Source organism: Paracraurococcus lichenis (assembly GCF_030657435.1).
GTDB lineage: Bacteria > Pseudomonadota > Alphaproteobacteria > Acetobacterales > Acetobacteraceae > Paracraurococcus > Paracraurococcus lichenis.
Genome location: NZ_JAUTWS010000032.1, coordinates 1 through 55,184 on the forward strand (window position 1 = coordinate 1; position 55,184 = coordinate 55,184).

Here is a 55,184-nt window from a genome sequence, read left to right on the forward strand (position 1 = left end):
GCGCGAGCGCCACCTCAGCCACCGCCTCCTCGACGACTACGACGCCATCGTCGAGGCGATCCGAACCGCTTGGCGCGCCCTCACCAAAGACCGGCTGCACTCCCTGACCAGCTACCCCTACATCCAACAGGTCAGGATTTGATTTAGGCACGGTGGTATGACGCGCGCCGGTCCGGCGAGGCAGCCGGCCGCTAGTCCGGGAGCGGCGCGGCGAAGCCCGGCAGCACGGCGCCGCCGCGGATGCTCTCGACGAGGCCGGGCGATGAGGTTGGGCGACGAGGTCGGGCGCACCGGATGCGTGCCCGACCCGCGCGCCGGAGGATCCCCTTGTGGCGGAATCCCCGTGGGCTTCGCTCAGGCCGCCGGCGCGTCGATCCAGCCGACGCAGCCATCGGTGCGCCGGTAGACCACGTTCAGCGCGCCGGAGGCGCTGTTGCGGAACATCAGCACGACCTGATGCGTGAGGTCGAGGCGCATCACCGCCTCGCTCACCGTCAGGCGCGCGATCTCGGTCGGCTGTTCCGCGACGATGACGCTGTGGTCAACCTTCGTTGCCTCGGGCGGCGTGTCCTCGGCCTCGTCCTCCGGCTGCAGCACGTATTGCGTCGCGGTCTCGGGCGCCTCGTCGCGGGTCTCGGCCAGGCTCCGCGCATGCTCGTTCACCCGCCGGCGGTAGCGGCGCAGGCGCTTGGCCACGTGGTCGGCCGCCACCTCGAAGGCGCGATGGGCATCGGGCCCCTCGCCCTCGCCGCGCATGAAGAGGTTGCGGCCGGCCTTGAGGTTGATGTCGCAGGCGAAGGCGCCGCCCTTGCCTTTCACGTCCCGCCGGAAGGTGACATTGGCTTCCACCGCGTGGTCGAAATATTTCTGCGCGATGGTGGTCAGGCCCTCCCGGACATGCGTCTGCAGCGCTTCCCCGGTATCGACCTGCTTGCCGGCAACCGTGATGTGCATGGGGGCAGTCCCTCCTTTCCCGACATGGGGAGGGGCCGCCCGGCGGGGCCCGCGGCGCCTGGCGCCGTGTGCGTGCCCCCCGGGCGCTGAGTGGGCCGGGGGACAGGATCAGGCCGGGACGGCCTTCTCCCGCTTGCGCTGCACCGAAGATGGAATCCGCAGCGCCTCACGGTATTTGGCCACGGTTCGGCGGGCGATGTCCACGCCTTCCTGGCGCAATTTCTCGACGATTGCATCATCCGACAGTACCGCGTCCGGATCCTCGGCCGCGATCATCGCCCGGATGCGCCAGCGCACCGCCTCGGCGCTGTGCTGCTCGCCGCCATGGGTGCCGGCGATGGCGGTGGTGAAGAAATACTTCAGCTCGAAGGTGCCGCGGGGCGTGGCGATGTACTTGTTCGCGGTCACCCGGCTGACCGTGCTCTCGTGCATCTGCACCTCCTCGGCGATGTCGCGGAGGATGAGCGGGCGGAGATGCTCGACGCCGTGCCGGAAGAAGGCGTCCTGGCGGCGCACGATCTCCTGCGCCACCTTGATGATGGTGCTGGCGCGCTGCTCGAGGCTCTTGAGCAGCCAGTTCGCGCTCTGCAGCTTCTCCGCCAGGAAGACCTTGTCGTCCTTGCTGCGGGCGCCGACCTGGCACCGGGCATAGAAGCCGCGGTTGACCAGCACGCGCGGCAGCGTCTCGGGGTTCAGCTCCAGGATCCAGCCGCCGCCCTCGGCGCGGCGCATCAGCACGTCCGGCACCACGGCGGGCGCGGGCGGCGCGTCGAAGCTCGCGCCCGGCTTGGGATCGAGGCGCTTCAACTCCGCGATCATGTCGGCCAGGTCCTCGGCATCGACGCCGCAAACCTGCATGAGGCCGGTGCGGTCGCGCCGCGCGAGGAGCTCGAGGTTGTCGAGCAGCGCCTGCATCGCCGGGTCCAGCCGGTTCTGCTCGGCGAGCTGGACGGCGAGGCATTCGCCGAGGTTGCGGCAGAACATCCCGACCGGGTCGAAGCGCTGCAGCCGCGCCCGCACCGCCGCGACCTTCGCCAGCTCGCAGCCCATGGCCTGGGCGATCTGCGCGTCCTCCACCGTCAGCCGCCCGGCCGGATCGACCAGCGCGATCATCTGCGCCGCGATCAGCCGGTCGCGCGCATCCGCGAAGGTCAGGCGCACCTGCTCGCCGAGATGCTCGCGCAGCGTCCTGCCGCCGGCGGCGAGATCCTCGACGCCCGAGAGGTCCTCGGCGAAGTCGGCACGGCCGCCGCGGCCATAGGGGGATTCGTAGCCGCCGCCGCTGTCGTAGACATTGTCCCACTCCGCATCGAGCGGGCCGGCATGCTCCTGCGGCAGCGCGTCGGAGGTCGCGGCGGCATGCGCGTCCGGCGCCTCCGGCACGGCGGGCAGGGGATCGACGCGGTGGCCGTCATCCGGGCCGGGCAGCGGCCGCTCGTCGCGCTCGAGCAGCGGGTTGCGCTCCAGCTCCTCCTCGACGAAGGCGGCGACCTCGAGGTTGCTCGACTGCAGGAGCTTTATGGCCTGCCGCAGTTGCGGCGTCATCACCAGGGACTGCGACTGACGCAGGTCGAGGCGTGGCGCCAGGCTCATGCCGAGGGTCCGGTTGGGGCAGGCAGCAGCGGAGTTGCGACTACCAGCATGATGCGATCACAGACTGAAGCGTTCGCCAAGATAGACGCGGCGGACCCCCTCATGCGCCACGATGTCCTGCGGCGCCCCCTCCATCAGCACCTGGCCGTCGTGCAGGATATAGGCGCGGTCGATGATTTCCAGCGTCTCGCGCACGTTGTGCTCGGTGATCAGCACGCCGATGCCGCGGTTCTTCAGGTGCTTGACCAGGTCGCGGATCTCGCCGACGGCGATCGGGTCGATGCCGGCCAGCGGCTCGTCGAGCAGGATGTAGGAGGGGTGCGTGGCAAGCGCCCGGGCGATCTCGCAGCGCCGTCGCTCGCCGCCCGAGAGCGCCAGCGCCGGCGCGCGGCGGAGATGGGCGATGCCGAACTCGGCCAGCAGCGCGTCGAGCATCTGCTCCCGCCGCTCGCGCACCGGCTCGACCACCTCGAGCGCCGCGCGGATATTGTCCTCGACCGAGAGGCCGCGGAAGATCGAGGCCTCCTGCGGCAGGTAGCCGAGGCCGAGGCGCGCCCGCCGGTACATCGGCAGGTGGGTCACGTCGTGGCCGTCCATGACCACCTGGCCCTCGTCCGGCTGCACCAGGCCGGTGATCATGTAAAAGGTCGTGGTCTTGCCGGCGCCGTTCGGGCCGAGCAGCCCGACCGCCTCGCCGCGCCTGAGGTTGATCGAGACGTTCCGCACCACCGGCCGCTTGCGGTAGCGCTTGCCGAGGCCATAGGCGGCGAGGCCGCCCTCGCCGGGGAGGGCCTTGAGCAGGGGGTTGGGCGAGGCGTCGTTCATCGGCCGATCCTCGCCGAACCGGGTTGCTGCTGCGCGGGCGGCTGCTGGCCTTGCGCGCCCCCTTGGGCTCCCCCCTGGGCGCCGTCCTGCTGCGGCACGATCAGGCCCTGCACCCGGGTGCCGGGAGCGGAGACCAGCCGGGCGACGCCCGTGCGCATGTTCACGATGGCCTCCCGGCCGTTGACCTGGTTGTCGCCGCGGGTGATGCGGACTTGGCCGAGCAGCCGGGCCATGCCGGTCTGCGCGTTGTAGACGCCGCGGTCGCCGCGCACGACCTCGGTCGGCGTGCGGATCTCGACATTGCCATAGGCCTCCGTCCGGTCCATCCGGCCGGCGCCCGGCGGCTCCTTCTCGCCCGGCGCGAGGGCCGGGCGCGGCGGCGGCGCGGCGGCGGGCTGCCCGCCCGGGCCGCCGACGCCCTCGAGGAAATAGGCGACCAGCGTGTCGGCGGCGATCCGGCGGTTCTCCGCCGGCTCGACGACCAGGGCATTGCCGCGGGCGACCGCCATGCGCTTCTGCGACCAGTATTCCAGGCTCTCCCGGGCGGTGATCACCTGGGCCTGGGTGGTCAGCGAGAGGTCGCGGCCGGTCAGCACCAGCACCGCTTGGTCCACGTCGTAGACCGCGCGGTCGCCCTTGGCGGTGTCGGTCGCGGTTCTGATGGTGACGTGGCCCTCGGCCTCCAGCCGCCAGATCTCGTTGTTGCCGCCGGGCGCCGCGTCGATGGGCGCCGCCGCCTGCTGCGCCACGGGCGCCCCGCCGCGCTGCCCGGCCGGGCGGTAGCGCGCCAGCAGCCGGTCGGCATCGACCGTCACCCCGGCACGGATCGCCCGCGCATTGCCGCGGGCGATCACCACCTGCTCCGCCTGGCGCCATTCGATGCCGTCCTGGGCGGTCAGGTCCACCGGCCCGCCCTTGGACATGTCGATGCCCTGGGCGGCGGCGGAGAGCGGCAGGGCCAGCAGGGCGGCGGCGAGGCGGCGCATCAGCGGCCACCCTCCAGCACGGCATGCGACCGGCCGGTGAAGATCACCACCGCGCCGCGGTCGCGCAGCCGGAAGCCCTCCGCTGTCAGGGTGCCGAAGCCGCCCTGGACCGCGACGGGCGCATCGCCGCTGGCCGTCCCGGCCTCCACCTGCACGGAAGCCTGTTCGGTGCGCATCATGGTGCCGTCGTCGTGGTAGATCGTGACATCGCCCGCGAGGTCGAGCTGCCCGGCCGGCTTGTCGTAGCGGCCGGTATGGGATTCGACATAGACCCAGGCGCCGTCGCTGAGCAGGATGTCGCCGCGCGGCTCGTCGAGGTTCAGGATCTCGGCCGATCCCTCCTGCTCGCCGGTGCGGGCGGTGATGGTGAAGGGTCGGTTCAGGTCGTCCACCCCCTGGTAGCGCGGGTTCACCACCCGCAGCGCCTCGGCCCGCGGCTGGACGGTGCGGCGGAAGGCAACGCGGGAGCGCTCCTCGGTCCCCTCGATCTCCGGCCAGAAGGCCACCGCCGCGAGCAGGGCGAGGGCGAGGAGGGGCAGCAGCCGCTTGGTCCAGGCCACCAGGAAGCGCCGGCGGGCGAGCTGGCCCGAGGTCGGCGCCCGGCGGATGCGCGAGGGCGGCAGCATGTGCCGCGGCGCGAGGGCGACGCGCGGCGGCGCGGGCCGCAGGGGGGTGGACCGGTCCTGCTTCACGGGCGCACTCCGGCGGCCAGGGGGGTCAACCCGGGGACAGGGTCACGGCAGGGGCGGGGGACGGCAAGGGTCGGGTCCACGCCGCGTGTATGGGCCGGCCGGGAGCGGGGGTCAATGAGCCGTTCGCGTACCGGACAAGAATCGTGCCATGGTGTGGCAGGGTCGGGCGACCGCCCGACCGGACGGGTCAGTGCGCCAGGATGTCCGGATCGGCATAGCCGAGCAGGTCCAGCGCGCCGCGGGTCGGCAGGAAGCGGAAGCATTCCTGCGCCAGGTCGAGCCGGCCCTCCCGCCGCAGCAGGCCCTCGAGCCGGGCCCAGAGCGCGTGCAGGTGCAGCACGTCGGAGGCGGCATAGGCCATCTGCTCCGAGGTCAGCTCCGGCGCGCCCCAGTCGCTGCTCTGCTGCTGCTTGGAGATCTCGACCCCGAGCAGCTCCTTGCAGAGGTCCTTCAGCCCGTGCCGGTCGGTGAAGGTGCGGACCAGCTTGGAGGCGACCTTGGTGCAGACCACCGGCGCCACCGTCACGCCGAGATGCAGCTTCAGCGCGGCGCAGTCGAAGCGGGCGAAGTGGAAGAGCTTGGTGGTGGCGGGATCCGCCAGCAGGCGCTTCAGCCGCGGGCAGTCGGCGCCATGGCCGCCGAGGCCGGGCGGGACGATCTGCACCAGATGGGCGTCGCCATCGCCCGCGGAGAGTTGGACGAGGCAGAGCCGGTCCCGGTGCGGGTTGAGGCCCATCGTCTCGGTATCGATCGCGACCATCGGGCCGAGGTCGAGACCTTCGGGCAGGTCGTGCCGGTGCAGGTGGATCACGGCGGGGCTCCCTGAAGCGGTGCCGCGCGCAAAGAGGGTGGTTCGCACGACGCCTGAACTTGGTTCGACCGAAGCGGGTTCAGCGGAGCCGGTTCCGGCGGACCTCGGCGAGGGGACCTCGCGGAGGAGATGGTGCCCAGGAAAGGACTCGAACCTTCACGACCTTGCGGTCACTGGCACCTGAAGCCAGCGCGTCTACCAATTCCACCACCTGGGCACAGGGTGCGGAGCCGACGGTGTGTTGTCCGCCGGGAGCGCGCATGTAGAGCCGCGGGCGGGGGGCGTCAAGCGCCCTCGTGCGGCCTCCGTTGCACGCCTTGGCGCTGCCCTGCGCGCGCCATATGGTCCGCCGCCCCCAATCAGCCCGGAGCCTCGGAAGCATGCGCGGAAGCACGGTACGCAAGGTCGCCACGGTCTTCGGGGGCTCCGGCTTCATCGGCCGCTACGTCGTCCAGCGGCTGGCCAACATGGACTACGTGGTGCGGGTGGCGGTCACCGATCCGAACGGTGCGCGCTTCCTGCAGACCCAGGGCCGCGTCGGGCAGATCGTGCCGCTCGCGGCCGGCGTGGACGATGCCGGCGCGGTGGCGCGCGCGGTCGCCGGCGCCGACCTGGTGGTGAACCTGGTCGGCATCCTGGCGGAGCGGAAGCCGGGCGACTTCCAGCGCATCCACCGCGAGGGCGCGGCGACCGTCGCGCGGGTCTCGGCCGCGGCGGGCGTCGAGCGGCTGGTGCATGTCTCGGCGATCGGCGCCGACCCGGACAGCCCGAGCCGCTACGGCAAGACGAAGGGGGAGGGCGAGGCGGCGGTGCGCGCCGCCTTCCCGCAGGCGGTGATCCTGCGCCCCTCCATCGTCTTCGGGCCGGAGGACCAGTTCTTCAACCGCTTCGCCGGCATGGCGCGGCTGCTGCCGGTCATGCCGGTGGTGGAGGGCGATGCGCGCTTCCAGCCGGTCTATGTCGGCGACGTCGCCGATGCCGTGGTGGCGGCGGCGACCCGCGACGACGCGCCGGGCAAGACCTTCGAGCTCGGTGGGCCGAAGGTCTGGAGCTTCCGCGACCTGCTGCGCTTCATCCTGGATACCACCGGCCATCGCCGGCGGATGCTGGACATGCCCGCGGGGCTGGTGCGGCTGCAGGCGCAGCTCTCGGAGTTCCTGCCCAAGCCGCCGCTGACCCGCGACCAGTTGCTGATGCTGCAGCGTGACAACGTGGTCGCGCAGGGGGCGGCGGGGCTGGCCGCACTCGGCCTCACGCCGAAATCGGTCGAGGCGGTGGTGCCCGGCTATCTCCTGCGGTTCCGGCCGGGCGGCGGGCGGCGGCCGGTGCCGGCGGACCGATAGGTCCGATTCGGCCCCGAAGAGTCTGGGCACATGACCAGACAGTAAACGGATCGGGGGCGCGGCCCGAATAAAGGTCATATCCACTGACCTAGTGTCGAAAAAGGACTCGCCAAGCGTCGCGAGGCTGCGTATTGCTGCGCACAACGCCGCCGTGCGCGGCCGGATGCACGCGCCCGGTTTCGGTCCGGGCGTGGCGCAGGCGGCCCGCCGCCGCGCGCAGTCCCGTCCTCGACGGGCATTCGTTGTGAATTTCGCCGCCTCAGCCTCGTCGCAGGCTGGCCCAGCAAGGATCGCGCCAATGGCCGAACGGATGCTGCAATTCGTGCGCCTCTCCCAGGCCCAGCCGGAGAAGCGCGACATCGCGGCCCGCCGTGCCGATTTCGGCGAGATCTACCGCTACGAGCAGTTCGACACCGGCGCCGCCGCCCAGCAGGCCAGCCGCTGCAGCCAGTGCGGCGTGCCCTTCTGCTCGGTCCATTGCCCGCTGAACAACAACATCCCGGACTGGCTGAAGCTGACCGCGGAAGGCCGGCTGGAGGAAGCCTACGAGGTTTCCTCGGCGACCAATACCTTCCCCGAGATCTGCGGCCGCATCTGCCCGCAGGACCGGCTCTGCGAGGGCAATTGCGTCATCGAGAAGGGTTTTGAAAGTGTCACCATCGGGGCGGTGGAGCGGTACATCACCGACACCGCCTGGGAGCGGGGCTGGGTGAAGGCGCCGAAGCCGCGCCAGGAACTGCCCTGGAGCGTCGGCATCATCGGCGCCGGCCCGGCCGGCCTGGCCGCGGCCGAGAAGCTGCGGCTGCGCGGCTACCAGGTGCATGTCTACGACCGCTACGACCGCGTCGGCGGCCTGATGATCTACGGCATCCCGAACTTCAAGCTGGAGAAGGAGGTCGTGCTGCGCCGCTGGAAGCAGTACGAGGAAGGCGGGATCCACTTCCACCTCGACTGCGCCATCGGCCGCGACGTCACCCTCGCCGAGCTGCGGGAGCGGCATGATGCCGTCTTCATCGCGACCGGCGTCTACAAGGCGCGCGACATCGACTGCGTCGGCGCGGGCCTCGCCGGCATCGTCCCGGCGCTCGACTACCTCACCGCCTCCAACCGCCAGAACCTCGGCGATCCCGTGCCGGAATTCGACTCCGGCGCGCTGGACGCAAAAGGCAAGCGCGTGGTCGTGGTCGGCGGCGGCGACACCGCCATGGACTGCGTCCGCACCGCGGTGCGGCAGGGCGCGACCTCCGTCACCTGCCTCTATCGCCGCGACAAGGCGAACATGCCGGGCTCCATGCGGGAGGTGAAGAATGCCGAGGAGGAGGGTGTCGAGTTCGCCTGGCTCGCGGCGCCCGAGGCCTTCACCGGCGAGACCACGGTGACCGGCCTGCGGGCGATCCGCATGCATCTCGGCCTGCCCGACGCGACGGGCCGGCAGCAGGTGGCGCCGATCGCCGGCAGCGCCTTCACCATCCCCTGCGACCTCGCCATCAAGGCGCTGGGCTTCGACCCGGAGGACCTGCCCAGGGCCTTCGACGAACCCGCCCTGCCGGTGACGCGCTGGGGCACGCTGAAGGTGAACCACCGCACCATGATGACCGACCTTCCCGGCGTCTTCGCCGGCGGCGACATCGTCCGCGGCGCCTCGCTGGTGGTCTGGGCCATCCGCGACGGCCGCGACGCGGCCGAGCAGATCGATGCTTACGTGAGGGCGAAGGCCGGCCAGAAGCTGGCCGCGGCGGCGGAGTGATCCATCCGATGATCGGAGCGACGGGACGGCGCGGAGATCTGAATCGGATGGACAGGGAGATGACCATGGATGGCATGAACGAGAGCGGCGCCGCCTTCGCTGCGGCCTATGCGGCCAACCGCGACCGGCTGGAGGCGGCGGGGATCGACACGCTCGAGCACGATGCCTGCGGCGTCGGCTTCGTCGCCGCGCTCGACGGCAAGCCGCGGCGCGACGTGGTCAGGGCCGGCATCGCCGCGCTGAAGGCGGTCTGGCACCGCGGCGCCGTCGATGCCGACGGCAAGACCGGCGACGGCGCCGGCATCCATGTCGAGATCCCGCAGGACTTCTTCGCCGAGGTCGTGCAGCGCGGCGGCGACCGGCTGCAGCCCGGCCGCATCGCGGTCGGCATGGTCTTCCTCCCCAAGACCGACCTCGGCGCGCAGGAGCGCTGCCGGCAGATCGTCGAGACCGAGATTCTGGCCGCGGGCTACCGCATCTATTCCTGGCGGCAGGTGCCGATCAGCATCGGCTGCATCGGCGAGAAGGCCAATGCGACCCGCCCCGAGATCGAGCAGATCCTGGTCTACGACCCGGAGCAGCGCGACGAGGCGACGGCCGAGCGCGACCTCTACGTCATCCGCCGGCGGATCGAGAAGCAGGCCATCGCCTCGCAGATCCCCGAGCTCTACCTCTGCTCGCTCTCCAGCCGCTCCGTCATCTACAAGGGCATGTTCCTGGCGGAGCACCTGACGGAGTTCTACCCCGACCTGCTCGACGAGCGGTTCGTGAGCCGGTTCGCGATCTACCACCAGCGCTATTCCACCAATACCTTCCCGACCTGGCGGCTGGCGCAGCCCTTCCGGACCATCGCCCATAACGGCGAGATCAACACGGTCCATGGCAATGCCAACTGGATGAAGAGCCACGAGACCCGGCTCTCCCACCCCGTGCTCGACCCCTACCTGGACGACATCAAGCCGGTGGTGCAGGCCGGCGGCTCCGACACCGCGACGCTCGACAACGTCTTCGAGCTGCTGGTGCGCGGCGGCCGCGACGCGCCCATGGCCAAGGCCATGCTGATCCCGGAGAGCATCGGCAACAACGCCACCATGCCGGCGGCGCACCGCGACTTCTTCCTCTACTGCAACGCGGTCATGGAGCCCTGGGACGGGCCGGCCGCGGTCTGCGGCACCGATGGCCGCTGGGTGATCGCCGGCCTCGACCGCAACGGCCTCCGGCCGCTGCGCTACACGGAGACCGCGGACGGGCTGCTGATCGTCGGCTCCGAGACCGGGATGGTGAAGGTCTCGGAGGAGCAGATCGTCGCCAAGGGCCGCGTCGGCCCCGGCCAGTGCATCGGCGTCGACCTCGCCGAGGGGCGCTTCTATGCGGACGCGGCGCTGAAGGACATGCTGGCCGGACGCCGGCCCTTCGGCCAGTGGACGGACCGCACCATCCGCATCGACGGCATCGTGCGCGCCGAGGCCGGCGAGCCGGTGGCGATCCAGGGCGAGGAGCTGCGCCGCCGCCAGCTCGCGGTCGGCTACACGCTCGAGGAGCTGGAGACCATCCTGCACCCGATGGTGGAGGAGGCGGCCGAGGCCATCGGCTCCATGGGCGACGACACGCCGGTTGCCGTGCTGTCCGGCCAGTACCGCGGCCTGCACCACTATTTCCGCCAGACCTTCAGCCAGGTCACCAACCCGCCGATCGACAGCCTGCGCGAGACGCGGGTGATGACGCTGAAGACGCGCCTCGGGAATCTCGGGAACATCCTCGACGAGGATCCGACCCAGTGCGACATGCTGATGCTGGACAGCCCGGTGCTGTCGAATGCCGAATTCGCGGCCATGCGCCAGTACATGGGCGCGACGGCCTGCGAGGTGGACTGCACCTTCGCGGTCAGCGACGGCGAGATCGGCCTGCGCCGGGCGCTCGACCGCATCCGGCGCGAGGCGGAGGAGGGCGTGCGCAGCGGCTGCGCCCATATCATCCTGACCGATGAGGCGCAGGGCCCCGAGCGCGCGCCGATCCCGATGATCCTCGCGGTCAGCGGCGTGCATGCGCATCTCGTCAAGACCTCGCTCCGCACCTTCACCAGCATCAATGTGCGTTCGGCGGAATGCGTCGACGTGCACTACTTCGCCGTGCTGATCGGCGCCGGCGCTACCACGGTGAATGCCTATCTCGCGCAGGAGAGCATCGCCGACCGGCACCGGCGCGGGTTGTTCGGCGACGCCTCGCTGAAGGACTGCGTCGCCCGCTACAAGAAGGCGGTGGACAAGGGCTTGCTGAAGGTGATGTCCAAGATGGGCATCTCCGTTCTGTCGAGCTACCGCGGGGGGATGAATTTCGAGGCCATCGGTCTCTCCCGCGCCCTCGTCGCCGAGTTCTTCCCCGGCATCCCCTCCCGCATCTCCGGCATCGGCGTGCCCGGCATCGCCCGCCGCGTGCTGGCGCTGCACCGCACCGCCTGGGACGCGGATGCGGTGACGCTGCCGGTCGGCGGGCTCTACAAGCTGCGCAAGCGCGGCGAGAGCCATGCCTTCGACGGCGGGCTGATCCACACCCTGCAGAAGGCGGTGGAGACCGACAGCTACACCACCTTCAAGCGCTACTCGGAAGCCGTCCGCCGGCTGCCGCCGGTCGCGCTGCGCGACCTGCTGGACTTCCGGACGGAGGGCCGCACCGCCCTGCCGCTCGAGGAGGTCGAGAGCATCACGGAGATCCGGAAGCGCCTCGTCGCCCCCGGCATCTCCCTCGGCGCCCTCTCCCCCGAGGCGCATGAGACGCTGTCGATCGCCATGAACCGCATTGGCGCCCGCTCCGACTCGGGCGAGGGCGGCGAGGACCCGGCGCGCGCCCGTCCCCGCGCGAATGGCGACAACGCGAACTCGGCCATCAAGCAGATCGCCTCGGGCCGCTTCGGCGTGACCGCCGAGTACCTGAACGCCTGCAAGGAGATCGAGATCAAGGTCGCCCAGGGCGCGAAGCCCGGCGAGGGCGGCCAGTTGCCCGGCTTCAAGGTGACCGGGCTGATCGCCAAGCTCCGGCACTCGACGCCCGGCGTGACGCTGATCTCGCCGCCGCCGCACCACGACATCTACTCGATCGAGGATCTGGCGCAGCTCATCTACGACCTGAAGCAGATCAACCCGGATGCGACGGTCTGCGTGAAGCTGGTCTCGCGCAGCGGCATCGGCACCATCGCCGCAGGCGTCGCCAAGGCCAAGGCGGACGCGATCCTGGTCTCCGGGCATTCGGGGGGCACCGGCGCCTCGCCGGTCTCCTCCATCAAGTATGCCGGCCTGCCCTGGGAGATGGGGCTGTCCGAGACGCACCAGGTGCTGCAGCTCAACCGCCTGCGCCACCGGGTGAAGCTGCGCACCGACGGCGGCATCAAGACCGGCCGCGACGTGGTGGTGGCCGCCATGCTCGGCGCCGAGGAGTTCGGCATCGGCACCGCCTCGCTCGTCGCCATGGGCTGCATCATGGTCCGGCAGTGCCACAGCAATACCTGCCCGGTCGGCGTCTGCACCCAGGACGAGACGCTGCGGCAGAAATTCGCCGGCTCCCCGGAGAAGGTGATCAACCTGTTCTCCTTCGTGGCGGAGGAGGTGCGGGAGATCCTGGCATCCCTCGGCTTCCGCAAGCTGACCGACATCATCGGCCGCACCGATCTGCTCAAGCAGGTCAGCCGCGGCTCGGAGGACCTCGACGACCTCGACCTGAACCCGCTGCTGGTCCAGGCCGATGCCGGCGGCCATGCCAGCTACTGCACGCTCGAAGGCCGGAACGAGGTGCCGGAGACGCTGGACGCCGACATGATCCGTGACGCCGCGGCGCTCTTCGAGCACGGCGAGAAGATGCAGCTCCAGTACAACATCCGGAACACCCACCGGGCCATCGGCACTAAGATCAGCAGCAAGATCACCCGGAAGTTCGGCATGACCGGCCTGCAGCCGGGCCACCTGAAGGTGCGGCTGCGCGGCAGCGCCGGCCAGTCGCTCGGCGCCTTCGCCGTGCAGGGCCTCAAGCTCGAGGTCTTCGGCGACGCCAACGACTATGTCGGCAAGGGCCTCTCGGGCGCGACCATCGTGGTGCGGCCGGCGCCCAGCTCCTCCCTGGTCTGGAACGAGAACGCCATCATCGGCAATACCTGCCTCTACGGCGCGACGGCCGGCGAGCTCTTCGCCGGCGGCCAGGCCGGTGAGCGCTTCGCCGTCCGCAACAGCGGCGCGACGGCGGTGGTCGAGGGTGTCGGCGCCAATGGCTGCGAGTACATGACGGGCGGCACCGTCCTGATCCTCGGGCCCGTGGGCGATAATTTCGGCGCCGGCTTCACCGGCGGCATGGCCTTCCTCTACGACCCGGAGGAGACCTTCGAGATGCGCGTCAACCCGGACACGGTGCTCTGGTCGCGCCTCGCCTCCGCCCATTGGGAAGGCGTGCTGAAGGGGCTGGTGGAGCGGCACGTGCAGGAGACGGGCTCGCGCCTCGCCGCCCGGCTGCTGAACAACTGGGCGCAGGAGCGGGCGCATTTCTGGCACGTGGTGCCGAAGGAATACGCGAAATACCTGCCGGTGCCGATGACCGAGGCAGCCGCCGTCGCCGCCGAGTGATCCGGCCGGGGAAGGCGCCTTCGGGCGCTTTCCCCGCCCCGGCGCGGATGGCATAAGTCATCCCGTGCGAATCCTCTACCACCTGCCGCTCTCGCCCTTCGCCCGCAAGGTCCGCCTCGCGCTCGCGGAGAAGCGCATTCCCTTCGAGCTGCGCGTCGAGCGCGTCTGGGAGCGGCGGCCCGAATTCCTCGAGATGAACCCGGCCTGCCAGGTGCCGGTGCTGCAGGAGCCGAACGGCCTCGCCATCGCCGACAGCTACGCGATCTGCGAGTACCTGGACGAGGCTTATCCCGATACCGGGCTGCTCGGCCGCACGCTGTCCGAGCGGGTCGAGGTGCGGCGGCTGGTCGCCTGGTTCGACGGCAAGTTCAACGGCGAGGTCACGTGCAACCTGCTCTTCGAGAAGCAGATGAAGCGCCTGCTCGGCCGCGGCAACCCGGATGCGACGGCGATCCGCGCGGGCTACCAGAACCTGCGGCCGCATCTCGAATACATCGGCTGGCTGGCGGAGAACCGGGCCTGGCTGGCGGGCGCCTCGATCAGCCTCGCCGATTTCGCGGCCGCTGCGCATCTCTCGGCGCTGGACTATATCGGCGACATCGACTGGAGCCTGAACGAGCCGGCGAAGGAGTGGTATGCCCGCTGCAAGTCGCGGCCCTGCTTCCGGGCGATCCTTGCCGAGCGGGTGAGCGGCATCACGCCGCCGGCGCATTACCCTGACCTGGATTTCTGAGCCGCCGCCCGCCAGCCCAGGGCGCGCGCGGCTATCGCCGCTGCGGCAAGTCTGTCTGCTGGCGCCCCGCCGCCCGCCAACCCGGGGCGCGCCGGACCTTCGCGGCTATCGCCGCTGCGGCCCGGCCTCGTTCAGCGCCAGGTTCTGCTGCGCCAGGTCGGCCGTGGCGCTGTCGGGCGCCAGCGCGATCGCCCGCTGCCAGTCCGCCCGCGCGCCCGCGGTGTCGCCGCGGAGCTGGCGGATGATGCCGCGCTCGAGCAGCGCCTCGGCGCTGTCGGGCGCCAGCCGCAAGGCCCGGTCCACCGCCGCGGCCGCCTGGTCCACGCGGTCCAGGCGCCGCAGCGCGGCGGCGCGGAACACCCAGGCCTCGGCGCGGTCCGGATCGGTCGCCAGCACCCGCTCCAGGTCCTGCAGCGCATCCTGGTAGCGGCCGAGCGTGCCGAGGGCGACGGCACGGTCCGTCATCAGGTCGAGATCGTCCGGCGCGATGGTCAGGCCCATGGTCGCCGCGGCGAAGGCCCGGCCGGACTGGTTCGCCAGCATCCAGGCCTGCACCGCCTGGGCGAAGACCGCGGCGCGCGCCGGCGCGCTCGCCTGGCTAGCGCGGGCAAGCTGTTCCAGCCGCTCCGCCCCGCGTTCGGTCTCGCCGAGCGCGAGCAGGGCGAGCGCGCCGCAATGCCGCGCGCCCTCGCCGCCGCCCGCGGCCTCCCAGCCCTCGGCGAAGCTCGCCGCGCCATCCGGGTCGCGCCGCAGCAGGCCGAGGCATTCCTCGTATTGCGGGCTGTCATCGAGGCGCGGGATCTCGGGCGGCAGCGGCAGCGCCTCGCCCGCGGCCTCCGCCTCCGGCCCCGGGACCAGGACGAGGAAGGTCCCGGCGACAGCGGCGAGCAGCACCGCGGCAAGGGCGCCGAGCAGGACGGGGCGGATGCGCTTCACCGGAAGACCCTAGCCCTTTGCGCGAATCGGCGCCAGATCGGGGACATGACGGCTCAAGAGAGAGGCATCCCGGGGCGGCTGGTGGTGGCCGGCCTCGGCTACAGCGGCAGCGCGGTGGCGAGGGCGGCCGCCGCCGCGGGCTGGGCGGTGACCGGCACGGCGCGCGACCCGGCGCAGGCGGCGCCGCCGGCGGGCGTCGCGGTGGTCGGTTTCGCGGCGGCGGGCGCGGCGATCGGCGCCGCCACCCATCTGCTCGTCACCGCCCCGCCGGGCGAGCAGGGTGACCCGGTGCTGGCCGCGCATGCCGCGGCGATCCGCGCGGCGCCGGGGCTGCGCTGGCTCGGCTATCTCTCCACGACGGGCGTCTATGGCGACCGCGGCGGCGCCTGGGTGGACGAGGCGACCGCGCCCGCGCCGGGCCAGGAGCGCAGCCGGCGGCGGCTGGCGGCGGAGCGGGCCTGGGAGGCCGCGTCCGGCGGCCGCGCGCTGGACGTCTTCCGCGTCGGCGGGATCTATGGGCCCGGCCGCAGCAGCCTCGACGACCTGCGGGCGGGCACGGCGCGGCGGACGCTCAGTCCCGGCCATCTGTTCGGCCGCATCCACCGCGAGGACATCGCGCATGCCGTGCTGGCGGCGATGGCGCAGCCCCGGGACGGCGGCTTGCGCGTGCTGCACCTGGTCGATGACGAACCGGCCGAGAGCGCGGTGGTGGTGGTGGAGGCGGCGCGCCTGCTCGGCATCGCGCCGCCGCCCGCGGTGCCGCTGGAGCGGCAATGGCCTGCCATGTCGCCCATGGCGCGCAGCTTCTGGGCGGAGAACCGCCGCGTCGCCAATGCCGCGACCAAGGCCACGCTCGGCATCGCCTGGCGCTACCCGAGCTACCGCGAGGGGCTGCGCGCCATCCTCGCGGAGGAGCAGGGGGCGCGCTGACCAGACCCCTCGGGCTTCGCGCCGCAAGCGGATCCTGAGCAGGCTTTCGCGGGTCGGCTCGCACGAAGTGTGGTCCAACCCGCGAAAGCCTGCTTAGGCTGCGCACATGGACGACGAGACCTTCCTCCGCCGCGCCATCGCCCTCTCGGCCGAGGCTGCGGCGACGCCGGGCAGCGAGCCCTTCGGCGCCGTCGTGGTGCGGGACGGCGCGGTCGTCGGCGAGGGCTTCAACCGCTCCCGCGCCCGCCACGACCCGACCTCGCATGGCGAGACCGAGGCCATCCGCGACGCCTGCGCGAAGCTCGGCACGCTCGACCTCTCGGGCTGCGTGCTCTTCTCCTCCTGCGAGCCCTGCGCGCTCTGCGTCGCCGCCATGGAGATCGCGGGGATCGCGCGCGTGGTCTATGCCGCCTCCCTCGCCGACAGCGCGCGGGCGCTCTCGGCCGTGCCGAAGGAGAAGCGCCGCGGCGGCGATGTCGCGGCGCTGCGGCGGGAGGCCGGCGCGCCCATCGGCCAGGGCCGGATGAAGGCGCGGCAGGCCCTGGTGGCAGAGGCCGTCGCGGTGCTGGAGCAATGGGCCAGGGCGCCCGGATGAGCGGAGGGCAGGGGATGGACACGCGCAAGGTCGAGACCCGGCCGGGCCTGGTCTTCGACGTCTCAGTCGCCGGCGACCCGGCGGCGCCGCTGGTCCTGCTGCTGCACGGCTTCGCCGTCTCCCGCCACCTCTACGACGCGCAGGTGCCGGCGCTCGGCGCCGCCGGCTTCTTCGCCGCGGCCCCGAACCAGCGGGGCTACTCGGCCGGGGCGCGGCCGGATCCGCGCGACGTCGCGCAATACGACATCGAGCTGCTGATCCGGGATGCGCTGGACTTGGCCGCGGCGCTCGGCCATGCCGGCCGGCGCTTCCACCTGGTCGGGCATGACTGGGGCGGCAGCCTCTCCTGGGAGATCGCGGCGCATTGGCCGGAGCGTCTGGCCTCGCTCACCATGCTCTCCCGCCCGCATCCCGGCGCCTTCGCCCGCGCCCTGGCGGAGGACCCGGAGCAGCCCCGGCGCTCCAGCCACCACAAATGGTTCCTGGAGCCCGATGCGGTGCCGAAGCTGCTGGCCGGGGACTGCGCCTGGCTTCGCACCCGCCACGCGGCGCAGCGCATCCCGCCGGCGCAGACGGAAAAGCACCTCGCGGTGCTGGGGAGCGACGCCGCGATGTCGGCGGCCCTCGCCTGGTATCGCGCCCGCGGCACGGTGCACCGGCCGATCCCGAAGATCCGCGTGCCGACGCTCTTCGTCTGGGGCGATGCCGACGACACGGTCGGCCGCATGGCTGCCGAGGGCACGCGGGACTTCATCGAGGCGCCCTACCGCTTCGTCGAACTGCCGGGCGTCGGCCATTACGCGCCGGACCAGGTGCCGGAGCAGGTCAATGCGCTGCTGCTCGAGCACCTGCGGGCGCATCCGGCCTGACGGCGGCGGGGAGGCTACCCGGCGAAGCGGTCGCGCAGCCGCAGCAGCAGGATGCGCTCGATCTGCCGCACCGCCTCGGCGCGCTCGGCCTCCGGCGCATTGCCGAGCCGCGCCTCGAAACCCGAGAGGATCTCGGCCGCGCTGCGGTCGCGCACCGCCATGATGAAGGGGATGCCGAAGCGCGCGCGATAGGCCTCGTTCAGCGCCAGGAAGCGCGCGCGGGCCGCCGCATCCAGCGCATCGAGGCCGGCCGAGCCCTGCTCCCGGGCGCTGTCCGCCGTGACCTCGCCGCGCTCCATCAGCCGGCCCGCGAGGTCGGGATGGCCGTTGAGGAAATCCGTCAGCGCCTCGCCCGAGAGGCCGTGCAGGACCGTGGCGAAGCCGGCATGCAGCGCCTCGGCCGAGCCGGTGTCCGGCCCGAGCGCCCAGACCGCCTCGGCGAGGTCCGGCCGGTTCTCGAAGACGCTGCCGAAGCGCGCCAGGAATTCCGCGCGCGTCATGCCGCGGACAGCCCGAAGCGGCGGGCGACGCCGGGGAAGTCGGCTTCCTCCGGGTGCCGGCCGGAAGGGACCGTCCCGTCCGCCGCGCGCACCAGTTGGCACGCCTGCAGGCCTACGGCCCTGGCCGCGTCCAGTTCCTCCGCTACGTCGGAGAGGAAGAGGATCTCCTCGGGCGGCAGGCCGAGCGCCGCGGCGATCGCGGCATAGCTCGGCGCCTCCCGCTTCGCGCCGACGCGCGTGTCGAAGAAGCCGGCGAAGAGCGGCGTCAGGTCGCCGGCCTCCGAATGGCCGAAGAGGTCGCGCTGCGCCTCGACGGAACCGGAGGAATAGACGGCGAGCGTGACCCCGCCGGCCCGCCAGGCGCGCAGGCAGGCCGCGACATCGGGCCAGAGATGGCCTTTCAGCCGCCCATCGGCATAGCCCTGGCGCCAGATCAGCCCCTGCAGCGCCTTCAGCGGCGTCACCTTGGCGTCCGCCGCCATCCAGCCGCGCAGCGCCGCGACCGGGTCCTGCCCCGGCGCGGCGGCGCGCACGTCGTCCAGGATGGACGCGACCGCCGGCGCCGCGCCATGCGCCGCCAGGAACCCCTCCAGCGCCGCCTGCGCGAAGGGGAAGAGCCTGTCCTTGACGAAGGCGATGCTGGTGGTCGTCCCCTCGATATCCGTCAGGACGGCGCGCGGCGGAGCCACGTCAGGCCGCGACCGGGAAGCGCGCGGCGATGTCGTCGCCGGTGAAATGCGCCACCCAGCCGGAGCTGTCCGTGAAGACCCGCAGCGCGGTGAAGCGCGGCCGATCGCCGGCATCGAACCAGTGCCTGGTATTCGCCGGCACGCTGATCAGGTCGCCCTGCACGCAATGCGCGTCCCAGACCTTGCCGTCCACATGCATGACGAAGTCGCCGCTGCCGCGCACGAAGAACCGCACCTCGTCCTCGGTGTGGATGTGCTCGCTCAGGAATTTCTGCCGCATGGCGGCGGCCTGCGGGTGATCCGGCGTGAGCGACACCACATCGGCGCTGCCCGCGCCGGTCTCGCCCATCAGCCGGTCGAGATGGGGGCGATAGGCCTCCAGCACCTGCTCGTTCGTCGCATCCGCGGGCACCGCGACGCCCTCCCAGCGCTCGAAGCGCACGCCGATGGCACCCAGCGCCCGGGCGATCTCCGCAGCGTCCTCGGTCCGCAGCACCTCGCGGCCGGTCCCGGCCTCCCACACGGTCAGACGGCTCATCTCAGGCGGCCCTCCTCTTCTCCAGCTCGCAGGCGAGCATGAACTCCAGCGCCTCCAGCCGCGTCAGCGCGGTCGGCATGTCGGCGCCCCAGACATAGATGCCATGGCCGCGGATCAGGTAGCCCGGCGGCACCTCGGCCAGCGCGTCCCAGCGCCGCTCCACCACCGCCTGCAGGCGGCCGATGTCCTGGTCGTTGTCGACCACCGGCAGCGCGATCGTGCCGGCATGGGTCGGCAGGCCCGGGAAGGCCTTCAGCAGCTCGTAGCCCTCCAGCAGGATGGCGTCGCCGCCGCTGCGGGAGAGGTGGGTGACGGGGACGGAATGGCCGTGCAGCACCGCCCCGGCCCCGGGGAAGCGGCGATAGATCCCGCAATGCAGGCCCGTCTCGGCGGAGGAGCGGTCACCCGCGCGGAGCGGCCGACCCTGCAGGTCCACCCGGATCACGCCATCGGCGTCGAGGAAGCCCTTGTGGCCGCCGGAGCGGGTGATGGCGACGCTGCCATCGGGCAGGCGGAGGGAGATGTTCCCGGCGGTCGCGGGCACCCAGCCGAAGCGGTCCATGCGCCGGCCCGCCTGGATGATCGCTGCCGTGGCGGCGGCGAAGGCATCGGCCGCGGGCGGGGCCGCCAAAACGTCATCGAGCATCGTGCGATCCCGGCGAGGGCGGGGCTATCCCCGCATGGGTCGCGGTGATTACACCGGATCGCACGGACAATGGAATGCGGGAATTGCAGAGCCGACCCGCGGCGCCTGCCGCGGGCCGGTCGAAACGCTGGTCCTCGGCGGCCGTCAGGCGGCCGGGCGGCTCGTCGTCGTGGTGCCGGCCTGGCTGTGCGTCGCCGCCGGGCCGCTGAGCGTGCCGGTGGGCGGGGTGGCCGCGGGCGGCGCGCTCTCGGCCAGCGAGGCGTCGGGCTCGTCGTCCTTCATGTTCTTCTTGAACGACTTGATGCCGGTGGCGAGGTCGCCCATGAGGTTGCTGATCTTGCCGCTGCCGAAGAGCAGCAGGACGACCAGCAGCACGATGAGCCAGTGCCAGATGCTGAAGGAACCCATGTGACGCCCCGATAACCCTGTCTCTGTTGTCGCGCCCGCGCCGCCCGGCCGGCATCGCGTGACGACCACCTGCTGCCGCGGTGTCCGGCGGCGGTCGCCCCGCGCCTGGTCCCGGCATGCCGGCGGACACTAGTGCGCCACCCCTGGCAGCGCAAATCGGCAGATGGCCCGGCGGGGCGGCGAAGACAACCGGGGGCGCATCCAAATCCGGGGCCGCCGGCCCGGCGGATTCAGGCCTCCGCCGTGATGCCGAGCCGCGCGATCAGCCCGCTCCAGCGCGCGGTCTCGGCGGCGACGAAGCGCGTCGCCTCCGCCGGCCCGCTCGCCACCACCTCGAAGCCGCCGGCCTCGAGCGCGGCGCGGGCCTGCGGCTCCGCCAGCGCCCGGCCGGCCTCCTCCGCCAGCCGCGCCACGCGGGCGGCCGGCATGGCGGCCGGCGCGATCAGGGCATTCCAGGCATAGCTGGCGGCATCGGGAAAGCCGGCCTCGGCCAGGGTCGGGACCTCGGGCGCCTGCGGGATGCGCCGCTCGGCCGTCACCGCCAGGGCCCGCACCCGGCCCTCCCGGATCTGCGGCAGAATGCCGGCCGAGACGATGACCATGGCCTGGATCCGTCCCGCCACCAGGTCGAGGGTCGCCGGCGGGAAGCCGCGATAGGGGACGTGCAGCATCTCGAGCCCGGCGCGGGCCATCAGGTCCGCCATGGCGAGGTGCCCGCCCGAGCCCGAGCCGACCGAGCCGAAGGCGAGCTTGCCCGGATTCGCCCGGACATGCGCGACGAAGCCGGCGAGGTCCTGCGCCGGCACATCCGGGTGCACCACCAGCATCTGCGCCGCCCGCACCAGCAGGGAGACCATGGCGAGGTCCCGCTGCGGGTCGTAGGGCAGGTCCGGGTAGAGCGCCTTCGCCGTGCTGAGCGGCCCGTTGATGGTCAGCCCGATGGTGTGCCCGTCGGTCGCCTTGGCGACCGCGTCGGTGCCGATATTGCCGCCGGCGCCGGCGCGGTTCTCCACTAGGCAGGGCTGGCCGAGGGTGCGGGAGAGATGCGCGGCGACGGCGCGGCCGGTGGTGTCCGGGGTCGAGCCGGGCGGGAAGGGGACGATCAGGCGCAGCGGCCGCTCCGGCCAGGGCGCCTCCGCGCGGGCGCCGGCGGCCGGCAGCAGGAGGGGGGCAGCCAGCAGGCTGCGGCGGGCGAGGCTCATGGGTCGGGCGTCCTCCGGCGACGGTCCGTTGCGCGGCGCGTCATGGCGGGCGCGTGGCGGCCCGGCAAGCCGCGCCGTCAGGGCCGCGCGGGGGCGGTTTCCGGGACGCCGCCGGGCGGCGCGCTCTCGGGGGCCGGCGCGGGGCGGGAGGCCGGCTCGGCCGGCGGCGACGGCGGCTCCGGCACGAGGGGCGGCAGGACCTGCGGGCGGAGCGGCGCGGCCTCCGCGGGCGGCGGCACGGCCGGGGTGGCGCGGCCCGGCGCCGGCTGGTCGGGCGGCGCTGCCGGCCGCGGCGCCGCCGGGGCCTGCGCCGGCGTCCCGGGCTTCGGCTCCGGCGGCCGCGGCGCGGCCGGCATCCAGGGCAGCAGCACCACCGTCACGCTCCGCGCCTCCGGCACCGCCCCCTTGGCGAAGGCGGCGCGGCGTGCCTCCGCCCGGATCCGGTCGCGGTCCAGGCCGAGCTTCGCCAGCGCCGCCGCGACCTCCCCGGCGCGCTTCGCCGCGAGTTGCAGCCCGGTCTGCGCCCCGCCCTCCTGCGCCCCGGCATGGCCGAGGACGCAAAGATTGCGTTCCGGCTCCTTCTTCGCCCGTTCGGCCGCCGCGGCCAGGTTGGCGCGGGCGGTCTCGCCCGGCGCGGCGGCACCGCGGGGGAAGGGGATGGCGAAGACATCCTCCTCCAATTGCTCGGCACCGACGCAGGTGAAGGAGCGCGGCTGGGCCAGCGCCGCGCCCGGCAGCAGCGCGGCGAGGAGGAGGAGCGCGGGCAGCAGCATCAGGCGGCGGCCAGCAGGCCGGCCTCGCGCAGCCGCGCCAGCAGGGCGGCGGCATCCACTTCCGGATGGGCGGCGCGCAACTCCGGCTCGGCCACGTCGGGGCGGGCGAGGACCCAGCCGGCCGCCTCCACCTCGGCATTCGCCAGCGGCAGGCTGCCCTGGTCGGTCCGCAGCACCCAGCCGGCGCCGCGCCGCACCGGCTTCGTGCCGGGGACGAGGACCTTGAAGGCCGGCCCCTCTTCGGCCATGGCGGACGGCGCCTCGGGCGCGGCCAGCCCGCGGGCGGCGAGCAGGTCGTTGCCGCCGCGCGCGAAGCGGTAGCCGGCGACGAATTGCTCGAGCGCGGCCATGACCTTCGGGTCGCGCGCCAGCTCCGCCATCCGCTGGGCAAGCTGCTGTGCGCGCGTGGTGAGGGCGAATTTCGCCGCCGCCGTGCCGTCCTGCCGCGGCAGGGGCTTGCGGAACTCGGCATCGTAGAGCGCCCGCTCGTGCAGGATGTTCAGCAGGTCCATCCCGAGCGGCGCATGCAGGCCGAAGGCGACATGCACGCTGGCCGGCGCCTCGGCCAGCGCGTCGTGGTACCAGCCGCGCGGCAGGTAGAGGATGTCGCCGGCCTTGAGCAGCACCTTCTCCTGCAGCCGCCCCTTGGCCTGCTCGTGATGCGCCTGTGCCTCGGTGCGGAAGGCGGGATGGGGGATGGGGTAGTCGGCCCGGCCTTCCCAGACATTCCAGGTCTTCTCGCCCTCCACCTGCACCGCCCAGACATCATGGGTGTCGTAATGCGCCGGGAAGGCCTTGTGGCTCTGCCAGGAGATGTAGACATTGGCCTGCGCCTTGCCGAGCCCGGCACCCTCCAGCGCCTGGGAGACGGCGGCGAGGCCGGGGGTGAGGCTGTCGACGTCGTTCAGCACCACGCTGGCGCCGCGCCCCACCCAGTCCCGCACCCGCGCCGCGACGGGCTGCATCACCTGGTCGTTGTCGCGGCTGGTGGCGCGGGCGCAGTAGTCGTCGGGCGCCACCGGCTTGCCGTCCAGCACCAGCTTGAGCGACTGGCTGGACCAGATATGCGTCATGTCCAGCAGCCGGTTGATCTGCCGCCAGGACAGCACATGGGCGAATTTCGCCGCGCCGCCGCGGATGTGCAGCGGCCTGCGGTCGTGGAATTCGGCGAAGAACCGCTCCGGCGTCATCGGCGCGAGCAGCTCGGCGAGGGTCATGCTCATGGGGGCGAAACCTAACCGATCCGCCCCCTGCGGGTCATGCCCCTTGCGCATGCGTCGGCAGGTGCAGGCGGGGCGCCGGGGCGGGGCACCGCCGATGGTCCATGCCGACCGGCGCCGCCCCGGCGCCTTGCCTCACCGCACGCCGAGCGGGTGGTCGATCTTGTGGATCACGCCGTTGTCGGCCCGGATATCGCCCTGGACCACCTTGGCATGGTTGTTGATCGTACCGCTGCCTATGCCGGTCCCCTCGACCTCGATGGTCGCGCCCGACAGGGTCTTGGCGCTCGCCGTCGTATGCTCGGTGCCGAAGATGGCGGTCCGCTGGCCCGACAGCATGTGGCCGAGCACGAAGCTCCGCAGCCGCTGCGGATTCGACTCGATTCCCCGCAGGTCCGACGGCCCGACCATGTCGAAGGCGCCGTTCGTGGGCGCGAGCACCGTCACCTTCTCGGACCCGGTCAACTGGCTGGCGATGCCGGACTTGTCGATCATGCCGACGAAGGTGCTGAGATTGGGGTCGGCCCGCATCGTCTCGAGCACGTTGGCGGCCTGGGCGCCGGCGCTGAAAGCCAGGCCCAGCAGGCCCAGCGCGGCGATTCTGGCAAGTTTCATGACGGCCTTTCCTCCGCTGCCTTGTTGCGCAACATTTTTAGGAAGCCGAAGGTGCCGGCGCCTCTGCATTCACTGTCGGAAATCGATGGATTGCGGGCAGGCCGGGGCTGCGTGGCGGCGGCCCTGCCGAAGGCTTGTGCCCCGGCCGGCGTCGCCCGACCTATGCTCCCGCCAGGGAGAAACGCCGCCATGACCGATCTCGCCCCGGTGGGAGACACCGCGCGCCAGGAACTGCTCCGCACCGCGGAGGAGGCCCTGGCGCGGCTTGCCCCGGACCTGCCGCCGGCGGCGGCCCGGCTGCTGCGCCTGCTGCATGAGGGGGTGCCGACGCCGGAACTGGCGGGCATGCCGGCCGAATCGGTGGCGGCGGCCGCGGCCAGCCTCTACGCCCTGGCGCAGGAGAGGCCGGGGGGCGCGCCGCGCATCCGCATCCTGCCCCCCGGCCCGGGCCCCGGGGAGGCGGGCGGCCCGCATGCGGTCGCCGAGATCGTCACCGACGACATGCCCTTCCTGGTGGACAGCGCCCTCGGCGCGCTGGCGCGGCAGGGGCGGGTGGTGCGGCAGCTCCTCCACCCCGTGGTGCCGGTGCGGCGCGACGCGGCCGGCCGGCTGGTCGCGCTCGACCCGCCGGATGGCGGGACCGCCGAGAGCATGATGCGCATCACCCTCGGCGCCCAGCCGGCCGCCATGCTGCCCGGCCAGGCCCGCACCGCGCCGGATGACTGGCCGGCGCTGGAGGCGGCGCTGGCCCGTGCCATGCGCGATGTCCGCCAGGCCGTGGCCGACTTCCCCGCCATGGCGGAGACGCTGCGGGCGGCCGGGCACGAGGTCGCCGCCGCGCCGGCCGGGACGGAGCCGGGCGCCGCCGCCTTCCTCCGCTGGCTGCTCGAGGACAACTACGTCCTGCTGGGGCACCGCCGCCTCTCCGTCTCGCCGGAGGGCGAGGTCTCCATCGTGGCGGCGGAGAATCTCGGCCTGCTGCGCGACGCGGACCTGCCGGTCTTCGACGTGCTGCGCGACCCGGCGCACCTGCCGCCCGCCGTGCGCGCGGCCCTGGCCGAGCCGACCCCGGTCACCGTCGCCAAGGCGAACATGCGCAGCACGGTGCACCGGCCGCAGCACGCGGACGTGGTGGCGACGCGGATCTACGGCCCGGACGGGCGGGTCGCGGGCGGGCGGCTCTTCCTCGGCCTCTTCGCCGCCGCCGCCTACAACCGCAACCCGCGCAGCATCCCGATGCTGGCGGAGAAGGTGGGGCGGATCCTGGCCTCCGCCGGCCACGACCCGGAGGCGCATGACGGCAGGGCGCTGCGCAACATCCTCGACACCTGGCCGCGCGACGAGCTGTTCCAGGCGCCCGAGGCCGCGATCCTCGCGGGCGCGCGCCGCGCGCTCGACCTGCAGGTGCGGCCGCGCGCGGCGCTGGTGCTGCGCGAGGATCCCTTCGGGCGCTTCGTCTCCGCCATCGCCTGGCTGCCGCGCGACACCTTCGACACGCGGCTGCGGGAGCGGGTCGGTGCCATGCTGGCCCGCGCCTATGACGGCCACCTCTCGGCCTACTACATCGCCATGGGCGACGCGCCGCTGGCGCGGGTGCACTACATCATCGGCACCACGCCGGGGCGCGTGCCGAAGGTGGACGCCGCGGTGCTGGAGGCGGCGGTGGCGCAGGCCGCCCGCAGCTTCCCCGACCGCCTCGCGGAGGCGCTGACGGCCGGCCGCGGCGAGGCCGGCGCGGCGGCGGCGCTCGCCCGCTGGCGGGACGCCTTCCCCGCCGCCTACCGGGAGGGCGCGACCGGCGCGCAGGGCGTCGCCGATCTCGCGCTCGCCGAGCGGGCGCTGGCGGAGGGCCGGCCCGCCGCCAGCCTGGACCGCCCGCCGGGCGCTGCGGGGCTGGTGCTGCGGCTGGCCAATCCCGGCGGCCCGCTGCCGCTCGCCGATGCCCTGCCGCTCTTCGAGAGCCTCGACCTCCGCGCCATCGAGGAGGTGCCGCACCGCCTCTGCCCGACCGAGGGCGGGCAGGTGGTGCTGCATGTCTTCACCCTGAGCCCCGCCGCCGAGGCGCAGCCGACGCGCTTCCGGGCGCTGCTCGACGCGCTCTCCGCCCTGCTCGAGGGCCGGGCGGAGGCGGACGGCTTCAACCGGCTGGTGCTGCGCGCCGGGCTCGACTGGCGGGAGTGCTGGCTGCTGCGGGCGATGTACCGCTGGCTGAAGCAGGTGAACTTCGCCTTCTCCCAGCAGGCCGTGGAGGCGGCGCTGGCGGCGCAGCCGCGGGCGGCGCGGCTGCTGCTCGACCTCTTCCACGCGCGCTTCGACCCGGACGGGACGCGCGACGAGGCGGCGTTGGACGCGGAATGGGTCGCGCTGCTGGACGGCGTCGCCAACCCGGACGAGGACCGCATCCTGTCGCGGCTGCGCCGGCTGCTCGATGCCGTGCTGCGCACCAACTACCACCTGGGGAAGCCCTGGCTGTCGCTGAAGATCGACAGCGCCGCGGCGGGCGAGATGCCGGCGCCGCGGCCCTGGCGCGAAATCTTCGTGCATTCGCCGCGGATGGAGGGCACGCATCTGCGCGCCGGGCCGGTGGCGCGCGGCGGCATCCGCTGGTCCGACCGGCGGGAGGACTACCGCACCGAGATCCTCGGCCTGATGAAGGCGCAGCGGGTCAAGAACGTCGTCATCGTGCCGACCGGCGCCAAGGGCGGGTTCATCCTGAAGCATCCGCCGCCCGCGACCGACCGCGAGGCCTTCATGGCCGAGGGCATCGAATGCTACCGGACGCTGGTCCGCGGCATGCTCGACATCACCGACAACCTGGTGGAGGGCCGCGTGGTGCCGCCCCTGGGCGTGGCGCGGCGCGACGGCGACGATCCCTACCTGGTGGTCGCGGCCGACAAGGGCACCGCCACCTTCTCCGACATCGCCAATGGCCTCTCGGCCGAATACGGCTTCTGGCTGGGCGATGCCTTCGCCTCCGGCGGCAGCGCGGGCTACGACCACAAGGCCATGGGCATCACCGCCCGCGGCGCCTGGGTCATGGTCGCGCGGCATTTTTCCGAGATGGGCCACGACATATTTGCGCAGGAGTTCACCTGCGCCGGCGTCGGCGACATGTCGGGCGACGTCTTCGGCAACGGGCTGCTGATCAGCCGGAAGACGAAGCTGGTCGCCGCCTTCGACCACCGGCACATCTTCCTCGACCCCGATCCGGACCCGGAGGCGAGCTACGCGGAACGCGAGCGGCTCTTCGCCCTGCCGCGCAGTTCCTGGGCGGACTACAACCCGGAGAAAATCTCGGCGGGCGGCGGCGTCTTCCCGCGCACGCTGAAGACCATCCCGCTCTCGCCGCAGGTGCGCGCGCTGCTGGGCATCGAGGCCGAGCGCGCCGAGCCGGCGCAGGTGATGCAGGCCATCCTGACGGCGAAGGTGGACCTGCTCTATTTCGGCGGCATCGGCACCTATGTGAAGGCCGGCACGGAAAGCCAGGCCGAGGCCGGCGACCGCGCCAACGACGCCATCCGCGTCAACGGCGCCGACCTCCGCGCGAAGGTGGTGGGGGAGGGCGCGAACCTCGCGGTGACCCAGGCCGGGCGGGTCGAATACGCGCGCGGCGGCGGGCGGATCAACACCGACGCGCTGGACAACTCCGCCGGCGTCTCCACCAGCGACCACGAGGTCAACATCAAGATCCTGCTCGCCGATGCCGAAGCCGCGGGGCGGCTGACGCGGGTGCAGCGCGACGCGCTGCTGCGGGAGATGACCGACGAGGTCGCGCAGCTCGTCCTGCGGGACAATGCGCAGCAGCACCTCGCCGTCACGTTGGAGGAGCGCGCCGGGGCCGAGGCGCTGCCCGCCCAGGCCCTGTTGATGCAGCGGCTGGAGGCGGCCGGCGTGCTGGACCGCAGCGTCGCCGGCCTGCCGGATGCCGCGACCCTGCGGGCGAGGATCGCGGCCGGCGAGGCGCTGACCCGCCCGGCCATCTGCGCCCTGCTGCCACTCGCCAAGCTCTGGCTGACCGAGGCGGTGGAGGAGAGCGACCTGCCGGACGATGCGGCCTTCGGCCCGGTCCTGGCCGCCTATTTCCCGCGGCCGCTGCAGGAGCGCTTCCCGGAGCTGATCGCCCGCCACCGGCTGCGGCGGGAGTTGGTCGCGACCGCCATCGCCAACGAGGTGGCGAACCGGCTCGGCTGCGCAGGCCTTGCGCGGCTGGCCGCCGAGGCCGGGCCGGTCGCCGCCGCCCGCGCCGCCTGGCTGGCGGGGGAGGGGTTCGGCATCCCCGCGGCGGCCGATGCCGCCGATGCCGCCGCGGCGCCGGCCGGGCCGAAGCTCGAGGTGCTGCTGGCGCTGCGGCGGCTGCAGCAGGAGGCGGCGCAGGCCCTGCTCGGCGGCAGCGGCCCCATCGGCCCCGCCATCGGGACGCTGCGCCCGGGCCTCGCCGCCCTGGCCGCGACCGCGCCCGAGGCAGCGGCGGCCGAGGCCTGGCAGGCGGCCGGGCTGCCGGAGCGGGCGGTGGCGCTGGCCGCCGCGGCCCCGCGCCTCGCCGCCGCGCCGATCATCCTGCGGCTTGCGGCCGAGACGGGCGCCGCGCCCGAGGCCGCGGCCGCTGCCTGGGCGGAGGTCGGCGCCCGCTTCCGGATCGAGGCGCTGCGGCAGGCCGCGGCGGCTGCGCCCGCGCCCGGCGCCTTCGGGCCGCGCGCCAGGGCGGCGCTGCTGGAGGATCTCGGCCAGGCGCAGGGCGGCCTCGCCGTGGCGCAGTTGCGCGGGGCGGTGCCGGATGCGGCCGAGGTGGCGGCGCTCGCGCAGGAGGCGGCGCAGGCCGGCGACCTCGCGGCCATCGGCGTCGCGGCGCGGGCGCTGCGGGGGCTCGCCTGAGCCTCGGCGATGCTGCCCGGCCGGGCCGCGGCGATCCCGCCCGGGCTTGACCCGGCGGGACGCCGCCGCCCTGATCGGTGGATGCCGATCGCCGCGCCCCCTGCATGACCCGCCGCGCCTGGGCCTGGGCCCTCTATGACTGGGCGAACAGCGCCTTCCCGACCATCGTCTCCACCTTCGTCATAGCCGCCTATTTTACCCGCGGCATCGCACCCGATCCGGTCACGGGCCAGGCGCAATGGGGCTGGATGCAGACGGCGGCCGGGATCGGCATCGCGCTGCTCTCGCCGCTGCTCGGCGCCATTGCCGATGCCGGCGGGCGCAGGCGGGGCATGCTCGCGGCCTGCACCGCGCTGCTGGTGGTCTCGACCGCCGGGATCTGGTTCGCGCGGCCCGACCCCGCCTTCGCGCCCTGGGCGCTCGCCTGCGTCGGCCTGGCGACCATCGCCTTCGAGCTGTCGATGGTCTTCTACAACGCGCTGCTGCCGCAGGTCGCGCCGCCCGGGCGGATCGGCCGGGTCTCGGGCCTCGCCTGGGGCCTCGGCTATGCCGGCGGGCTGGCCTGCCTCGTCATCGCGCTGGTCGTGCTGGTGCGGCCTGACCCCTCGCCGCTCGGCCTCGACCGCGCGCAGGCCGAGCATGTGCGCGCGACGGCGCTGCTGGCCGCGGGCTGGATCGCGCTCTTCGGCTGGCCGGTGCTGGTCATGCTGCCCGACGCCGGGACCCCGTCCGGCGGGGCGCGCCCGGCCTGGGGCACCGCGCTCCGCGCTGGCCTCGGCGAGGTCATGGCGGTGCTGCGCGGCCTGCCGCGCAACCCGGCCATGGCGCGCTTCCTGCTGGCGCGGCTGTTCTACACCGACGGGCTCAACACCCTCTTCGCCTTCGGCGCCATCTATGCCGCCGGCGTCTTCGGCATGGGGTTCGAGGAGATCCTGCTCTTCGGCATCGCGCTGAACCTGACCGCGGGACTCGGCGCCGCGGGCTTCGGCCTCATCGAGGATCGCATGGGCTCGCAGCGCACGGTCATGCTGGCGCTGCTCGCGCTGATGGCGCTCGGCACCGGGCTGCTGCTGGCAGAGGGCAAGGCGATGTTCTGGGCACTGGCCCTGGCGCTCGGCCTCTTCATCGGCCCGGCCCAGGCAGCGAGCCGGACGCTGATGGCGCGCCTCGCGCCGCCCGGGGAGGTCGCGGCGCATTTCGGGCTCTTCGCGCTGTCGGGCCGCGTCACCGGCTTCCTCGGCCCGGCGGTGCTGGCCGCGGTCACGGCGGCGACGGAGAGCCAGCGGGCGGGGATGGCGACGGTGGTGGGGTTCCTCGCCCTGGGGGCGGTGATCCTGGCGGGTGTCAGGGAGCCGGCGCGGGGGTGACGCCGGGTCAGTCGCGCGGAATCCTGGCGAGGGCCTCCCGCATCGCTTGGAGATGGGACGGCAGGCGGGAGAGCACGTCCTGCGCGATGCCCTCGTCGTAGGTATGCGAGGTGCGATTGCGGTCGTCGATCATTGCGAGCCAGATCGCCTCGCCGTCGAGCCAGCCTTGCGCATAGGCCGCGCGGAAGGCCGCCCGCGGGCTCGCCACGCGGACGCCTTCGCGTTCCAGCACCGACTGCAGCAGCCGCCAGAAGAGTTCGATGGAGAACTCGAACCGCTGGATCGCCGAATCCACCAATGCGGGTTCGGCCTCCAGATCCTTCGCCAGGACCTCCTCGAACCGGTCCATGGCCCGCAGCAGGATGGCCCGGCGTTCCTCGGGATCGTTGTTCATGCCGGCACGCGCTCGAACAGGATGCGGCGGTCCCGCAGGATCGAATCATGAAGCGATGTGTGGACGGGCAACCTGTCGAACCTGACCGCGTCGATCTCGAGCAGCGTGTCCGCCTCCTCGACGATCTGCATCACCCGGTCCCAGTCCAGCACCGTCGCCTCCGGGCAGAGGATCGCCAGGTCGATGTCGCTCCGCTCCCGCGCCGTCCCGCGCGCGCGGCTGCCGAACAGCCAGATCGCCTGGACGAAGGGCAGCTCCGCCAGGCGATGCAGGAAGCGGTACTCGGTCAGCGGCCTCTCCATGCCGCCAGATTGGCAGGGCGGGCCGCGCCGGGTCCAGCCTGGCCGGGCCTCAGACCCCGACGTAGAGATAGGTCGGCATCGGCTGGGTCAGGTCCACCACGCCCTTCACGCCCGGCACCTGCTCGGCCAGCACCTTCAGCCCGCGCCTGACCTGCTCGGTCCGCATGAAGCCGTGGAATTCCACCACGCCCTCCCTGACCTCGACCAGGGTGTAGAAGGTATCGGCCCAGGGCTCCTTGCGCATCGCCGCCAGCACCGCCTGGCGGATCCGGTCGTCGGAGAGCTCGCCCTCCAGCTTCGGCGGCGAGACCAGCGCCCGCAGCAGGTCGGCGCGGGAGACGATGCCCTTCAGCCGCCCCTCCTCCAGCACCAGCACGCGGCGGATGCCGCGCTCCTCCATCAGGTGGGCGATGTGGGTGGCGGTGTCCTGCTCGGTCACCGCCACCACGCTCTCGGTCATGATCTCCTCGGCCGTGCTGCCATGCGTGCGGGCATAGCGGTCGGCCTGCTCGCCCGGGTCGGAGAAGAGCGAGCGCAGCCAGCCCGGGCGCTCGTCCGCCTCCCCCGCCAGGCGGCGGATCAGGTCGGCCTCGGTGACGACTCCGCGCACCTTGCCCGCCTTGTCCAGGACCGGCACGGCGGAGATCCCGCGCTCCGACAGCAGCCGCGCCACCGCGATGACCGGGGTCTCCGGCGGCACGGTCACCACGTCGGGGGTCATCAGGTCGCGGGCGGTGAGCTGGGACATGGCCTGCTCCTCGAGATTCGATGCCGCCAGCCTGCGCCCGCGCGGCGCCGCCGGCCTTGAGGCAGCGCAAGACGGAAAAGGCGGTTGCGCGCCGCGGCCCCGGTCAGAAGGTCCCGCTGATGCCGAGCGTCACGCGCCGCTCGGCCTGGCCGGGGCAGGAACCGGCGAAGCGCAGCGGCGCCAGCGCGCCCCAGGCGACGACCAGGCCGAGCTCGCAGGAGAGCAGGGTGTCGGGCCCGCGCTCGGCGCCGAGGCTGCGGGTGGTGGTGACCTGGAGCTCGGTCTTCAGCGGCAGGGCCGCGGAGGGGGCCGGCAGGGCGAGCGAGGCGCGGGTCCGCAGCAGCCGCACCCCGGAGGGGCCGGTGGCGAGGCCGCCGATCCGGTCCACGACGCCGAGCGAGCCGAGCAGCTTCGCCTCTCCCGGCAGGGTCAGGATCAGGTCCTGCTGCATGGTCCCGTTCAGGCTGCGGGAGACCGGCAGCCCATGCGGGTCGCCCGCCGCCTCCACCCGGAGCTGCGGCGCGACCGCGAGCGAGAGGTGCGGCAGCAGCACCAGCTCCCGCTGTGCGCCGAGGGCGACCGCGCCATGCTCGAAGCTCGGCTCGGCGACCGGGGCGGGTTCGCGCTCGCTGGCGGACGCCTCGCCCTGGATCCAGAGGCCGCCGGCCGGCGTCTCCCAGCGCAGCTTGCCGGGCTCGGCCGGCAGCACGGAGCGGCTGTCCTGGCCGGTGAGGCGCTGGGCGGGGCTGGCATCCGGCTCCGCGAGGGCCGGCGGGGTGAGGAGGAGGCCGGCAAGGACCGGCGGGACGCATCGGCGCAGGAGGAAATGCGGCGAAATCATGGCGGAAGCCTAACCAGGCCCGATGCCGCATCTCAAGCAAGACTAACTGTTGACAACGCGCCCTGGACGATTGTGTTGCGCCGCAGCATCACATGTATCGCCGCGACTCGGTACCGCTGTCCGCGCCGCATCCGCCAGGCGAACCGCAGGGGATGACTGGTTCATGAACCATCTCTTCGATATGCGAAGTTGAGCGGGTTCCTGGAATCGCTCGCCCGACTGTGCGGAATGGCGTTAGGTTTCGATCATGCATATGGCCGCGGCCCTCGTGCTTTCCCTCCTGCTGCTGGCCGGCTGCGGCGATACGCTGTGGTCCGGGCTGCTGCCGGAACACCTGCTTTCGGAGCAGGAGGAGCCGGAGCCCGCCGGTCCCGCCCTGCGGCTGACCCTGCGCGGACGGACGCACCATGCCGCGCTGCTGCAGGCGGCCGGCGACCGGCGCCTCTGGCGCACCGCCGGCAACCTGGTGGTGGAGACGGATGGCGGCCGCGTGGTGGCGACCTCGGGCTTCGGGGAGGTGCTGGCCGCGACCCGCTTCGACGGGCCGGACCCCCTGGCCGCGCCCGCGGCGCTGCTCGACCGCCCCGCCATCGCCCGCCGCCTGGTGGACCTGATGGACGAGGATCGCGCGGTGGAGGGCATGCGCTTCGGCATCCCGGTCGAATGCCGGCTCTCGGCGCAACCCGCGGAGGAGGCGGGCCTGCTGCAGGTGGAGGAAGCCTGCCGCGCCGAGGGCGCCGGCCGCTTCACCAACCGCTTCCGGGTGCAGGCCGACAGCGGCGCGGTGCTGCAGGCGGAGCAGTGGATCGGTCCCGGCCTGCCGTTGCTGGCCGTGGAGTTTCCCGGGCCATAGGCCCTGGCGGCGCGTGCGTGCCCGGCCCCCGGGCGCCTATCCCCGCCAGCCCAGCCCGGCGCGGCGCACCCGCAGCGCCACCACCGCCAGCCAGCCGAGCTGCACCGCGAGCGCCGGCAGCACCACCAGCGGCTTCCAGAGCGGCGGCAGCCGCAGGAAGACCAGGGCGAGCGCAGCATGGAAGGCGGTGAAGCCCCAATGCGTCGCCGCCACCCGCCGCGTGCCCATGCCGGCCCGCTGCGCCATCTGGTACAGGTGGGTGCGGTGCGGCGCGCCGACCGTGTCGCCCATGACGGCACGCCGCAGCAGCGTGAAGCCGGCATCGAAGAGCAGCGCGAAGATCAGCAGCGGCACGATCAGGAAGCTCAACTGGTTCACGTCGAACCGGCTGGCCGCCACCGCCAGCACCGCCAGCATGAAGCCGGCGAACTGGCTGCCGACATCGCCCATGAAGATGCGTGCGGGGTGCAGGTTGAAGGGCAGGAAGCCGGCGAAGCCCGCGGTCAGGAACAACGCCGCGGCATAGACGAAGCCGCCGCCCTGCAGCGCCGCGATGGCGGTCAGCGCGGCGCAGGCGACCAGCAGCGTGCCGCCGACCAGGCCGTCGAGCCCGTCCATGAAGTTCACGGCATTGGTGCAGGCCAGGATCCAGAAGACCGTCAGCAGCACCCCGCCGAGGCCGAGCTCGACCGGGCCGACATAGGGGATGGCGAGGCGGGAGATGGTCAGGCCGCTCGCCACCGCGACCAGCGCGGCCGCGAGTTGCGCGCCGAAGCGCAGGCGCGCCGGCAGGCTGCGCATGTCGTCCACCAGCGCGACGCCGGCGATGGCGATGGCGGCGAGGATGACGCCGATGAATTGCCGCTCCGCGATGCGGGCCTGGTCGGCAACCTGGTAGAGCACCAGCATGCCGACGACGAAGGCGAGCACGGCGCCGACCCCGCCGCCGCGCGGCGTCGGCCGCACATGCGCGCTGCGGGCATTGGGGTGGTCGAGGATCGGGAAGGCGATCATCGCCCGCACGGCGCCGGCGGAGAGCAGGGCCAGCAGGCAGGCGAAGACCAGGTGCTGGGAAAGGGCGGCCAGGGTCATTGCGGACGGGGTGTGCAGCCTCTCAATTGACGGGACAAGCCTTCCCGCGAAAGAACGCCCGGCCGGCGGGCCGCGGCCCGCGGTCGGGCCGGACCTGCCGACGCGGCGACGGCCCCGCGGAGCGGTCGCCTCCGGCCCGGCGGCGCGGCGTCCGGGGCCGTTTCCCCGCAGGCGCGGTGGTCATTGCGCTGGCGATCGCGTAGCGGTGATGCCGAAACATGCGAAGCCTCTGCGACAAGTGCCAGCCGGTCCGGGGCGCGCATGGCAAGGCCGCTCGCCACCGCATGACCAGCCTGCCGGGACCATCCATGGCCGAGGCAATCCGGCTGCGACCGGAGCCCGGCCGGCATGCCGCATAGAGGCGGCGGGAGGCACGCCATGCGCATCAAGGGCGATGCGGCGGATTATTGCATCCAGTGGCACTGGTTCGGCGGGCAGGGCGCCTTCGGCGAACTGGCGAATTTCCTTCGCAACATCCCGACCGATCTCGATGTCGAGGTCGACAAGCAGTACCCCAACCAACCCGGCGGCTATACCTCCGAATGGCGGCTGACGGCCGAGACCTGGCGGCAACTCTGGCACTACATCCAGTACGACGTGGCGCAGAAGATGCGGCACCCCGTCTCGCGCGCGGTCGTGCTGCTCGTGCACAACGGCGCCGGCGGGGGTGGGGCGAAGGCCAGCCTGTGGCTGATGTATCCCGAATGCGCAGGCCTGATCGAAGTGCGGTCCTGCGTCCGATGCCACTCCACCTGGAACCAGGCCGAGCTGAATACCGGAACCGGTCTGGATCTCGAGACCATGCTGATCAACGAGATCCCGATCAAGTTCTGGGACCCCGACTTCGCGCACAAGCATCTGGCGCAGAAGCCGCTCCCCAGGATCCCGCCGTCGAAGGCCCAGCCGGCGCCGAGGCGCACGGCCCTGTCCATGGGCGGCCACCGGCAGGCGCGGGCCTGAAGGTCCGGCGGCCGGCCGGTCCACGCCATCCGGGGCCGCGGCGGGCGGACATGGCCCGGGCGCATTACCGCAGGAAGCCCATATACCCCCGCGCCAGCGCATCCACCCGCCCCTCCCGCGTCACCTCCCAGAGCGGGTTGTCCACCACCAGCCGCTGCCCGCCGTCGCGGATCACCGGCCGGATCACCGCGCCGGCCCGCGCCGCCGTCTCCGGCCCGAGGAGCTGCAGCGGAATGCGCAGGAAGATCCCCTTGTCGAAGCTGCCCTCGCCGAAGCGGCGGAAGGGCACGTCGGTGAGGGTGGCGAAGGCGCCCACCTCGATGCCGCTCTCGAATCGCCGGCCGACCTCGATGGTCCCGCCCCAGTCGCCGGCCAGGTACCGCCCGGCCCGCAGCACCGTGTAGAGGTTCCAGACCGGCAGGTCGGCGTAAAGCGAGGCATGGCCGGTCGCCACGCTGTATCCCAGCGCCCCGAAGCCGCCGTGGTAGTCGCGCTGCGCCACCCAGGCCAGGTCGATCCCGAGGGCGAGCGGCCGGTCATGCGGCCGCCACAGCACCTCCCCCTGCACCCCCTGGAACATCGGCTCGAGCAGCCCGCCGGTGACCCGCGCGAACCAGTCCGGCGCGAGCGCCCAGATCCGCTCGGCATAGAGGGTCGGGAGGGACGTCTTCCCCTCCCGCGCATAGCGGGCGATGTCGCTGCGGACATGCGGCAGGCGGCTGTCGGAGGGGCGGCCCTCGTCCAGGTTGCCGGCCACCGCCTGCGCGAGGCTGCCGGCGAGGGCGAACCCCTCCCCGAGGCCATGACGCGCCCCGGCCACCACCCCCGCCTGCCAGCGGACCCCGGCGCCGGGATCGCCGAGTTGCAGGGCGACCCGCGGCTCGATGGCCCAGGCGAGGCCCGGCGCCGCCAGCCCGGGCCCGGCCGGCCGCGCCGCCTGCAGGGAGGAGGTCGCCAGTACCTCCTCCGCGCTGCCCAGGCCGGCGGCGGCGCCCTCCATCGCCTCCCGCAGCACCACCAGCCGCGCGACCGGGGCGCCGAACCGGTGCCAGGCGACCTCGATCCGCTCCACCTCCGGCGGCAGGTGCGGCTGCGCCGCCCGCACCACCCGCCCGGCCACCTGGGCGAGGGTCGGGAAGCGCCCGCCCTCCACCGCGATCCGCGCCTCCGCCCCGGCGACCTCGATGCCGAGCGGGCGGAAGCCGGCGCCCACCAGCGCCCCGGCGAGCGCGGCCTCGGAGCCGGTCTCCGGCCGCGCCGCCATCGGCGGCGGGGCCCGGCGCGGCGCCGCCGGCGGCCGGGCCGGGTCCATCCGTAGGGAGACCCGCAGCAGCGCATCCGTCCCGTGGACGAAGTGGGCGCCGACATCGAGCCAGTCGTTCGGCTGCCATTGCAGGCCGAGATTGAGCCGCGACCGCGCCTCGCCCCGCAGGTCCGTGCTGCGCGCGGGATAGCCGCCGCGCTCGTCCCGCAGCGCGTCGCCGGACCACTCGGCCTTGAGGCGCAGCCCCTCCATATCGCCGAAAGGGGTGGGCAGCGCGGGCAGGCTCCACTCGACGCCGCCGAACAGCGCCACATCCTCGCCGCGGAACCAGCTTCCGAAGGCGGGCGTGCCGCCCTGGCCCACATCCCGCCGCCGCGGCCGGCGGCCGAGCGGGTTGGGCAGGTCCGCACCGGTCCCCAGCCGCCCCCAGCCCATCCCCAGCGTCAGGTCCAGCGGCCCGAAGCGCTTGGACGCCACGACATACTCGCCGCCATAGATCCCGGTGCCCGCGGCATCCTGCAGCCCGACGGCGAGCGCCGGGCGCCAGGGCCCCTCCTCCCAGAGCCGGAGCTTCAGGTCGAAGGCCCGGTCGTTGGTCGTGCCCCAGCCGCGGGTGCCGTCCAGCCGGTCCGTCAGACGGAAGGTGGTCTCGAGGAAAGGCAGCGCCTGGAAGGAGAGGAACCAGAACTGCCGCTGCCGCCGCAGCGCCGCCCCGGCCTCCAGCGTCGCGTCCGGCCGGAACCGGGCATTGCGCATCTCCACCAGCCCGGCGCCGCCATAGTCGGAGCCGGTCGCGGGCACCTCCTGCGCCAGCGCGCCGGTCGAGAGGACGAGGCACAGGGCCAGCCACCCGGGGAGGGCGCTGCCCTCCCCGGACCCCACTCGCCAAGGGCTTAAGGCCCTTGGATCCCGAGAGTCATCGCCATGGGAGGGACCCCCAGCGGGGGTCCCTCCCATGGCGATAAACCCACGCCGGTCCAGGGGTCGCTTGACCCCTGGCGGGGGGTCGAGGGGGGCAGGGGCACCCCATCGTGCCTCGCACGATGGGGACCCCGCAGCGCCCCCCTCGTGACGCGCCCCGGGCCTAGCGCCCACTCGACCGCACGATGACCGCGAGGGCCGCGCTCGACAGCGCGACCTGCGAGAGCACCTGCGTGACGTCGCGCAGGAACCCCCAGGTCTCGTAGGGCGAGGGGTCCTGCGGCACCACCACGGTGCTGCCGGGCGGGATCGGCGGCCCGCCGGCCTGCCAGGCGCCGAGGCCGGCGGGCGCCGACTGCCCGTTGGGCAGCACCACGAAGGCGCGGCCGCTATCGGCGAAGCGCTGCTCGCCGCCGGCGGCGCGGACATACTCGCCGGCCTTCCAGCCCGTCGCGAATTGCAGGCTGCCCGGGTTCAGCACGGCGCCCACCACCGTCACCTCGTTCGGGCGCTTCGGCATGGCGACCAGGTCGCCCGGCTCCATCAGCACATCCAGGTCGGGCCGGCCGGCGAGGACCACCGGATTCGCTTCCACCACCATCCGCCCCGCCGCCCGCGCCTGCCGCAGCGACCCCGCCAGCGCCTGCCCGGCCTGGATGGCGCCGGAGAGGTCGGTCGAGCCGCGCATGCCCGCCACTGCCTGGCCCGCCGCGACCTGCATCAGCCCCTGCTCCAGCTCGCGCGCCGTGCGGGCGAAGCCCTCCTGCTGGCGCTGCCGCACGCTCTCCCGGCTGAAGACCGCGCCATAGGGATAGGCCTGCGCGGTCAGCCCGCCGGCGCGGGCGATCACCTCGGAGAGGCGCTCGCCGCGGCGGATGTCGTAGACGCCGGGCCGGACGAACTCGCCGACCAGGGTGACGGGCCCGGTGTCGCGGTCGCCGAAGCCGCGCGGCAGCCGCACCGCGTCGCGCGGGGAGAGGCGCACGGCGGCGAAATTGCGCGAGCGCAGGTCGAGCAGCGTGCGCGACAGCGGCAGGGTCGCGCTCTGGTCGGCCGGCTCGCGCGAGAGCTCGACCGCGGCGAGGTCGGCCGTATCGGTCGCGCCGCCGGCCGCCGCCAGCACCGACTCCAGCCCGGTGTCGTTCAGCACGGGGTAGAGGCCGGGCAGCCGCACCTCGCCCGTCAACAGGACGCTCTGGTCCAGCAGGAAGGGCAGCAGCGCGGGGTAGTCGAGGAAGACCTGCGGGCAGGGCAGCAGGCCGATATCCGGGAAGCCGGCGGCGCGGGCATGCGCGAAGCGCTGGCGGGAGGCCTGGGCGGCGACCGCCAATTGCACCAGCGCCGGGCAGGTGGCGGATGGGGCCTGGGCCGCGGCGGCGGGCGCCGGCGCGGGCGGCGTCCCCGGCATGCCCGCGGCGGTGGACAGGGGCTGCCCCGTGGCCGGCGCCGGGGCGGTCTGGTCGGGATCCGGCGCATCGCCGCGGATCGCCTGCTGCACGCCGGGGCTCGCCAGGAACAGCACGTCCGGCAGGCCGAGCAGGATGACCTCGTCGCCTTCGGCCAGCGGCAGGTCGGCCTGGCCCTGCAGCACGCGGCCGAGGTCGAAGGGCAGGAATTGCCGCGTCCGCGTCCGCGGCTCCGTCCTCCAGACCACGCCGAGCCGCGGATAGGGATCCGCCTTCACCAGCCGAGGGTCGGAGAGCAGCCCGCGCAGGTTCCGCGCCCGGCCGCCCGCGGCCCGCAGCACCGGCGCCACCACATGCCCGGCCAGCCGCAGGTCCTGCGCCACCACATCCGAGCCGGGCTCCACCCGCAGCGCATCGCCGCGGCGGAGCGCGTCGCGCGGCCCGATCTCCCGTACGCTGCGGCGGCCCTCGGCATCCGTGGTCTGCAGCAGGAAGCGGTGGCCGGTCGGCCGCAGCGGCTCGCCCGCCAGCCGCAGCAGCGTCGCCAGCGGCGCCTGCGCCGCGCCCGCGGGCAGTTCGTAGATGCCGGGCCGCGTCACCTCCCCGCCGATCGCCACCACCGCGCCGAGCGGCGGGACCAGGATCCGCTCCCCCTCCCGCAGCCTGAGGTCGGGCGCCGCGCCCTCCCCGGCGATGACGGGATAGAGGTCGAGGGTCCGCCGCCCGCCCGGCCCCTCCACCCGGATGGCGCGGAGCGAGCCGGTCCGCCGGACGCCGCCGGCCGCGACCAGCGCATCGAGCACCGAGGCCATGGAGGTCAGCGCCTGCAGCCCGGGCCGCGCCACCTCCCCGCCGACGAAGACCGCGATCTGCCGCACCTGGCCGATGGAGACGAAGACCTCCGACCCGCCGAGCTCGCGTGCGGAGCGCGCCTCGAGGTCGGCCCGCAATTCCCCGAGCGTCCGCCCGGCGGCCGGCACCGGGGCGAGGTCCGGGACCAGCAGCATGCCGTCGCGGCCGATGCGGAGGCTGAGCGTCTGCCGGGCGCGGCCCCGGAAGGCCAGGATCACCTCGTCGTCGCGGCCGAGCAGGTAATCCTCCGGCAGGGCGCCGAAGCCGATCCCGGCGGGCTGCCCGGCGGGGGTGCCGCGCAGCGACTCGTAGCCGAATTGCCGGAGTGGCGCCGACGTGCAGGGCGCGGGCTGGCAGGCGCCGCCCGCCCCGCGCGCGGCGAAGAAGGCCTCGGCCGGGGAGGGCGGGTCGTCCGGTGGCGCGGCCGGCGCGGCGATGGCCGGCGGGGGCGGGGCGAGCGGCGCCGAGGGCAGCGGGCTCGGCACCGGCCGCCCGGCGCCGGCATCGATGATCCGCTGCAGGATGTCCTGCTGGGCGGAAGGCGGCAGGCTCGGCAGCGGCAGCCCGCCCGGCAGGGTGGAGGGCAGGGCGGGCGGCGAGAGGAAGCCGCCGGGCGACCCGGTCTGCGCGCGCAGGGGCAGCGGCACCATCAGCGGCGCCAGCAGCAGCGCGATCAGGCGGCGGCAGAGGGTTGGACCGGACCGGCGCAGCAGGAAAGCCCCCCTTCCGGGCACGGAATCACATCGACGCACAGTTGCATCGAATCTGGTGGATTTTCTACTCCTGTGTTCAATGTCGTATGGCCGGCGCCTGCCGATGGTTGTGGATGCGGCCCGCCGCCTCGGGCCGCGCCCGGTGCTGCTGGCGGCCTGGCACCGGGTCGCCGGCCGCCGGATCGCGCGCGCCCGGCTGCGGGATGCCGCGCTGCCGGACGGACCTTTCCTGCCCGCCGGGGTACCGCCGGCGCGGGGCCTGCCGGCTTGGCATCGCGTCGTCCTGTTGTCGCGGGCGGCCGGGGTCGCGCCGCCGGACTGGCACGGGCCCTTTCCCGCGGACGGCCATGCGCTGCACCTCGACCTCTTCCAACCCGGCGACATCCGCCCGGTCTGGGAGCGCAACCGCTGGGCGGAATTGCCGCTGCTGGCCCAGGCGGCGCGGCTCGACCCGGGCGGCGGCCATCCCGGCCGGGCCGAGGCGCTGCTGGCGGACTGGCTGGCCGCCAATCCGCCCTTCCGCGGGCCGAACTGGGCCTGCGGGCAGGAGGCGGCGCTGCGCGCCTTGCATCTCGGCCTCGCGCTCGCGCTGCTCGGGGCGGAGCGCGCCCTGCCGCCCGGCGCCCGCGCGCTGCTCGCCCTGCATGGCTGCCGCATCGCCGCGACGCCGGCCTATGCCCTGGCGCAGGACAACAACCACACGGTCTCGGAGGCCGCCGGGCTGATGATCTGCGGGTTGCTGCTCGGCGAGGCCGGCTGGGCGCGGCGCGGCCTGCGGCGGCTGGAGGCGGCGTTGCTGCGGCTGGTCTCGCCCGAGGGGGCCTTCGCCCCGCTCTCGACCGGCTACCACCGCCTGCTGCTCGACGTGCTCTCGGTCGCCGAGTGGCTGCGGCGGCGGCTGGGCGGGCCGGCGCCGGCGGCCGCGGCCATGGAGCGGGCGGCGGCGGCCACGCGCTGGCTGCACCGCCTCGCGGCGCCGGCGACCGGCATCCTGCCGCGGCTCGGCCACCAGGACGGCTCGGCCTTTGCCGATCTCGCCCTGGCCGGCCCGGACGATGCCAGGCCGAGCCTCGAGCGCGCCGCACGGCTGTTCTGCGGCGGCTCCATCGGCGCGCGCGAGGAGCCGGGCTGCCTCTGGCTCGGCCTGCCGGCCGGCCCCGTGTTGCCGGCGCCGCCGGCGGCCTGGGCCGGGCCGGGGCTGCGGGGCTGGCAGGCCGAGGGCGCACGCGCCGTCCTCCGCACCGGCCCGCTGCGCTTCCGCCCCGGCCAGGCCGACCTGCTGCATCTCGAGCTCTGGGACGAGGGGCTGGCGCTGCTGCGCGACGGCGGCACCGGCGCCTACAACCCGCCGCCCGACCAGGCCTGGTGGCACGCGCATTTCACCGGCACCGCGGCGCACAACACCATCGCCTTCGACGGCGAGGACCAGATGCCGAGGGTCTCGCGCTTCCTCTTCGCCCGCTGGCCGCGGACGGGCGACCTGCCGGACGGCGCCTGGATCGAGGACTGGCGCGGCCGGCGCCATGCCCGCCGCCTCCGCGTCGAGGGACGCCGCTGGATCGTGGAGGACGTGATCTCCGGCCCCTTCCGGGAGGCGGTGCTGCGCTGGCGCCTCGCCCCCTCCGCCTGGCGGCTGCTGCCGGACGGGGTGGAGGGGCCGCTCGGGTCGCTCCGCATCGGCGCCGATGCGCCGGTCGCGGTCCGGCTGGAGCCGGGCTGGGAGAGCCCGGCCTATGGCTGCGTCCGGCCGGCGCCCGTGCTGCTGGCCCGCGTCTGTTCGCCGGTCACAAGTCTCAAAACTGTGATTCAATGCCCTGCGCAATCCTGGGTTGATTCTCGCCATTCCGTGTACAAATAGGCCGCGCCTGGAGGCGGAGGCCGAATGCCGCTGGACCTGCTGCTGCGGCGCCTGTGGAAGACACGCTGGCGGATCGCCCTGGCCGTGCTCGGCCTCTATGCGGTGCTGGCCGGCCTCCTGTTCTCCCTGCCGCGCCGCTACGTGGCGCAGGCCATCGTCGCCCCGGCCGAGACGACCAGCATGGCCACGTCCACCCTGCTCGCGCCGGTGCCGCTGGTCGGGGCCGGGCTGCCGGACGACCGGCCCAGCGGCAATTTCGCCGTCTACCTGGATGCGCTGCGCGCGCCCGAGGCGGTGGCGATGCTCGCCCGCGACACCGGCCTGCTGGCCTACCTGACCGCGCTGCGGGGGGAGGCGCCGCTCGGCTGGATCCGCCGGGCCTTCGACCTGCGGCTCGCGGCCGACCTCGACGACGCCCAGACCTGGCTGGAGCAGAGCCTGGCCGTCACCCAGAACATCGCCACCGTCACCGTCACCCTGACGCTCGCGCACCGCGACCGGGAGGCCGCGCTGGACGCGCTGCAACGGCTGCACGCCGAGGCCGAGGCGAAGGTGCGCGCCGACCTCGCCGGCCTCGCCCGCCGGCGCATCGCGGCGATCGAGGCGCGGCTGGCGATGGAGCGTGACCTCTATCTCCGCAACGCCCTCTATGACCTGCTCGGCCAGCAGCAGCGCGGCGCGCTGGTGGTCGCGGCGGATGAGGCGGTCGCGGCGCGGCTGGTCTCGGCGCCGATGGTCGAGATCCGGCCCTCCCTGCCGAACCGGCCGCTGCTGCTCCTGCTGCTCGCCGTCGCCGCTCTGCTCGCGGCCGTGGCGGCGGCGGCCCTGGCGATCCTGCTACGCCATGCCGCGCGGCTGCCGGCGGTGCCGCCGCAGGCGATCCGGGCGGCGGCGGAGTGACCGCGCGCGCCGGTCCCGGGCTGCTCGCGGCCGCTGCCGGGCTGCTGGCGGCGGTGCTGCAATTCGCCGGCGCGCTGAAGTCGCTGCCCGGCCTCGCCGTGCTGCCGCTGGACCTGACCCTGCTGGCGGCGCTCGGCCTGTTGCCGCTGCTCGGCCTGCTGGCGGTGGGCCGGGCCTGGGTTTTGCGGCCGGTGCTGGCCGGCTCCCTGCTGGCGGCGGCGCTGCTGCTGCTCTGGCTGGTGCTGGCCGGGGGCTGGAGCGCCTCGCGCGCCGTGCTGGCGGAGAAGCTGCCGCAACTCGTCCTGCTCGGTCCCGCCATGCTGCTGGCCGGGCTGCTGGTCGGGGCGGAGGAGGCGGTCCTCCGCCGCTTCGCCCTGGCGGTGGTTGGGATCGGGCTGCTGGTCGGCGCGGCGACGGCCTGGGGGGTGGCGAGCGGGCAGGTGGTGCTGGGCGGCGCTGTCGGCGCGGATCCGGAGAGGCTGCGCGTGCAGTACCAGCTTGCCGGCCTCGCCATCGCCTGCGGCGGCGGGGTCGCGGCGGTGCGGCTGGCGGAGGGCGGCGGGGCCGGGCGGCTGACCTGGCTGGCGGTGCTGCTGGCGCTCGCCGCCGCGGTGCTGGTGCCGGGCGGGCGGGCGGCGCTGCTCGGCCTCGGGCTCGGCGCGGCGGGGGCGCCGGCGCTGCTGCTGGCGCTGCGGGGCCGGGCGGGGGCCGCGCTCGGCTGGCTGGCCGGCATGGCGCTGCTCGGCGCCGGCGGGCTGGCCGCCTTGCTGGCCCTGCCGGGGGCCGAGCCCGGCCTGCGGACGCTCGAGCGGCTCTTCGGCGATCCGGCGACCGCGACGCCCGCCCGGCTGATCCTCTGGGGGGAGGCGCTGCGCTGGGCCGGGCTGGCGGCGCCCTGGGGCCTCGGCACCGGCGGCTTCACCCTGGCCGCCGGCAGCGGCGATGCCCGGGCGCTGCATCCGCACAACCATGCGCTGGAGGCGTTGGCCGAGGGCGGGCTGCCCGGCCTGCTGCTCTGGCTGCTGGCCTTCGGCGGCGGCGCGCTGGTCGCGCTGCGGGAGATGCGGCGGGTCGCGCCGGGGCGCGCGGCGCGGATCGCGGCGCTGACCCTGCCGGTCGCGCTGACGGCCATGGTCTCGACCGATCTCGGCAACCGCATGGTCTGGTTCGGGCTCGGCCTGCTGCTCTCGCTCGCGGTGGAGGCACGCCCCAGACATGTATGAGCGCTGGGGCAAGCGGGCCTTCGACATCGGGGCGGCGGCGCTGCTGCTGCTGGCGACGGCGCCGCTGCTGGCCATGGCGGCGCTCGCGGTGCTCGGCGTGCTCGGCCGCCCGGTGCTGTTCCGGCAATGGCGCAGCGGCCGGGACGGCCGGCCCTTCCGGGTGCTGAAGCTGCGCAGCCTGCGCGCCGGCCCGGGCCCGGATGCCGAGAGGCTCGGCCGCTTCGGCCGGCTGCTGCGGGCGAGCGCCATCGACGAACTGCCGCAACTCCTGCAGGTGCTGCGGGGCGAGATGAGCCTGGTCGGGCCGCGGCCGCTGCCGGTGGAGTACCTGCCGCGCTTCACCCCGGCGCAGCGGCGGCGGCTGCGGGTGCGTCCCGGCCTCTGCGGCCTGGCGCAGGCCGAGGGGCGCAATGCCGTGCCCTGGGCGCGGCGCCTCGCGCTCGATGTCCGCTACGCCGCGGCGCCGCCGACGCTGGCGGGCGACCTCGCCATCATGCTGCGCTGCGCCGCCCTGCTGCTGCGGGGCCGCGGTGCGGCGGCGCCCGGCCATGCCACCATGCCGGCCTTCCAGGGGAGGCCGCGCCGGCTGCGCCCTGCGCAGGACCGGCTGACCCCGGCGGCGCGCGGCGCCGTCGCTATCCGCCCCGCGCCAGCGCCCGCAGCGCCTCGACCTGCACCTTCCCCAGCACCGTCCGCGGCAGCGCGGGCACCACCACGACGTCCCGCGGATGCTTGAAACGGGCAAGCTGCCCCGCGAAATGGCGCAGCAGGGCGTCGCGGTCGAAGCCCTCGCCGGGCACCACGACCAGGACCGGCACCTCGCCCCAGCGCGGGTCGGGCCGGCCGCAGACCGCGCCCTCGGCGACGCCCGGGGCATCGCGCAGCACGCGCTCCAGCTCGGCCGGGTAGATGTTCTCGCCGCCCGAGATGATCACGTGCTTCAGCCGGTCGGTGAACCAGTAGCGGCCCTCCGCATCGCGGACGCCGACATCGCCCGAGGCGAACCAGCCCCCGCGGAAGGCGGCCTCCGTCGCCTCCGGCGCCTGCCAGTAGCCGCGCGCCAGGTTGGCGCCGCGCAGCTGGATCTCGCCCGGCATGCCGTCCGGCAGCGCGCGCCCCGCGGCGTCCACCACCCGCGCCGCGGCATGCAGCGCGGGCCGGCCGAGGCTCCCGGGCGCGGCCAGCGCCTCCGCCCGCGTCTGCACGATGGCGATCGGGCAGGTCTCGGTCGCGCCATAGACCTGCTGCACCGGCACGCCGCGCGCGTGGAAGGCCTCGATCAACGGCAGCGGCACCTCGGAGGAGCCGGCGCCGGCCGCGCGCAGCGAGGAGAGGTCCGCCGCTGCCCAGCCGGGATGCGCGACGAGGGCCTGCATGACAGCCGGCACCAGCAGCGTCAGGGTCGGGCGATGCGCCGCGAGGGCGGCGAGGAAGGCCGCCGGGTCGAAGCGCGGCAGCAGCACCACCTCCGCCCCCGCCATGAGCGCCGGCGTGGTCTGGATGTTGAGCCCGCCGACATGGAACATCGGCAGCACGGTCAGCACGCGGTCGGCGGCGGTCAGGCCGAAGGCGTGCTCGGCATTCAGCGCATTGGTCCGCACCGCCCGCTGGTCCAGCAGCGCGCCCTTCGGCCGGCCGGTGGTGCCGGAGGTATAGACCAGCAGCACCGGGTCGTCGTCGCCGCCCATCGCCGCGGGCGCCGGCGCATCGGCCTCCGCCGCCTCCGCGGCCAGCAGCGCGCAGCCCGGCGGCAGCGCCCGGTGCGCCGCCTCCGCCATGTCGGCGGTGGCGAGCAGCAGGCCAGCGCCGCTGTCCTCGAGGATGAAGCGCAGCTCCGGCGCGGCGAGGCGCCAGTTCAGCGGCACCTGGATGGCGCCGAGCCGCGCGCAGGCGAAGAGCAGCACGAGCTGCGCGGGATGGTTGGCGCCGAGGAAGGCGACGCGGTCGCCGCGGCCGATGCCGCGCGCCGCGAGCATCGCCGTGCAGGCGAGGATGCGCCGCTGCAGCCCGGCATAGGCGATGGCCTCGCCCTCGAAGCCGATCGCGGTGGCCTGCGGCCGCGCCGCGGCGTGCTCCTCGATCCAGCGCCACATCAGGCCGCAGCCTCAGTCATCCGTCTCGCCCTTCTCGTAGAGGGCGTCGCGGCCGATGCGGTCGATGCAGAGCTCGGCCGTCCAGGGCAGCATGAGCGAGCCGCAGCGGGCATCGCGGTAGATGCGCTCGAGCGGCAGGGTCTTCAGCATGGACTGCCCGCCGCAGGTGCGCACCGCCCTGGCCGCCAGCGCGGCGGCGTTCTCCATCACCGTGTGCTGCGCCGCCCAGGCGCGCAGGACCTGCTCCTTCAAGGGATCGGGCCTTGCATCGGTGATCGCCTGGAACCAGAGCGCCTTGGTCTGCTCCAGCATGACGCGCATCTCGGCGACCGCGATCTGCTTGGTGGGATACATGCGGCGCTTGACCGGCGGCATGCCCGGCCATTCGCCGCGGAGATAGGCGACGGTGAAGTCGTAGGCGGCCTGCGCCAGGCCCATATAGGTGGGCGAGAGGGTCATGAACATGTGCGGCCAGCGCGTCGCCGCCTGGAAGTAGAGGCCGGGCGGCATCAGCGCCGCGTCCTCCTCCACGAAGACATCCCTGAAGAGCAGGTTGCGCGAGACGGTGCCGCGCATGCCGAGCGGGTCCCAGTCCCCCTCGACGGTCACGCCCGGCGCGTCGCGCGGCACCGCGAGGTAGAGCGTGTCGCGGCGCGAGAGCCGGTCCTCGCCTTCCTTCACCTCGGTGCAGAGCACGCCGTAGAAGTCCGCATGGCCGGCGAGGCTCGCAAAGATCTTCTTGCCGCTGACGAGGTAGCCGCCCGGCACGCGCCGCGCCGTGGTGCCGAAGGCGACGCCGCCGGCGGCCGCCGCGCCGCCCTCGGAGAAGGGCTGCGCATAGACCGCGCCGTCGCGCAGGATGCGGTCGTAATGCTTCTGCCGGCGACGGCGGTGCTCGTCGCGCAGCGCCGGGTCCATCTCCAGGTCCTCGGTCAGCGCGCCGGTCCAGAGCGTGCTGCAGACATGCATGTTCCAGGTCAGCGCGGTGGCGCCGCAATAGCGGCCCATCTCCGCCGCGGTCAGGCAATAGGCCCGGAAATCGGCGCCGAGGCCGCCCTCCTCGCGCGGGATGCAGATGCCGAGCAGCCCCTTGCCGTGCATGTCGCGGTAGTTGTCGGTCGGGAAGCTCGCCTCCCGGTCCCAGCGCGCGGCGCGCGGGGCGAGGACGGCCTGGCCGAAGGCGCGGGCGCGGGCGGTGAGTTCCGCCTCCTGCGCCGTCAGGCGGAAGGCCTCGGGGTCGAAGATCGGCGCGTCGGCCGGGCGTTCGGGCATGGGTGCTTCCCTCAGGGTCGGAGCCGCGGCCAGGCATCGTCCAGCAGGTCGCGTCCCGGCGCGCCGGCGAGGCCGGAGGGCCGGGCCATGGGATGCGCGGCGAGATGCGCGCCGACCAGCAGGTAGCCCAGCCGGTAGCCCGCCCAGCGGGGCAGGCTGCGGCCATCGGCGTAGAACCAGGCGGCATGGTCGTAGCGCGGCGCGCGGAGCAGGGGCTCCGCCCGCGCCAGGACCTCGCCGCGTTCGGCCTCGGTGAAGGGCGCGTTCCAGGGCAGCGGCGGCGGGCCGAAGAGCTCGCCGGCGAAGTGGTCGGCGAGGCCTTCGCTCACCAGCGCCTCGCCGAGCGTGCGGCCATAGCCCGGGCCGGCATGACGGAGGCAGTGATGCGCCTCATGCGCCACCATGCGGCGCAGCAGGTCGCCGGCGAGGCTGCGGGGCAGGTCGGCCGAGCCGGGATCGAAGGTGAGGTCGATGCGGCCCCGGCGGAAGGCATGCGAGCCGATGCCGAGTCCGGGGATGCCGCCGCCCGGCACCGCCTGGATCACGAGGTCGACCCGCGGCCGCGGCACCGCGCGGCCGACCGCCTCGGCAGCGGCGGCGACCTCCGCCTCGATCCGGTCGCGCCAGGGCGCCAGGCTCCCCTCGGCCTCCAGCCAATGGAGGGTCCAGGCGCCGTCGCTCATCCCTCCCGCACCCCGCGGAGGAAGTCCCGCACCGCGGCATTGAAGCCGGCGGGGTCCTCGAGATGCGCGAGATGGCCGCAGCCCGGCAGCACGACGAGGCGCGCGCCGCGGATGGCGTCGCGCATGCGCTCGAGCGTCTTCGGCGGGGCGAGCGGGTCCTTCTCCCCGCCGATGATGAGCGTCGGGGCGGCGATGCGCTGCAGGTCGTCGCGCCGGTTGAAGGTCGTCAGCGTGCGGACGGTGGCGCGGTAGGCGGCCTCGGGCACCGCGGCCATGGCGGCCGTTGCCTCCTCGACCAGCGCCGGCGCGGTGCCGGGGCGGAGCATGGCCGGGATGCCCTCCCGCGCCAGGGCCGCCATGTCATGGCCGGCATCGAGCGGCGCGAGGCGGTCGCGCAGGAAGGCCTCGGCGAAGGCCGGGTCACGGCCGCCGAAAGCGGGCGTGGTGGCATAGAGCACCAGGGCGCGCACCCGCTCCGGGAAGCGGAGGGCGAAGTCCTGCGCCAGCATGCCGCCGATGGAATGGCCGATCAGGTCCACCCGCGGGATGTCCTCGGCCTCCAGCCGGTCCCGCAGCGCCCCGGACCAGGCGGCGAAGCTCGATTCCGCGAGCATGGGGCTGCCGGCATAGCCGGGCAGCGGCCAGTCCAGCACCGGGGCGGGGGCGAGGGCGGGCAGCAGCGGGCGCCAGCTCGCGCCGCCGATGCCATGCAGCAGGGTGATGGTGGTCATGCGACGAGCCTTCCTTCGACCACCACCGGCTCGCCATCCAGCGCGATGGTGCAGTTGCGGACGGGGATGTCGAAATGCCCCTCGGTGAAGCGCCCGGCGAACTCGTTCGCGCCGGTCGAGAACAGGAAATTGCCGGCGAAGGCCCGGAGCTCCGTGCCGTTGGTGTCGCGCCTGTCATACATGGCCAGCGCCTCGTAGCGCGCCCGGGGGTTCATGCCCCATCCGACATGGGAGACCGCATAGGCGGCCCGGCCGCCGCCCTCATGCTCGGCGAACGCGGAAAGATAACGCCGCATGAGTTCGGCGTCCGTTCCCTCCCCTTCGATCGAGACGATGTGGTCGTCCTCCAGCCGCAGGCGGACCGGACGTTCCAGGTAGCGCTTGAAGGTCAGGTTCACGTCGCCGGCATCCAGCACCAGGGTGCCGTTCACGCTGCTGGCGCGCGGGAAGGACACCACGACGCCCCCCGGCCAATGGGCGACCGTGCCGGGCCGGTCGGTCCAGCCCCAGACCCCGGCCGTCGCTGCCCCTTCCATCGCAATCGTGAGATCGGTGCCGGCGGCGGAGACGACCGTCATGCGTTTCGATGCACGGGCGCGCTTCACGGCGGCCTTGACCGGGGCTTCGTCCTCGGGCCGCGGCACCAGCCGCGCGAGCGCCTCCGGGTGCTCGTTGGACACCATCATCACCCGGCTGCCGGCGCGCAGGATCCCGGCCAGTTCCGGGGCGTGCAGCAGTCCTTCCAACGTGAGGTCGAGGATGAGCGGACAGGCCGCAAGCGCCGCCGATACGCCGGGATGGCCCTGCAGGGCGCGCGAGGCGCCGGTCGAGCGCACCGGCAGCGGGACGGCCTGCGGCGGGGTCGGGACCACCACCCGCATGGGCCGGCAGCCGAGCCGGAGCGCGGCCAGCTCCGCAAGATCGATGTTCAGGGCACGAGACTGGCTTTCCGCCAGGAGACAGACGGGCATGCCGGCTTCGGCCTTGCACAACCGCAGGACGGTCTCGAAGGCCTCGATCCAGGCGGCCTCGATGCGGTCGGTCAGCATGCACGTCTCCTTTCTTCGTTCCGTATCACACACGCAGAATTTATGAAGCCGCATTCATCCCTAAGGCGAACTATTTTGCGAGCAATCAAGAAAAAAGATCGGTATTATGTCGCAAATCGCCCAGCTACCGGATCGGTTACGAAATGCTGCAGCCTTCCTCCAGCCCCGCGTCAGAGCGGTTCATCGACGACTACCTTCTCTACCTCCTGGCGCGCGCCTCCCACCTGATCTCCGCCGAGTTCCACGACCAGCTCCGGCGCCGCAGCATCAGCGTGCCGGTCTGGCGGGTCCTCGCCAGCCTCGTCGGCAGCCCCGGCGAGACGGTGACCGGCTTGGCCGAGACCTGCCTGCTGCAGCAGCCCACCATGACCAAGCTGCTCGACCGCATGGTCCGCGACGGGTTGGTCCGGCGGATGCAGGATAGCAAGGACCGCCGCGTGGTGCGGGTGGCGCTGACCACGCGCGGGGAGGTGATGGCGGCCGATCTCGTGCAGGCTGCCAAGCAGCACGAGGCCGAGGTCCTCGCCCGCCACCCGGAGGCCGAGGCCCTGGCCCTCAAGAACCTGCTGCGCGGCATCATCGCCCGTCAGGCCCGCCCGCGGCGGGGCTGACCCCGCCATGCCGTCGCCAAGGACGCTGACCCGCATCATCCTGGCTCTGATGGTGATCGGCGCGGCGATCCAGGTGCTGCGGCTGGTCGCGGGGTAGCGGCCGGGCCGCAGCGATCCGCCCTACCGCGCCGCCTGCGCCGCCGGGGCGCCCTCGCGCGGCAGGACCGTGACCGTCGCGGTGCGGCCCGAGACCAGGCGCAACCCCTCCGGCACCCGGTCGATGGCGATCCGCACCGGGACCCGCTGCGCCAGGCGCACCCAGCTGAAGGTCGGGTTCACATTGGCCAGCATGTTCGCGCCCGCGGCCAGCTCCCGGTCGGTGATGCCGGCGGCGATGCCCTCGACATGGCCCTCGATCGGCGCCCGCTCCCCCATCACATGCGCGGTCACCCGGTCGCCCGGATGGATCCGCGGCAGCTTGGTCTCCTCGAAATAGCCGGAGATGTGGAAGCTGTCGGAATCGACCAGCGCCATCGCCGCCGTGCCGGCGGAGAGGTAGTCGCCCGGCCGCAACTCCAGGTTGGTGACGAGGCCATTGACCGGCGCCTTCACCTCCGACCGCTCGAGGTTCAGGCGGGCGGTGTCGCGCTCCACCAGCGCCTGCTGGTAGTTGGCCTCGGCCACCTGCGCGTCGGTCACCGCCTGTTCCTGCCGCTGGATCGAGACCGCGCTCTGGTCGAGCCGCGTGTAGCGCTGCTGGTCGCGCTGCGCCTGCAGCAGGCTGGCATGGCGGGAGGAGAGCACCGCCTCCGCCTGCTGCAGCGCCAGCGCGAAGCGGTCCCGGTCGATGCGGAACAGGACGTCGCCGCGGCGGACCGCCTGGTTGTCGCGCACCAGGATCTCCTGCACGAGGCCCGTCACGTCGGGCGCGATGCTCACCACCTCGGCCCGGATGCGGCCGTCGCGCGTCCAGGGCTCCTCCATGTAGTAGCGCCAGAGCTGCCAGCCGGTCAGCGCCGCGATGAGGACGACGGTCAGCGTCACGCCGACCCGGACGAGTTGCGAGAGGTTCATGCCAGGAGCCGGGTGCCGAGCGCGGCGATGGCGCCGAGCAGGATGACGAAGAGGGCGAGGTCGAAGAGCGGGCGGTGCCAGACGAGCCGGTAGAGGCCGAGGCGCTGCAGCAGCCGCCGGACCAGCGCATTGGCCGGCAGGGCGAGCGCCGCCCAGGCGAGCAGGGAGGGCACGAAGATGCCGTGCAGGTCGAACTCGCCGGTCATGCCGCCTGCTCCAGGGCCGGGGCCGGATGCGTCGGGGCCGGCGGCGGCGCCGTGGGGAGGAGGGCGCGCCGGAGGCCCGACAGGGCGAGCGCCGCCTGCCGCGCCGCCCGGTCGCGGACCGGCATCGCCAGGCCGAGCGCCGCATCGAGCCGCGCCGCCACCGTCTCCGGCGTCGCCCTTCCGCGTGCCCAGGCCGCGACCGCGGCGAGCGTCGCCTCGATGCCGCCGCGCAGGGCTGGCGGGAGCTGCGGCGCCACCTCCCGCAGCCGCTGCACGTTGATCGCCGCCCGCAGCTCGGCCAGCTCGCTCACCTCGAGGGTCGTGGCATCGGCCGAGCCGATGCGCCCCGCCAGGTATTCGAAGCGGTCGAGCATGGCGGCGACGCTGCGGCGGAGATCGGCCTGCCTTCCCTCGACCAGGCGCGCCAGGTCGCGCCGGTCCGCCGCCACCAGCCGGCGCAGCCGCCAGTCCACCCCGAAGGCGCGCACCAGCCGCGTGCTGACCAGGCCGGCGGCGAAGCCGATGAGCAGCGCGACGGCGCCGTTCACATAAGAAGCGAACTCGGCGGCATAGGTCTCCTGCAGGGACATCAGGGCGACGGTATTGACCAGCAGCGGCAGGGCCGTGCCGATGGTCGCGGGCTGCGCGTGCAGCGCGCCCATCGGCAGGTAGACGAGGCCGAGGGCGAAGGCGAGCAGCGGGAAGCCGTCGATCGCCGGCAGCGCGGCGAAGAGATAGAGCGCGCCGACCACCGCGGCGATGCCGGTCATCGTCAGGAAATTCGCGATGGCCGGCGCCGGGTCGTCGAGCTGGGCGAACATGGCGGTGGAGACGGCGGCCATCATCGTCGCCGTGCCGCCCTCCGGCCAGGCAGTGGCAACCCAGGCGATGTCGCAGGCCAGCACGGCCAGCAGCACCGAGAGCCCGGTCAGCCCGACCAGCAGCGGATCCATCTGGCCGCTGGTCACCGGCGCCGCGGCGAGGCGCGGCGGCGGGGCATGCGCGCCGGGGCGGGGCTCGAGCGCGAGGGCGCGCGCCCAGGTCTCGACCAGTTCCCGCAGCCGGGCGAGCAGCCCCTCCCGCAGCAGCGTGGGCCAGTCGCCGGCGGCGGCGGCCGCCTCCCGCTCCGCCGACCGCAGCCGGGCGAGCAGGTCGGGCGCGGCCGCCAGCGCGGCCGGCCGGCGGGCCGGATCGGCGGTCTCGGCCAGCCAGGCGCCGGCCGCCTCCAGGAGCGGTGCGATGGCGACCTGCGCCGGGGGTGCAATGGCGGCCTGCGCCGCTGGGGATGTAATGGCGGCCTGCGCCGAGGGTGCGATGGCGGCCTGCGCCGCCGGGGCGTCCCGCCGCAGCCCCTGCGCGCGGTCGGCGACCGCCGAGATCAGCGCCGGCACCGCCCGCGCCCGGGCGCGCAGGGCCTGCACCCAGGCGAGGCCGGCGCGCTCCGCCGCCGCCTCGTAGCGCGCCTCCTCGAACATCGTGTCGAGCGCGGCGCCGTCGCGCGCCACCTGCCGCCGGTCGGCGACGAAGCGCGCCTCGTCCAGCCGGCCGGCCAACGCCTCCGCCCCGAAGCGGGCCATGCTGGCGCGCCAGGCCTCGACGCGCGCGAGCAGCAGCGGGGCGGAAGGGCGCGGGAAGACCTGGTCCACCAGCGTCGCGCAGAGGATGCCGAGGCCGATCTCCTCCACCCGGGCGAGGGCGGTGTCGAAGATCGCGCCCGGTGCATCGACCGAGGGGAAGGCGATGAGCGCGGCGGTGAAGCCGGCGAGGCGGAAGGCATAGCTGCGCGGCGTCGGGTCGTAGAGCGAGCCCATGGTGCAGCAGGCAACCCAGCCGGCAAGGACGAGCGCGAGCAGCGGCGGCGCATCCACCAGGTTCGGCACCGCCGCCACGCTGAAGGCGGCGCCCGCGAAGGTGCCGGCGAAGCGCGCCAGCGCCTTGGCGCGGAGCGCGCCGGAGAGCGGCTGGATGACGATATAGACCGTGCCGACCGCCCAATAGGGGCGCGGCAGGTCGAGCCAGAGGGCGAGCCAGAGCGCGAGCATGGCCGCCGCGAAGGAGCGGGCCGAGAAGAGCCAGTCGCGCCAGCCGGGCAGGGGAATGGTCGGTCCTCCGTCTCCGCCGCGCCCAGCGGCGGCGCCCAGGGGCATGACGCAGCCGGGCGCTGCCGGATGCATCGCCGCCGGCGCTTATGCGGCGGCTTCGCCCGATGCGCCACCGGGCAGCCCGGACCCTGGCCGGGGAAGCCCGGCGGGCCGCCGCCATGAGGATCGCGCACCCCGTGAATTCCGCTTGACACCCGCGTCGCGCGCGCTCATACGCGCCCGCTCACTTCATCGGGACGCGGGAGGCGCCCCGGATCCGTGCCGGACCGGCAAGGATCCGGCGCCGTCGGCACCGCGGCTCCCTGACCCTCAGGGACGTATCATGGCGAAGAAGATCGCAGGTTACATCAAATTGCAGATCCCCGCGGGCAAGGCGAATCCCTCGCCGCCCGTCGGCCCCGCGCTCGGCCAGCGCGGCCTGAACATCATGGCCTTCGTCAAGGAGTTCAACGCGGCGACCCAGGGCATGGAGCCGGGCACCCCAACGCCGGTGGTGATCACGGCCTATTCCGACCGCACCTTCTCCTTCATCACCAAGACCCCGCCGAACACCTACTTCCTGCTGAAGGCGGCCAAGGTCGAGAAGGGCAGCACCACGCCCGGCAAGGGCGGCAATGTCGGCCGGGTCACCCGGTCGCAGCTGCACGA

48 protein-coding genes and 1 tRNA gene (1 of these 49 running past the window's edge) are annotated in these 55,184 nt (G+C 73.8%); 17 read left to right on the plus strand and 32 right to left on the minus strand.

Going from position 1 to position 55,184, the window contains the following annotated elements:
- Nucleotides 1-354: 354 nt before the first annotated feature.
- From hpf to Q7A36_RS25040, 7 genes are all read right to left on the minus strand, one after another.
- Nucleotides 355-954: a ribosome hibernation-promoting factor, HPF/YfiA family gene (gene hpf / locus Q7A36_RS25010; protein ID WP_305106490.1), complete on the minus strand. Its 600-nt coding sequence runs from the start codon at nucleotides 952-954 to the stop codon at nucleotides 355-357.
- 108 nt (nucleotides 955-1,062) lie between these two features.
- Nucleotides 1,063-2,547, minus strand: a complete 1,485-nt coding sequence (gene rpoN / locus Q7A36_RS25015; RefSeq protein WP_305106491.1) for an RNA polymerase factor sigma-54 — start codon at nucleotides 2,545-2,547, stop codon at nucleotides 1,063-1,065.
- 57 nt (nucleotides 2,548-2,604) lie between these two features.
- Nucleotides 2,605-3,372, minus strand: a complete 768-nt coding sequence (gene lptB, locus Q7A36_RS25020; RefSeq protein ID WP_305106492.1) for an LPS export ABC transporter ATP-binding protein — start codon at nucleotides 3,370-3,372, stop codon at nucleotides 2,605-2,607.
- Nucleotides 3,369-4,358 (minus strand): LptA/OstA family protein, encoded by a 990-nt coding sequence (locus tag Q7A36_RS25025; RefSeq protein ID WP_305106493.1) that lies wholly within the window; start codon nucleotides 4,356-4,358, stop codon nucleotides 3,369-3,371. Before Q7A36_RS25025 ends, lptB begins: the two co-directional genes overlap by 4 nt.
- Nucleotides 4,358-5,050 (minus strand): LPS export ABC transporter periplasmic protein LptC, encoded by a 693-nt coding sequence (gene lptC / locus Q7A36_RS25030; RefSeq protein ID WP_305106494.1) that lies wholly within the window; start codon nucleotides 5,048-5,050, stop codon nucleotides 4,358-4,360. Before lptC ends, Q7A36_RS25025 begins: the two co-directional genes overlap by 1 nt.
- Before the next feature lie 187 nt (nucleotides 5,051-5,237).
- The gene (locus tag Q7A36_RS25035) at nucleotides 5,238-5,810 is read right to left on the minus strand and encodes a ribonuclease D (protein ID WP_305106541.1); all 573 of its coding nucleotides are present in this window, start codon (nucleotides 5,808-5,810) and stop codon (nucleotides 5,238-5,240) included.
- Between the two features lie 181 nt (nucleotides 5,811-5,991).
- Nucleotides 5,992-6,078: transfer RNA gene (locus Q7A36_RS25040), tRNA-Leu, on the minus strand.
- A 163-nt stretch (nucleotides 6,079-6,241) separates the two neighbouring features.
- Between Q7A36_RS25040 and Q7A36_RS25045 the strand changes: the two genes are divergently transcribed.
- The 4 genes from Q7A36_RS25045 (at nucleotide 6,242) to fzlA (ending at nucleotide 14,288) form a co-directional block, all read left to right on the plus strand.
- A complete protein-coding gene (locus Q7A36_RS25045; RefSeq protein ID WP_305106495.1) occupies nucleotides 6,242-7,204 on the plus strand; it encodes a complex I NDUFA9 subunit family protein in 963 nt (320 codons plus the stop codon).
- A 298-nt stretch (nucleotides 7,205-7,502) separates the two neighbouring features.
- Nucleotides 7,503-8,951, plus strand: a complete 1,449-nt coding sequence (locus tag Q7A36_RS25050) for an NAD(P)-dependent oxidoreductase (RefSeq protein WP_305106496.1) — start codon at nucleotides 7,503-7,505, stop codon at nucleotides 8,949-8,951.
- A 47-nt stretch (nucleotides 8,952-8,998) separates the two neighbouring features.
- The gene (gltB, locus tag Q7A36_RS25055; RefSeq protein WP_370655706.1) at nucleotides 8,999-13,555 is read left to right on the plus strand and encodes a glutamate synthase large subunit; all 4,557 of its coding nucleotides are present in this window, start codon (nucleotides 8,999-9,001) and stop codon (nucleotides 13,553-13,555) included.
- 64 nt (nucleotides 13,556-13,619) lie between these two features.
- Entirely contained in the window at nucleotides 13,620-14,288 is a 669-nt protein-coding gene (gene fzlA, locus Q7A36_RS25060; protein WP_305106497.1) for an FtsZ-binding protein FzlA, read from the plus strand.
- A 105-nt stretch (nucleotides 14,289-14,393) separates the two neighbouring features.
- On the opposite strand, the gene Q7A36_RS25065 is transcribed toward fzlA, so the two are convergent.
- Nucleotides 14,394-15,224, minus strand: coding sequence for a tetratricopeptide repeat protein (locus Q7A36_RS25065; RefSeq protein WP_305106498.1), 831 nt, complete (start codon nucleotides 15,222-15,224; stop codon nucleotides 14,394-14,396).
- A gap of 45 nt (nucleotides 15,225-15,269) precedes the next feature.
- Between Q7A36_RS25065 and Q7A36_RS25070 the strand changes: the two genes are divergently transcribed.
- From Q7A36_RS25070 to Q7A36_RS25080, 3 genes are all read left to right on the plus strand, one after another.
- Nucleotides 15,270-16,154, plus strand: coding sequence for a Rossmann-fold NAD(P)-binding domain-containing protein (locus tag Q7A36_RS25070; protein ID WP_305106499.1), 885 nt, complete (start codon nucleotides 15,270-15,272; stop codon nucleotides 16,152-16,154).
- 106 nt (nucleotides 16,155-16,260) lie between these two features.
- Nucleotides 16,261-16,749 carry a nucleoside deaminase gene (locus Q7A36_RS25075; protein WP_305106500.1) on the plus strand — a complete coding sequence of 163 codons (489 nt, stop codon included), beginning with the start codon at nucleotides 16,261-16,263 and terminating at the stop codon, nucleotides 16,747-16,749.
- Nucleotides 16,750-16,763: 14 nt separating this feature from the next.
- A complete protein-coding gene (locus Q7A36_RS25080) occupies nucleotides 16,764-17,618 on the plus strand; it encodes an alpha/beta fold hydrolase (protein WP_305106501.1) in 855 nt (284 codons plus the stop codon).
- A gap of 14 nt (nucleotides 17,619-17,632) precedes the next feature.
- Here Q7A36_RS25080 and uraD read toward each other — a convergent pair whose 3' ends face one another.
- The 9 genes from uraD to Q7A36_RS25125 all read right to left on the minus strand — a co-directional run bounded on the left by uraD (nucleotide 17,633) and on the right by Q7A36_RS25125 (nucleotide 24,209).
- Entirely contained in the window at nucleotides 17,633-18,118 is a 486-nt protein-coding gene (uraD, locus tag Q7A36_RS25085) for a 2-oxo-4-hydroxy-4-carboxy-5-ureidoimidazoline decarboxylase (protein WP_305106502.1), read from the minus strand.
- Entirely contained in the window at nucleotides 18,115-18,807 is a 693-nt protein-coding gene (gene mtnC / locus Q7A36_RS25090) for an acireductone synthase (protein WP_305106503.1), read from the minus strand. The genes uraD and mtnC overlap by 4 nt, the downstream gene beginning before the upstream one ends.
- Nucleotide 18,808: 1 nt before the next feature.
- Complete coding sequence (locus Q7A36_RS25095; RefSeq protein WP_305106504.1) at nucleotides 18,809-19,345, minus strand: 1,2-dihydroxy-3-keto-5-methylthiopentene dioxygenase; 537 nt, start codon at nucleotides 19,343-19,345, stop codon at nucleotides 18,809-18,811.
- A 1-nt stretch (nucleotide 19,346) separates the two neighbouring features.
- Entirely contained in the window at nucleotides 19,347-19,991 is a 645-nt protein-coding gene (locus Q7A36_RS25100) for a methylthioribulose 1-phosphate dehydratase (RefSeq protein ID WP_305106505.1), read from the minus strand.
- 144 nt (nucleotides 19,992-20,135) lie between these two features.
- Nucleotides 20,136-20,399 (minus strand): twin-arginine translocase TatA/TatE family subunit, encoded by a 264-nt coding sequence (locus Q7A36_RS25105; protein WP_305106506.1) that lies wholly within the window; start codon nucleotides 20,397-20,399, stop codon nucleotides 20,136-20,138.
- Nucleotides 20,400-20,629: 230 nt separating this feature from the next.
- The gene (locus tag Q7A36_RS25110; RefSeq protein WP_305106507.1) at nucleotides 20,630-21,601 is read right to left on the minus strand and encodes a Bug family tripartite tricarboxylate transporter substrate binding protein; all 972 of its coding nucleotides are present in this window, start codon (nucleotides 21,599-21,601) and stop codon (nucleotides 20,630-20,632) included.
- Between the two features lie 77 nt (nucleotides 21,602-21,678).
- Nucleotides 21,679-22,374 (minus strand): OmpA family protein, encoded by a 696-nt coding sequence (locus tag Q7A36_RS25115; protein WP_305106508.1) that lies wholly within the window; start codon nucleotides 22,372-22,374, stop codon nucleotides 21,679-21,681.
- On the minus strand, nucleotides 22,374-23,597 hold the full coding sequence (locus tag Q7A36_RS25120) for a cupin domain-containing protein (RefSeq protein ID WP_305106509.1): 1,224 nt from the start codon (nucleotides 23,595-23,597) through the stop codon (nucleotides 22,374-22,376). Before Q7A36_RS25120 ends, Q7A36_RS25115 begins: the two co-directional genes overlap by 1 nt.
- A 132-nt stretch (nucleotides 23,598-23,729) precedes the next feature.
- Complete coding sequence (locus Q7A36_RS25125; protein ID WP_305106510.1) at nucleotides 23,730-24,209, minus strand: fasciclin domain-containing protein; 480 nt, start codon at nucleotides 24,207-24,209, stop codon at nucleotides 23,730-23,732.
- A 189-nt stretch (nucleotides 24,210-24,398) separates the two neighbouring features.
- Here Q7A36_RS25125 and Q7A36_RS25130 point away from each other — a divergent pair, with 189 nt between their 5' ends.
- Nucleotides 24,399-29,081, plus strand: coding sequence for an NAD-glutamate dehydrogenase (locus Q7A36_RS25130; RefSeq protein ID WP_305106511.1), 4,683 nt, complete (start codon nucleotides 24,399-24,401; stop codon nucleotides 29,079-29,081).
- A gap of 104 nt (nucleotides 29,082-29,185) precedes the next feature.
- Entirely contained in the window at nucleotides 29,186-30,448 is a 1,263-nt protein-coding gene (locus tag Q7A36_RS25135) for an MFS transporter (protein ID WP_305106512.1), read from the plus strand.
- A 7-nt stretch (nucleotides 30,449-30,455) separates the two neighbouring features.
- Here the strand turns inward: Q7A36_RS25135 and Q7A36_RS25140 are convergent, their stop codons facing one another.
- From Q7A36_RS25140 to Q7A36_RS25155, 4 genes are all read right to left on the minus strand, one after another.
- Nucleotides 30,456-30,842: an HI0074 family nucleotidyltransferase substrate-binding subunit gene (locus Q7A36_RS25140; protein WP_305106513.1), complete on the minus strand. Its 387-nt coding sequence runs from the start codon at nucleotides 30,840-30,842 to the stop codon at nucleotides 30,456-30,458.
- The gene (locus tag Q7A36_RS25145; protein WP_305106514.1) at nucleotides 30,839-31,144 is read right to left on the minus strand and encodes a nucleotidyltransferase domain-containing protein; all 306 of its coding nucleotides are present in this window, start codon (nucleotides 31,142-31,144) and stop codon (nucleotides 30,839-30,841) included. The genes Q7A36_RS25140 and Q7A36_RS25145 overlap by 4 nt, the downstream gene beginning before the upstream one ends.
- 49 nt (nucleotides 31,145-31,193) lie before the next feature.
- Nucleotides 31,194-31,892: a CBS domain-containing protein gene (locus Q7A36_RS25150; RefSeq protein WP_305106515.1), complete on the minus strand. Its 699-nt coding sequence runs from the start codon at nucleotides 31,890-31,892 to the stop codon at nucleotides 31,194-31,196.
- A 103-nt stretch (nucleotides 31,893-31,995) separates the two neighbouring features.
- Nucleotides 31,996-32,733, minus strand: coding sequence for a hypothetical protein (locus tag Q7A36_RS25155; RefSeq protein WP_305106516.1), 738 nt, complete (start codon nucleotides 32,731-32,733; stop codon nucleotides 31,996-31,998).
- A 247-nt stretch (nucleotides 32,734-32,980) separates the two neighbouring features.
- Here Q7A36_RS25155 and Q7A36_RS25160 point away from each other — a divergent pair, with 247 nt between their 5' ends.
- The gene (locus Q7A36_RS25160; protein ID WP_305106517.1) at nucleotides 32,981-33,586 is read left to right on the plus strand and encodes a YjbF family lipoprotein; all 606 of its coding nucleotides are present in this window, start codon (nucleotides 32,981-32,983) and stop codon (nucleotides 33,584-33,586) included.
- Between the two features lie 36 nt (nucleotides 33,587-33,622).
- On the opposite strand, the gene Q7A36_RS25165 is transcribed toward Q7A36_RS25160, so the two are convergent.
- Complete coding sequence (locus Q7A36_RS25165; RefSeq protein WP_305106518.1) at nucleotides 33,623-34,678, minus strand: glycosyltransferase family 4 protein; 1,056 nt, start codon at nucleotides 34,676-34,678, stop codon at nucleotides 33,623-33,625.
- A gap of 378 nt (nucleotides 34,679-35,056) precedes the next feature.
- On the opposite strand from Q7A36_RS25165, the gene Q7A36_RS25170 reads away from it, so the two are divergent.
- Nucleotides 35,057-35,638: a hypothetical protein gene (locus Q7A36_RS25170; protein ID WP_305106519.1), complete on the plus strand. Its 582-nt coding sequence runs from the start codon at nucleotides 35,057-35,059 to the stop codon at nucleotides 35,636-35,638.
- Between the two features lie 64 nt (nucleotides 35,639-35,702).
- Here Q7A36_RS25170 and Q7A36_RS25175 read toward each other — a convergent pair whose 3' ends face one another.
- Complete coding sequence (locus tag Q7A36_RS25175; RefSeq protein WP_305106520.1) at nucleotides 35,703-37,784, minus strand: YjbH domain-containing protein; 2,082 nt, start codon at nucleotides 37,782-37,784, stop codon at nucleotides 35,703-35,705.
- A gap of 202 nt (nucleotides 37,785-37,986) precedes the next feature.
- Nucleotides 37,987-40,815 (minus strand): polysaccharide biosynthesis/export family protein, encoded by a 2,829-nt coding sequence (locus Q7A36_RS25180; RefSeq protein WP_305106521.1) that lies wholly within the window; start codon nucleotides 40,813-40,815, stop codon nucleotides 37,987-37,989.
- A gap of 82 nt (nucleotides 40,816-40,897) precedes the next feature.
- On the opposite strand from Q7A36_RS25180, the gene Q7A36_RS25185 reads away from it, so the two are divergent.
- Genes Q7A36_RS25185 through Q7A36_RS25200 form a run of 4 tightly spaced genes read left to right on the plus strand, consistent with a single transcriptional unit; the run spans nucleotide 40,898 to nucleotide 45,511 of the window.
- On the plus strand, nucleotides 40,898-42,652 hold the full coding sequence (locus tag Q7A36_RS25185) for a heparinase II/III family protein (RefSeq protein WP_305106522.1): 1,755 nt from the start codon (nucleotides 40,898-40,900) through the stop codon (nucleotides 42,650-42,652).
- Nucleotides 42,653-42,676: 24 nt separating this feature from the next.
- On the plus strand, nucleotides 42,677-43,552 hold the full coding sequence (locus Q7A36_RS25190; RefSeq protein WP_305106523.1) for a hypothetical protein: 876 nt from the start codon (nucleotides 42,677-42,679) through the stop codon (nucleotides 43,550-43,552).
- Nucleotides 43,549-44,775 (plus strand): O-antigen ligase family protein, encoded by a 1,227-nt coding sequence (locus Q7A36_RS25195; RefSeq protein ID WP_305106524.1) that lies wholly within the window; start codon nucleotides 43,549-43,551, stop codon nucleotides 44,773-44,775. Before Q7A36_RS25190 ends, Q7A36_RS25195 begins: the two co-directional genes overlap by 4 nt.
- A complete protein-coding gene (locus tag Q7A36_RS25200) occupies nucleotides 44,768-45,511 on the plus strand; it encodes a sugar transferase (protein ID WP_305106525.1) in 744 nt (247 codons plus the stop codon). The genes Q7A36_RS25195 and Q7A36_RS25200 overlap by 8 nt, the downstream gene beginning before the upstream one ends.
- On the opposite strand, the gene Q7A36_RS25205 is transcribed toward Q7A36_RS25200, so the two are convergent.
- The 5 genes from Q7A36_RS25205 to Q7A36_RS25225 are packed head-to-tail and all read right to left on the minus strand — an operon-like array spanning nucleotide 45,411 to nucleotide 50,603.
- Nucleotides 45,411-46,868: a class I adenylate-forming enzyme family protein gene (locus Q7A36_RS25205; protein WP_305106526.1), complete on the minus strand. Its 1,458-nt coding sequence runs from the start codon at nucleotides 46,866-46,868 to the stop codon at nucleotides 45,411-45,413. The two genes, Q7A36_RS25200 and Q7A36_RS25205, sit on opposite strands and share 101 nt — an antisense overlap.
- A gap of 12 nt (nucleotides 46,869-46,880) precedes the next feature.
- A complete protein-coding gene (locus Q7A36_RS25210; RefSeq protein ID WP_305106527.1) occupies nucleotides 46,881-48,140 on the minus strand; it encodes an acyl-CoA dehydrogenase family protein in 1,260 nt (419 codons plus the stop codon).
- An 11-nt stretch (nucleotides 48,141-48,151) separates the two neighbouring features.
- Nucleotides 48,152-48,823: a DUF2268 domain-containing putative Zn-dependent protease gene (locus tag Q7A36_RS25215; protein WP_305106528.1), complete on the minus strand. Its 672-nt coding sequence runs from the start codon at nucleotides 48,821-48,823 to the stop codon at nucleotides 48,152-48,154.
- Nucleotides 48,820-49,554, minus strand: a complete 735-nt coding sequence (locus Q7A36_RS25220) for an alpha/beta fold hydrolase (protein ID WP_305106529.1) — start codon at nucleotides 49,552-49,554, stop codon at nucleotides 48,820-48,822. The genes Q7A36_RS25215 and Q7A36_RS25220 overlap by 4 nt, the downstream gene beginning before the upstream one ends.
- Entirely contained in the window at nucleotides 49,551-50,603 is a 1,053-nt protein-coding gene (locus Q7A36_RS25225) for a M29 family metallopeptidase (protein WP_305106530.1), read from the minus strand. The genes Q7A36_RS25220 and Q7A36_RS25225 overlap by 4 nt, the downstream gene beginning before the upstream one ends.
- 143 nt (nucleotides 50,604-50,746) lie before the next feature.
- Here Q7A36_RS25225 and Q7A36_RS25230 point away from each other — a divergent pair, with 143 nt between their 5' ends.
- Nucleotides 50,747-51,214, plus strand: a complete 468-nt coding sequence (locus Q7A36_RS25230; RefSeq protein ID WP_305106531.1) for a MarR family winged helix-turn-helix transcriptional regulator — start codon at nucleotides 50,747-50,749, stop codon at nucleotides 51,212-51,214.
- Nucleotides 51,215-51,334: 120 nt separating this feature from the next.
- Here the strand turns inward: Q7A36_RS25230 and Q7A36_RS25235 are convergent, their stop codons facing one another.
- From Q7A36_RS25235 to Q7A36_RS25245, 3 genes are read right to left on the minus strand one after another with little or no spacing between them, the layout of a single operon-like run.
- Nucleotides 51,335-52,228, minus strand: coding sequence for an efflux RND transporter periplasmic adaptor subunit (locus Q7A36_RS25235; RefSeq protein WP_305106532.1), 894 nt, complete (start codon nucleotides 52,226-52,228; stop codon nucleotides 51,335-51,337).
- Nucleotides 52,225-52,434, minus strand: coding sequence for a DUF1656 domain-containing protein (locus Q7A36_RS25240; RefSeq protein WP_305106533.1), 210 nt, complete (start codon nucleotides 52,432-52,434; stop codon nucleotides 52,225-52,227). Before Q7A36_RS25240 ends, Q7A36_RS25235 begins: the two co-directional genes overlap by 4 nt.
- The gene (locus Q7A36_RS25245; protein WP_305106534.1) at nucleotides 52,431-54,581 is read right to left on the minus strand and encodes an FUSC family protein; all 2,151 of its coding nucleotides are present in this window, start codon (nucleotides 54,579-54,581) and stop codon (nucleotides 52,431-52,433) included. Before Q7A36_RS25245 ends, Q7A36_RS25240 begins: the two co-directional genes overlap by 4 nt.
- A gap of 277 nt (nucleotides 54,582-54,858) precedes the next feature.
- On the opposite strand from Q7A36_RS25245, the gene rplK reads away from it, so the two are divergent.
- Nucleotides 54,859-55,184 carry the 5' portion of a 50S ribosomal protein L11 gene (gene rplK, locus Q7A36_RS25250; protein ID WP_305106535.1) on the plus strand. It continues 109 nt past the right edge of the window, so 326 of the gene's 435 nt are visible here — the first part of the coding sequence; the start codon lies at nucleotides 54,859-54,861; its stop codon lies off the right edge, out of view.

What these genes read in the sequence shown, in the direction of transcription:
- hpf (WP_305106490.1), bottom strand. Translation starts at nt 954, where the DNA reads ATGCACATCACGGTTGCCGGCAAGCAGGTCGATACCGGGGAAGCGCTG.
- rpoN (WP_305106491.1), bottom strand. Translation starts at nt 2,547, where the DNA reads ATGAGCCTGGCGCCACGCCTCGACCTGCGTCAGTCGCAGTCCCTGGTG.
- lptB (WP_305106492.1), bottom strand. Translation starts at nt 3,372, where the DNA reads ATGAACGACGCCTCGCCCAACCCCCTGCTCAAGGCCCTCCCCGGCGAG.
- Q7A36_RS25025 (WP_305106493.1), bottom strand. Translation starts at nt 4,358, where the DNA reads ATGCGCCGCCTCGCCGCCGCCCTGCTGGCCCTGCCGCTCTCCGCCGCC.
- Q7A36_RS25035 (WP_305106541.1), bottom strand. Translation starts at nt 5,810, where the DNA reads ATGGTCGCGATCGATACCGAGACGATGGGCCTCAACCCGCACCGGGAC.
- Q7A36_RS25045 (WP_305106495.1), top strand. Translation starts at nt 6,242, where the DNA reads ATGCGCGGAAGCACGGTACGCAAGGTCGCCACGGTCTTCGGGGGCTCC.
- Q7A36_RS25050 (WP_305106496.1), top strand. Translation starts at nt 7,503, where the DNA reads ATGGCCGAACGGATGCTGCAATTCGTGCGCCTCTCCCAGGCCCAGCCG.
- gltB (WP_370655706.1), top strand. Translation starts at nt 8,999, where the DNA reads ATGGACAGGGAGATGACCATGGATGGCATGAACGAGAGCGGCGCCGCC.
- Q7A36_RS25070 (WP_305106499.1), top strand. Translation starts at nt 15,270, where the DNA reads ATGACGGCTCAAGAGAGAGGCATCCCGGGGCGGCTGGTGGTGGCCGGC.
- Q7A36_RS25075 (WP_305106500.1), top strand. Translation starts at nt 16,261, where the DNA reads ATGGACGACGAGACCTTCCTCCGCCGCGCCATCGCCCTCTCGGCCGAG.
- Q7A36_RS25080 (WP_305106501.1), top strand. Translation starts at nt 16,764, where the DNA reads ATGGACACGCGCAAGGTCGAGACCCGGCCGGGCCTGGTCTTCGACGTC.
- uraD (WP_305106502.1), bottom strand. Translation starts at nt 18,118, where the DNA reads ATGACGCGCGCGGAATTCCTGGCGCGCTTCGGCAGCGTCTTCGAGAAC.
- Q7A36_RS25095 (WP_305106504.1), bottom strand. Translation starts at nt 19,345, where the DNA reads ATGAGCCGTCTGACCGTGTGGGAGGCCGGGACCGGCCGCGAGGTGCTG.
- Q7A36_RS25100 (WP_305106505.1), bottom strand. Translation starts at nt 19,991, where the DNA reads ATGCTCGATGACGTTTTGGCGGCCCCGCCCGCGGCCGATGCCTTCGCC.
- Q7A36_RS25105 (WP_305106506.1), bottom strand. Translation starts at nt 20,399, where the DNA reads ATGGGTTCCTTCAGCATCTGGCACTGGCTCATCGTGCTGCTGGTCGTC.
- Q7A36_RS25110 (WP_305106507.1), bottom strand. Translation starts at nt 21,601, where the DNA reads ATGAGCCTCGCCCGCCGCAGCCTGCTGGCTGCCCCCCTCCTGCTGCCG.
- Q7A36_RS25115 (WP_305106508.1), bottom strand. Translation starts at nt 22,374, where the DNA reads ATGCTGCTGCCCGCGCTCCTCCTCCTCGCCGCGCTGCTGCCGGGCGCG.
- Q7A36_RS25120 (WP_305106509.1), bottom strand. Translation starts at nt 23,597, where the DNA reads ATGAGCATGACCCTCGCCGAGCTGCTCGCGCCGATGACGCCGGAGCGG.
- Q7A36_RS25125 (WP_305106510.1), bottom strand. Translation starts at nt 24,209, where the DNA reads ATGAAACTTGCCAGAATCGCCGCGCTGGGCCTGCTGGGCCTGGCTTTC.
- Q7A36_RS25130 (WP_305106511.1), top strand. Translation starts at nt 24,399, where the DNA reads ATGACCGATCTCGCCCCGGTGGGAGACACCGCGCGCCAGGAACTGCTC.
- Q7A36_RS25135 (WP_305106512.1), top strand. Translation starts at nt 29,186, where the DNA reads ATGACCCGCCGCGCCTGGGCCTGGGCCCTCTATGACTGGGCGAACAGC.
- Q7A36_RS25140 (WP_305106513.1), bottom strand. Translation starts at nt 30,842, where the DNA reads ATGAACAACGATCCCGAGGAACGCCGGGCCATCCTGCTGCGGGCCATG.
- Q7A36_RS25145 (WP_305106514.1), bottom strand. Translation starts at nt 31,144, where the DNA reads ATGGAGAGGCCGCTGACCGAGTACCGCTTCCTGCATCGCCTGGCGGAG.
- Q7A36_RS25150 (WP_305106515.1), bottom strand. Translation starts at nt 31,892, where the DNA reads ATGTCCCAGCTCACCGCCCGCGACCTGATGACCCCCGACGTGGTGACC.
- Q7A36_RS25155 (WP_305106516.1), bottom strand. Translation starts at nt 32,733, where the DNA reads ATGATTTCGCCGCATTTCCTCCTGCGCCGATGCGTCCCGCCGGTCCTT.
- Q7A36_RS25160 (WP_305106517.1), top strand. Translation starts at nt 32,981, where the DNA reads ATGCATATGGCCGCGGCCCTCGTGCTTTCCCTCCTGCTGCTGGCCGGC.
- Q7A36_RS25165 (WP_305106518.1), bottom strand. Translation starts at nt 34,678, where the DNA reads ATGACCCTGGCCGCCCTTTCCCAGCACCTGGTCTTCGCCTGCCTGCTG.
- Q7A36_RS25170 (WP_305106519.1), top strand. Translation starts at nt 35,057, where the DNA reads ATGCGCATCAAGGGCGATGCGGCGGATTATTGCATCCAGTGGCACTGG.
- Q7A36_RS25185 (WP_305106522.1), top strand. Translation starts at nt 40,898, where the DNA reads ATGGTTGTGGATGCGGCCCGCCGCCTCGGGCCGCGCCCGGTGCTGCTG.
- Q7A36_RS25190 (WP_305106523.1), top strand. Translation starts at nt 42,677, where the DNA reads ATGCCGCTGGACCTGCTGCTGCGGCGCCTGTGGAAGACACGCTGGCGG.
- Q7A36_RS25200 (WP_305106525.1), top strand. Translation starts at nt 44,768, where the DNA reads ATGTATGAGCGCTGGGGCAAGCGGGCCTTCGACATCGGGGCGGCGGCG.
- Q7A36_RS25205 (WP_305106526.1), bottom strand. Translation starts at nt 46,868, where the DNA reads ATGTGGCGCTGGATCGAGGAGCACGCCGCGGCGCGGCCGCAGGCCACC.
- Q7A36_RS25210 (WP_305106527.1), bottom strand. Translation starts at nt 48,140, where the DNA reads ATGCCCGAACGCCCGGCCGACGCGCCGATCTTCGACCCCGAGGCCTTC.
- Q7A36_RS25215 (WP_305106528.1), bottom strand. Translation starts at nt 48,823, where the DNA reads ATGAGCGACGGCGCCTGGACCCTCCATTGGCTGGAGGCCGAGGGGAGC.
- Q7A36_RS25220 (WP_305106529.1), bottom strand. Translation starts at nt 49,554, where the DNA reads ATGACCACCATCACCCTGCTGCATGGCATCGGCGGCGCGAGCTGGCGC.
- Q7A36_RS25225 (WP_305106530.1), bottom strand. Translation starts at nt 50,603, where the DNA reads ATGCTGACCGACCGCATCGAGGCCGCCTGGATCGAGGCCTTCGAGACC.
- Q7A36_RS25230 (WP_305106531.1), top strand. Translation starts at nt 50,747, where the DNA reads ATGCTGCAGCCTTCCTCCAGCCCCGCGTCAGAGCGGTTCATCGACGAC.
- Q7A36_RS25235 (WP_305106532.1), bottom strand. Translation starts at nt 52,228, where the DNA reads ATGAACCTCTCGCAACTCGTCCGGGTCGGCGTGACGCTGACCGTCGTC.
- Q7A36_RS25240 (WP_305106533.1), bottom strand. Translation starts at nt 52,434, where the DNA reads ATGACCGGCGAGTTCGACCTGCACGGCATCTTCGTGCCCTCCCTGCTC.
- Q7A36_RS25245 (WP_305106534.1), bottom strand. Translation starts at nt 54,581, where the DNA reads ATGCCCCTGGGCGCCGCCGCTGGGCGCGGCGGAGACGGAGGACCGACC.